Consider the following 56,251-nt stretch of genomic DNA (forward strand, 5'->3'; position numbering starts at 1 on the left):
TGGGCCGCCCGAAGGGCGCGGCGACGGGTCGAACGCCGGCTACACGCGGCGGTGGCCGAAGTCGGGCGGGACCATGTCGTCTTACCGGTGCAGGACGTGCTGCGACGCTACGCCGAGGCCCGTACGGCACTCGCGGACGTCGCCACCCGCTGACCACCTCATCGGTTGGCTGATGTGGGTGGCCCGGATCGTCACATACGACACCACTCTGATCCGACTGGGCGTCAATCGGTAAGCACCCACGGTAACCACGCTCGCGGCACAACGCAGAAGGCTCCCGTTCCTCTCGTGCTGGGCCGCTACGCCAGCCCATCCCGGCGTAGGGTCGAAACATGGCTACACCTCAGACCCCCTACGACGCGGTGCTCCACGCCGCCCGCGAGGTGACCAAGCTGGACTGCGCACTCGACGCGGAGATGCTCGGTACCGCACTTCTCGGCAGCGTCTACGCGATCGCGGAGGAAGACCGCACCGCAGCAGTTCGTGACTTCGTGGGCGGTTTCCTCGCCGCGACCGCCCGCCGTCGCAGCGCGGCGGCGACGACGATCCGCCACGTCTTCGCCACCCTGGTACCCGACGCCACCGGCGCGGCAAAGGTCAAGCGGGGCGCGCACGCGCCGTCGTGGTGCGACCAGCTTGGCAAGGTACGGCTCACCGGCAGCTACGCCTACGGCGACGTGTACGGCGATCAGACCTCCTACCTGGCCACCTTCGCCTACGACGACGGTGAGTCCGGCGGCCCGGAGCATGCCGTGGTGGCCCTGGTCGACCACAACATCGGCATCACGAAGGACGTCTTCGTGGGCGGGCAGGCGGCCCAGGTCCTCGACCAGGTGCGGCAGATGTGCGCGGGCGACGAGCTGACCTGGTTCCGGGAGGAGGACCCCGCCCGCCTACGGGACGCGGTACACCGTCACCTCCAGGTCACCGACAGCCTCGGTGACCTGCCCGGGGAAGGTTCCCTGTCCACCGATCGGACCCTGGTCGGTGCGCGGCTGGCCCTACTGCCCCCACCCCGGCCGACCCGCGTACCCGCCCCCGCACCACTCACCCCGGCCGAGCGCTCCGACCTGGTGCGCATCTTCCTCTCCTCCCGCGAGGCGACCCGATTCGATCTGGACAAGGTGGACGGTCCCGACCTGGCCTCGCTGCACTTCTGTCTGAGCCTGGTCCTCGACCACTCGGCGAGCTACACCGAGGCCGACCCGATGCGGTGGAGTCCGGCGGTTGCCGGGCTGTTCCTGCTCGACTGGGTACACCGGCGGGCGGTACTCGACATGGACGACGCGGCGATGCTGCCCCGGGTGCTCCGAGGCTGGGCCGCGTATGCCGCCCGGCAACGTGGACTGTCCGGGGTGGCGGCCGAGCGGACCGACGACGCCATCGAGGAGATGGTGCCGGAATTCGTCCGGCTCTACACCACCGGTGAGCGGCGCAGTCCGGCCACGGCGGCGGTGGCCCAACTGATGGCGGACGGGGTCGACCCGGACGATCCGGAGGCGCTGGACGCCTGGATCGAGGCCAACCGACAGCGGCTCGGCGAGGACCCGGCCTAGGTGCATCGACCGCGCCGGGATCAGGATGCGGTGCACCGTGGACAGGCCACGGTGCACGGTCGACGGATGCGGTCCACCGTGGTCCGGGTGATGCCAGGGCGCGTGGCGGACTGAACCGGCCCTTCCCACAAGCGTATTCATAGACTGGCCCACCGTTCCCACGGTGGGCCAGTCTGTGTTGGGGCCAGGAAACCCGGGAGGGGGAGACCTGGGCCGGGAAACCTGGGCCGGGAAAGTGGATGGCTGTCACCTCACGGTTACGCCTGCTTCGGCAGGGTAAGGATCTCGGCTCCGTCGTCGGTGATGGCGATGGTGTGCTCGCTGTGCGCCGTCCGGCAGCCTGTCACGCTTCGGAGGGTCCAGCCATCGGCATCGGTGACGAGCTTGGCGGTGTCCGCCATGACCCATGGCTCCAATGCCAGCAACAGCCCTGGGCGCAGCCGGTATCCGCGACCGGGCCGCCCCTTGTTTGGGATGTGCGGGTCCTGGTGCATCGTCGATCCGACGCCATGACCGCCGAACTCGGTGTTGATCTGATATCCCGCCTCGCTGAGGACCGAGCCGATGGCGTGGGAGATGTCACCGATGCGAGCCCCCGGTCCGGCTGCGGCTATCCCTGCGCTCAATGCGCGCTCGGTCGCGCTGATCAGCGCGACGCTCTCCGGGGGATTCGAGTCGCCCACGATGAAACTGATGGCAGAGTCAGCGACAACTCCACCCTGGGAGACGGCGAGGTCGAGCGTCAGCAGGTCGCCGTCGGCAAGAGGGTAGTCGAATGGCCGTCCGTGGAGCACGGCGTCGTTGACCGACGTGCAGATGTAGTGGCCGAACGGCCCGCGGCCGAAGGATGGCTCGTAGTCGACGTAGCAGGACTGCGCTCCGGCCTCGATGATCATGGCCTGGGCCCACCGGTCGATGTCCCGGAGGTTCGTACCGACCACGCTGCGGCTCTTCAGGGTCTGCAATATGCCAGCGACCAGGGCACCTGCCTCCCTGGCGCGGGGCAGTTCGGTGGGGTTCAGGAACTCGATCATGCGGCGCCCTACTCGTGCGACCAATAGTTATCCCGGCCATATTATCCCGGTACTAGAATCGGGACCATGGTCAGGTTGCCGCTCACTCCCGCAGAGGTCGAACGCGGACAGCGCCTCGGTGCCCTCCTGCGTCGAGCCAGGGGAGAGCGTTCGATGCTCGTCACCGCGCTGGACGCGGGCGTCTCACCGGAAACCCTTCGAAAGATCGAGTCCGGACGCGTAGCCACCCCGGCCTTCCCGACCATCGCCGCGATCGCCGACGTCCTCGGCCTTTCCCTCGACGCGGTGTGGTCGGAGATCAACCAGTCGGGCGGCGGGGACGAACGCGCAAGATCAGGCCGCACCGAACTGCTGGCCTCGTAACCAGGTCCAACTACGCCCCTATCCGCCGGCTTACCGCTCCGGGACGCTTCAACGCATCCACATGTACGAAGGCACGACGGGTCCACCGCCCCCGGAGGAACTGGCTCACCTCCCAACCGGCCACCTCGACCATTGCACGGGCACCGATCTGCATCACGATGCCCACGGTGGCCACCTCCATCCGGAGCGTTCCCCTGCCCGGGCTGTAGTACGACTCGGGGATCGTGATCGTGTCTCCCGGGGCGACCCGCTCCCGCACCCAGGCCCCCAGTACGGCCAGCGCGGCCAATTCCTCGTCCTCAGCCCCGGCCGGACCGGAGCACCCGGCCGAGTCGTCGTCGTGCCCATCACCGGGACCCGGTCCGGCCATCAGAACGTCCGCTGCTTCGGCATGCGCCGGGTGGCGGGCCGACCCCGGTCCGGCACCGTCCCCTCAGGTGCTGTGCCCTGCCCATCTGCCGGCCGCTCGTCGGCGACCTCGGGATCGACTGCGGCCGCCGGAGGGCTGTCCGCCTCCGGTTGGCTTGTCCGAGCCGGCCGTCGGTAGTCACGCGGTACGGGTTCGTAGTCGCCACTGAACACGGAGCTCTCCTGTCTCGACGGTGGGGACGGGGCCGCCGTCGGTGGACGGGCGATGACGACGGCGGCCCCGATCGGATGTGTCCTTCATGTGGTTTGCCGAGCCACCACATCCGATGCAGACAGACTGCTACCTGGCCGGTTACTGTCGGAAGTCAAGATGACAGTCCGTGACGATCAATGACCACGTCGTCGATGTGCGGCGATTAGCCGTGGAACCTCTGCGAAACCACCCCTGAGCCGCTGTGAAGAAGGTGTGTAGATGACCGAGGAACAGCCGACGAACGTGGATTTCCTACTCGCCGAGCTACGTCGAGCACGCAAACATGCCGGCCTGAGCCAGGAGGAGCAGGGCCGCCGGATGGGCTATTCGGCGTCCATGGTGGCCATGGTGGAGACCGGTGGCCGGAGACTCCCGCCCGACTACCTGCCCTTGGTCGACAAAGCGTTGGACACCGGCGGGCTGTTCGTACGTCTCGGCGAGCAACTCAGGGTCGACGAGACGCCCCAGTGGCGCCGGCAGCGCGACGCGCTAGAGCGAGAGGCCAGCTCGTTGCGCTGGTTCGAGCACGCCTACGTCCCCGGCCTACTCCAGACCGAGGACTATGCCCGTGCGGTCTTCAGTCGGGGTGGCATCTTCAGCGCAGACGAGGTGGAGCGGCGGGTCGCCGATCGACTGGCCCGACAGGACGTGCTGATCCAGCCCAATCCGCCGCAGTTGGTAGCCGTCATCGACGAGGGCGTGCTGCACCGACCAGTCGGCGGAAGGAAGGTCATCCAGCACCAACTGCTGCACCTCGCCCAACTCGGCACCCAGCGACCGCGCCTGCGAATCCATGTCGTTCCGAGATCCGTCGGCGAGTACGCTGGCCTGGATGGGCCATTTATCCTCGCCACTTTGCCGAGCGGCGACGAGGTGGCCTATCTGGACAATTATCTGGAGGGACAGGTGACCGACCGCCCCGCCGATCTGACCTGCCTGCGCGACGCGTGGGAGTCGACGCTGGGCGAGGCGCTCACCCCCCACCAGTCGGTGCAGCTCATCCGGGAGGTGGCGGAGACATGGACCTGAACGACGCCAAGTGGCACAAGAGCAGCCGGAGCAATGGCAACCAGGGTGCCTGCGTCGAGGTGGCAGACAACCTCACCGGCATCGTCCTCGTACGCGACACCAAGGACCGCGACGGCGGCACCCTCACCTTCACCCCCACCGCCTGGCAAGCCTTCATCAGCCTGGCCAAGCAACACTGACCCTTCCCGACACCGCCGATACGTCAGCTGATCGTGGAAACTCTTTTGTCCTCAGCGCCGGAAGAGTTTCCACACAGACTTTGACCAACGGCCAGCGCAGCCCGTCGACCACATCCGGGAGGTGGCGGAGACATGGACCTGAACGACGCCAAGTGGCACAAGAGCAGCCGGAGCAATGGCAACCAGGGTGCCTGCGTCGAGGTGGCAGACAACCTCACCGGCATCGTCCTCGTACGCGACACCAAGGACCGCGACGGCGGCACCCTCACCTTTACTCCCACCGCCTGGCAAGCCTTCATCGACCTGGCCAAGCAGCACTGACGCCCCCACCATCAAGCCGGGGCGCAAGTGACCGTCGACTCCCACCCCCACCCACCCCGTTAGATGGTCATGGAGTTGTAGCGCAGAATTCGGTCAATTCGCCGCTACAACCCCATGATCAACGGTGAGTAGAGGGGTAGTCGACTCTGACTTCGGATCATCACGGGATCACCACGGAAAGCTTGCGCGACGCCACCGACACGGTGACCCGCTGGCCCCAGCTCATCGTCAGGCGGTCGGTCTCCAGCCCGTCGGCGAAGACCACCAGCCCGTCCCCCTCGGCGGTGATCTCCAACTCGTCACCCGCGCCGAGCCGCCCGGCGGTCAGCGAGACCCCGGTCGCGGGCGACGGCCACGCCTCGCGGACGAACCAGCACAGCGCCGCCTCCTCCGGCCTGGGCAGGGCCGGCGTACCCGACCGGTCGCGCGCGATGGACGCGCACCAGCCGGTCGCCCCCGTACCGGTGCCGACCACCACACCGGAGGAGGAGTGTCGTTCCCGGCAGGCCGAGCCACCACCGTCCACGGCGGACAGCACGTACCGGGCGGACTGGTGGGAGGTGTGGCCGACGTACACCTCGTTGAGGCCCAGCAGCACCTGGCCGTCGTCGAGCGCGGCGCGGACCATGGTGCGCTCCTGCACCCGTACGCGACCGGCGGCCACCGCCGGCAGCAGCCGGGCCACCCGGTCGGCGGTGAACCGCACGAGTACGCCGGCATTGCGCCCCGGCTCCGGGTCGACGCCGAGCACCGGTTGCCGGTCGAGGTACTTGGCCACATTGGCGACCAGCCCGTCCTGCCCCACCGCGACCACGATGTCCTCCGGCGAGAACAGGAAGCGGGGCAGGTCGGCACGGTCCACCTGACCGCGCCGCCAGTCGGCCGGGATGGCGGCGCTGACCGAGGTCAGCGCCGCCAGGAGGGCGTCGTGCCGGTCGACGACCTCGTCCAGGGTGCGGCCCCGTTGCCGCAGGTAGTAGCCGGCCGCTGCCCGGGTGCCGTGCCGGGCGAGCAGTTCGTCCAGTTCGCTGCGCCGGCTCACCACGACCACCCGGGGCGCAAGGGTGGCGCTCATCGTGCCGGTCCCAACCGGAGTACAACGGTGGCGCTCATCGTGCCCGGCCCCACCAGGATGCGAGGGTGGCGCTCATCGGGTGGGTGCCAGCCGGGCCAGCAGGTCGGTCACCACGTCTGGAGTAACGGTGAGCTGCCCGATCGCCGGGAGCTGCCCGGCGAGTTCCCTGAGCGCCAACGCCTGGAGGACACCGGCCGGCAGTTCCGCGTACGCCGCCAGTTTGGCCGCCTCGGTCTCGGCCTCGGCCAGGCCGACGGCGCGTACGCCTTCGGCGCGGGCGGCGGCCAGGGTGCGTTCCTTCTCGGCCTCGGCGATGGCCAGCACCCGGGACCGTTCCGCCGCCGCCTGGTTGGCTACCTTCTCCCGCGCGGCCTTGCCCTGCGCGACCGCGAGTTCGGCGTCGGCGTCCAGCTCGACCTTGCGCCGCGAGTTCGCGCCGTGCTGCTCGACGAGTTGCTGTTCCCGGCGGGCCAGCTCGATCTTGTTCTGCATCTCGTTCTCGGCGATGGCCCGTTCCTGCTCAACGGCCTGGGCGCGGCGGGCGTAGGTGGCGCGGTCGGCGTCGACCTGTACCGCTTCGCGGGTGGGGGTCTGCAACGCCCGTTCCAACTCCGGCTCGGGCCGGATGGCGACCACCCGGGCGCTGACCACGGCGACGCCGACGTCGCTGAGCCGGGTCTCGTCCCGCAACGCGGTCGAGACCGCCTCGCGGACCGGGGCGATGTTGGTCAACGCCTCGGCCAGCGGCACCCGGGCCAGCAGGTCGAGGGCGGGTTGCTGGGCCAGCTCGGCGAGCAGGGTGGCCACCTGGTCCAGCGGACGGGCCTGCGGGGTGCCCCGCTTCGGGTCGACCGAGAAGTCGAGCCGGGTAGCGGCCAGCGCCGGGTTGGCCACCCGGTAGGTCACCGTGGCCTGCACGGTGATGTCGGCGAAGTCGCTGGTCCGGGCGTGGAACAGCAGCGGTAGCTCCCGGTCGTCGACCGGCACCTCGCTGAGCACCGCGCCGAGTGGCCGATACCAGAAGGAGAGGGCGACGCCTTCCCGGCGCACCTTTCCTTTCACCTGGTGGCGTAGCCAGCTCGTCGGCGCTCCGCGCAGGTGTCGCAGGAACAGACGCTTGGTCACGTCGGCCATGTCGTGCCTCCCCTGATTTTCGTCAACGCGACGATAACTCACATGCTAGATTCTCGTCAAGGTGGTGATAAATCAGATGTCGGAAGACTCCACATTCGCGGTCACCGTGGACCTGGTGGTACTGACCGTGCGCGACGAAGAACTCTCCGCCCTGCTGGTCCGCCGAGGGGTGCCGCCGCACGAGGGATGTTGGGCGCTACCCGGCGGCTTCGTACACCTCGACGAGGACCTTGTCGACGCGGCGATCCGGGAACTGACCGAGGAGACCGGCGTCGCAGACCCGGCCGGGCACCTGGAACAACTGGGTAGCTACGGCACGCCCGGTCGCGATCCTCGGGGACGGGTGGTGACCGTGGCCTACCTGGCACTGCTGCCCGACCTGCCGACCCCGGTCGCCGGCTCCGATGCGGCCCAGGCGCAGTGGCGATCGGTGTCCGAGCTGTCCGATTCGGAACTCGCCTTCGACCACGACCAGATCCTCGCCGACGGCGTGGAGCGGGCCCGTGCGAAGCTCGAATACACCCCGCTGGCCGCAGCGTTCTGCCCGCCCGAGTTCACCATCGCGCAACTACGCGCGGTCTACGAGACGGTGTGGAACACCCGGCTCGACCCTCGAAACTTCCATCGCAAGGTCACCGGCACACCCGGATTCCTAGCCCCGGTCGGCCGGGCCACCGAGGGAGACCGGGGGCGGCCTGCACAACTCTTCCACCGTGGACCGGCCAGCCTGCTCTATCCACCGATGCTGCGCCCACCGACCGGGTAATAGGCTTCGATCTTGGGGGCTTGTGGCCCACCCGGGGGCCATGATCCACCAAGATCTCGCCTGGGCTCACCGTAGGGCGGCGACGAACACCACCCCGGCGACGAGACCACCGACCACGCCGCCGGCCACCACCTGCGCGATGGTGTGGGCCCCGAGCCGGATCCGTGACCAGCCCACCAGGCCGAGCACCGGCCAGGCCACGAACAGGACCGGCCCGAAGACGAGTACGACGATCACGGCCGCCGCGGCGGCGACCGCGGTGTGGATCGACAACTTCCATCGATGGCCGACGGTCACGCCGACGACCAGTCCGATGGCACCGGTCACCACCAGGGCCAACACCGGACGCGGTGCCCCCAGCACGACCATCAGGACCAACCCGATGGCCACCGACACCAGACCGAAGAGCAACGGCGTACGACGTTGCTGCCGTACGCCGACGTGGTGGTCGGTGAGCCGGCCTCGGCGTACTCCGCCGACGATGAACGCGAACGGGATGGCACTCGCGAAGACCGCTGCCAGCAGCCCCCAGCCCAGCCCGGCCAGCCGGTCCTCGGTGCTGTGCCAGCCGACCGCGACGAACAGCACCGTGACCAGGACTGCCGGCGCGGTCACCTCGGTGACGATCCGGGCCAGTCGCGTCACGTGTTCGGCGCGGCCGGCGGGACGTCTGGGTCGATCGATCCGGACTGGGTCGGCTCGGGTGTCGGCGGTCCTAGTGTCGTCGGCCCCGGCGTTGTCGGCTCGGTTGTCGTCGGCCCCGGTGTGCCCGGCTCCTGGGTCGGGGGCGGCACCGTGGTGGGGGGCGGCACCGTGGTCGGAGCCGGTGTCGGGGTCGGCGTCGGCAGGGTGGTCGGAGCCGGTGTCGGCGGCACGCTCGGCGTCGGACCGGGCGTCGGTGTCGGTGTCGCGGCCGGCACCGTCGCTGTGGGCGGGCTGGGTACGGGCGGCTCCGGTAGCGGCGGGCGCGGTGGATCCGGGAGCGGCGGCCGGGCTGGATCAGGGCGGGACGGATCAGGTTGGGCGGGGCGGGACGAGCCCTGCCCGAATCGGACGAACGGTGCCGGCCCAGCCGCCACCAATGGTGGATCCGCCCCGGGCACCGGCACCAGGGGGACGACCAGGGTCGGCTCGGCCGAGGGCGGCGTGATGAACGGGGTGGCGTCGGCGGAGAGCATTCCGCTACCGACGGTGGTGGTGCCGGCTCCGATCGCGGTGAGGATGGGCATCGAAGCCGTACTGGCCAGGAGGCCGACAATAAACAGATAGCGCCGGGTCGGTCCGGCGAGTCCCTGGGCCCGGTGCACGCCGACCACCCGGCGGGGCCCATCGGGCCCCGCACCTGGCCAGCGGTGTCGGGCCGGGGGCGATGGTGAAAGGTCATCACCGTAGTCCGGCACGGGCGGAACTCCTCATCGTCGTGGGGCCGCATCGGCCAGCTCGGTGGTACGAAGACACGCCGGCGGACAAGTCAGTCCAAACCGGCCACTCCCCCATACAGCCTGACTAAGTAACGCTGAGTTATCCAGCCCGACACAGCGAGTCGGCGTGCCAAGTTTCCGATAAGTCGAGATGGCTAAGCCAACAAACCCGGCCATACAGCAGAAAGCCGACGCTAGATCGAGATTGGGTGGCCGCCCATGCTGTCTTGTTACACATCTGCTCTGCGAATATGGACTCCACGGCAACGCAGCCGTAGCCTCCGCGTACCCAGCGGCAGGCGCGGCTGTTCGCCAGCGCTCCCGAACCGGCTTCCGCCAGAACTCGGTTCACTGCCGCGCGGCAACCCCCACCGGGGCTAGGCGCGGCCGCCATAAACCCGGTCCGGCAGCAGCCGGACAGGCGCAGGAGCTGCGCGGTCGGGACACCCCCGGTGCCGACGCACGAACGACAGGGAGATACGGATGGCGAAGGGTGACCGCGGTACGACAACCCGCGGCAAGCGGGCTACCCCCCGGGCCGGACGGTCCAGATCGGGACGCGCCGGCGACCCGGAACTCGTACAGTTGCTCACCCCCGAGGGTGAGCGGATCGACTCGGTGACCGGCCCGGACGGTACGGAGTACACCGTCGACTTCACCGACGAGGAATACCGCGGTCTCTACCGGGACCTCGTAGTGATCCGGAAGTTGGACGCCGAGGCGACCGCCCTGCAACGCCAGGGCGAGTTGGGCATCTGGGCCAGTCTGCTCGGGCAGGAGGCCGCACAGGTCGGCTCCGGCCGCGCGCTGCGGCCGCAGGACATGGCCTTCCCGACCTACCGCGAGCACGGCGTGCTCTACTGCCGGGGCATCGACCCGATCATGCCGTTGGGCCTGTTCCGCGGGGTCGATCAGGGCGGCTGGGACCCCAACGAGTTCAAGTTCAACATGTACACGATCGTGATCGGCGCGCAGACGCTGCACGCGACCGGTTACGCCATGGGCATCACGATGGATGGCAAGACCGGTACGGACGACGGCGAGGCCGTCATCGCGTACTTCGGTGACGGCGCCACCTCTCAGGGTGACGTCAACGAGGCCTTCGTCTGGTCGAGCGTCTTCAACGCCCCGATCGTGTTCTTCTGCCAGAACAACCAGTACGCCATCTCGGAGCCGCTGGAGCGGCAGACCCGCATCCCGCTCTACCAGCGTTCCTCCGGCTTCGGCTTCCCCGGCATCCGGGTCGACGGCAACGACGTGCTGGCCACGTACGCGGTCACCCGCGCCGCGCTGGACAACGCCCGGCACGGGCAGGGCCCGACGATGATCGAGGCGTACACCTACCGGATGGGTGCGCACACCACCACGGACGACCCGACCCGGTACCGCATCGCCAGCGAGGTCGAGGCGTGGCAGGCCAAGGACCCGATCGCCCGGGTCCGGGCATTCCTCGAAAAGCAGCAGATCGCCGACGAGGCGTTCTTCGCCGGGGTCGACGAGGAGGCCAAGCAGGAGTCCCTCAGCCTGCGCGAGCGGGTGCTCGCCATGCCCGACCCGCAGCCACTGACCCTCTTCGACCACGTACACGCGGAGGGTTCACCCGAGGTCGACGCGCAGCGTGACCAGCTCGCGGCGTACCTGGACTCGTTCGAGGGGAGCACCCACTGATGGCCACCGAGACCCTCACCCTGGGCAGGGCCCTCACCCTCGGTCTGCGCCGGGCACTGGAGCACGACCCCAAAGTCGTCATCATGGGCGAGGACGTCGGCAAGCTCGGCGGCGTCTTCCGGATCACCGACCAGCTCCAGAAGGACTTCGGCGAGAACCGGGTGATCGACACCCCGCTGGCCGAGTCCGGCATCATCGGCACCGCCGTCGGTCTGGCCATCCGGGGCTACCGCCCGATCTGTGAGATCCAGTTCGACGGCTTCGTCTACCCGGCGTACGACCAGATCGTCTCCCAGGTCGCGAAGATGCACTACCGATCGCAGGGCAAGGTCAAGATGCCCATCGTGATCCGGATTCCGTTCGGCGGTGGCATCGGCGCGGTGGAGCACCACTCCGAGTCGCCCGAGGCGTACTTCGCGCACACCGCCGGCCTGAAGGTGGTCGCCTGCTCGAACCCGCAGGACGCATACGTCATGATCCAACAGGCGGTACGCTCCGACGACCCGGTGGTCTTCCTGGAGCCCAAGCGGCGCTACCACGAGAAGGGGCGGGTCGACACCGACACCGAGGTCGCCACGGCGTACCCGCTCAACGCCTCTCGCGTGGTGCGCTCCGGCAGCGACGTGACGGTGCTGGCGTACGGCCCGATGGTGCGTACCGCCCTCGACGCGGCCACCGCCGCCGAGGAGGACGGCCGCTCGCTGGAGGTCATCGACCTGCGCACGCTCTCCCCGTTCGACCTGGACCCGGTCTACGACTCGGTACGCCGCACCGGCCGCTGTGTGGTGGTGCACGAGGCGCCGAGCAACGTCGGCCTGGGTGCCGAGTTGGCGGCTCGGATCACCGAGAACTGCTTCTACTCGCTGGAGTCCCCGGTGCTGCGGGTGACCGGCTTCGACACCCCCTACCCGGCCGCCCGGCTGGAGGAGGACTACCTGCCCAACCTCGACCGGGTGCTCGACGCTGTCGACCGCACCTTCGGGTGGTGATCGGATGTCGCGGATCAAGGAGTTCCCGCTGCCCGACCTCGCGGAAGGGCTGACCGAGGGCGAGATCATCAGCTGGCTGGTGTCGGTCGGCGACATCGTCGAGCTGAACCAGCCCGTCGTCGAGGTCGAGACCGCCAAGGCGGCGGTGGAGATCCCGGCCAAGTGGGCCGGTCGCGTGCACGCGATCTTCCACAAGGAGGGCACCGTCGTCGAGGTCGGGGTGCCGATCTTCGCGATCGACACCCAGCCTGACGCCGGTGAGCTGCCCACCTCTTCCCAGCCGGACGAGGCGCTGCCCACCCCGTCGGCCGAGGCCCTGGCCGCCGTGGAGTTGGCCCCGGCCGACGCCGCCGTCGAGCCGGGCCTGATCGGTGGGCCCGCGCCCGGTGGCCGGACCGCCATCCTGGTCGGCTACGGCCCGCGTACCACTGCTGCCAAGCGCCGCCCCCGCAAGGCGGCTGCGGCTACCTCGGCGACTCCGGCCGCTGTGGCGGGCAACCGGACCGGTCCGGTAACCAACGGCGCTGGTCCGGCTGCCGTCGCTCCGGCGGCTCCGGTGACGACGGCTCCGACTCCGCTGGCTCCGACTCCGGCGGCGGCCCCCGTCCCGGCCCGGCCGGTCGTACCGGTCCAGGCGCAACGAAGCGGGCCGGTGCTGGCCAAGCCGCCGGTCCGCAAGTTCGCCAAGGACCTGGGCGTCGACCTGACCGCGCTCGTCGGCTCGGGTCCGCTCGGCTCGATCAGCCGGGAGGACGTGGAGCGGGCGGCGGCCAACGCTGCGACAGCAGCCGAACCGACCGTGACCACCACCCCGGCCACGGTGGCGGCCTTCGGTCCGGACCGGGAGCAGCGCATCCCGGTCAAGGGGGTACGCAAGCTGACCGCGGAGAACATGGCGCGTTCGGCGTTCACCGCGCCGCACGTCACCGAGTTCCTGACGGTCGACGTGACCCGATCCATGAAGGCGCTCGACCGGCTACGTGAGCTGCCGGACTGGCGGGATGTGCGCGTCTCCCCGCTGCTGTTGGTCGCCAAGGCGGTACTGCTGGCGGTACGCCGTCACCCGATGGTCAACTCGACCTGGGCCGGCGACGAGATTGTCGTCAAGGACTACGTCAACCTGGGCATCGCGGCGGCCACCGAACGCGGTCTGATCGTGCCGAACATCAAGGATGCCGGCCGGCTGACCATGCGGGAGCTGGCGGACGCGATGACGGGCCTGGTGCAGACGGCGAAGGCGGGTCGGACGGCACCGGCGGAGATGTCCGGCGGCACTCTGACGATCACCAATGTGGGGGTCTTCGGGGTCGACACCGGTACGCCGATCCTGCCGCCCGGCGAGTCGGCGATCCTCGCCTTTGGCGCGGTCCGGGAAATGCCCTGGGTGCACAAGGGCAAGATCAAGATTCGTAAGGTGACGACCCTCGGACTCTCCTTCGACCATCGGATCATCGACGGAGAGCTGGGCTCGAAGTTCCTACGGGACGTCGGTGCGTTCCTGACCGACCCGGAGGCGGCCCTACTGGGCTGGACCTGATCGACACGGCAAACCCGCGCCGGCCGGGGTGCTCCAGGATTCTGGAGTACCCCGGCCGGCACCGTTTCCAGGTCGTTCGTCCCTACCTAGATCAACTAATGAACGTCAGCTGAATGAGCGTTAAACCTTTGATTGTTAGGCACGTGGCCCAGCTCACCTAAGATTCGATGGAAATCATTGGGTCTCCTGCGCTTTAATAGAGGCACGACGGGCTCACAACCGAATAGCCAGGAGAGCGACACCATGAGCATGATCAACCGACTTCGCAGCCGCCGGGACGCCGCACGCCGCGCACGGGCCATCGAGCGCGCGCTTCGTTCCACCAACTCGCCAGCCGTCCGCAACGAGATCCTCGCGATCGCGCAGCGCCAGTACCGCTGACGACCCCCAAAGCCCGCACTTCCTCCCCCGACAGATGACCCGCCCCGCACCTCGGGCGGGTCATCGGCGTTTCAGCCCGACCGACACCGGGATTCCATACCCCTCACAGCGCCCGGTACGGTTGGGCTCAGTCGTTACCAGGACCGGCCGCACGGACCTCCGAGCTGATCGACATCTCTCAAATCCTCCGGCCGGTTGGACTTGACGACAGCGCTGCCCAGCGCCGCCGGCATCCGCCGGTTACGGTGCGGGAAGCTTGCACGGCCGGTTTCGCCGGCGGCGCCGTCGACCCCGCCGACGGCACCCGGGTCGGCAACCGGCGGCCGACATGTGATGGAGGAGGCGCGCGCATGACGTCCGAGGGCCTGCAGCACCCCGGCCAGGAGCCGGAGGGGGCTGCGCCGGGCGCCGCTGGACCAGCGCCACACGGCAGCCACGCACCACAAGACCAACAACGATTCCCCACCCAATACGACTCGGGTACGGCACCCAACACCGCGTGGGCACCACCGCCCCCGACCACACACCCCCAGGGCGGAAGTGCTCCAGTCACCCCGTGGGGCGTACCGGGGGGCCCGCCGCCCGGACCCGCACCACAAGCCAGCATGTGGGGAGCGCCTGCCGGCACCGCCCCCGAGCCTCCTGCGGCAGCAAACCTCTGGGGTCCACCTGAGGGCGCTCCCGGAAGCCCGTCAGCACCGGCGAGCCAGGCGAACACCGACTTCGCCGCCCACTGGGGCAACCCGCCGGCTGCCGCAGCCGCACCAGCACCAGCACCAGCACCAGCACCGGTCGCAGCGACCCCTCCGCCGCCTTGGCCGGGCACCGGTGACCTGGGCAGCAACCATCCCGGGCAACCGGGAGCCCCCGAGCCGACGCCATGGCCAGCGGGTGAGGCGTGGGGAACCGCCGCCGTACCCTCGCCCCGCCGGCCGGAGGAAGACCATCGGTCTGCCGCTGCTGCCACCCCGTTCGCCCCTGCAGGCGGATCCGAGACCGGGGCCGAACGGGACGCCCCGGCCTATCAGCCGGCACCATCCCCGGGTTTCTCCCCCGCCAACGCCGTCCCGCTACCGCCGCAGGAGCCCCGTATCCCCGGTGCGACCCTCGCGGCATCAGCGCCCCCGGGCTACGAACAGTCGGGTGGGTTCCCGGCCACAGGTTACGAAACGCCGAAGGCGCAGACCTCCGCTCCGGCCTGGCCCGACAGTGGCAGCCCGTACGGCGCCGGAGACAGCCCGGCGTTCCCGGGCCGGGAGGGTAGTGCCGAACAGTCCTGGCCGCCCGCCTCCGCACCGGTGGTCCCCCAGCCCCGTCCGGCCGGGGACGCCGAGAACTCCGGCCGGGTCACCATGCCCGATGCGGGCCAGCAGGAGTCATCAGACCTGGACCGGGTGCGGAGCGCCGCGAGTGCGGTCTCTGCCAGTGCCTCCGTACCGGTGGCCAGCCGGATCACGCCACCCGCCGAGGCCGAACTACGGTCGGCGGGGATGCCGGCTCCACAGCCTCGGGTCTACGGCCGACCCGCCGCTGCCGAACCTGCGGCAGAGCCCGAGCCGCAGTCCACCCCGGACGCCTACCGCCAACCCGAGCCGTACGCTCAGCCGGACCCGTACACCCAACCGGAGCCGTACGGTCAGCCGGACCCGTACGGTCAGCCCGAGCCGCAGCCCACCCCGGACGCCTACCGCCAACCGGACCCGTACACCCAGCCCGAGCCGTACGGTCAGCCCGAGCCGCAGTCCACCCCGGACGGCTACCGCCAGCCGGACCCGTACTCCCAGCCCGAGCCGTACGGTCAGCCCGAGCCGCAGTCCACCCCGGACGCCTACCGCCAACCCGAGCCGTACGGTCAGCCCGAGCCGCAGTCCACTCCGGACGGCTACCGCCAACCCGAGCCGTACACCCAGCCCGAGCCGTACGGTCAGCCCGAGCCGCAGCCCACTCCGGACGGCTACCGCCAACCCGAGCCGTACGCTCAGCCCGAGCCGTACGCTCGGCCTGGCGCCTACGCCCCGCCCGAGCCGCAGGCTGACCAGCACTGGCCGCCGGCCGACAATGCGCCGCACCGGGACTCCGGCACGTTCGGCTCGGGGCCGAGCCCGGTGCAATCCCCGGACAGCTATGCCGACCAGTTCCCCCCGTCCATGTCCGGTCCGCCAGCAGCCGGATCGGCTCGCGTCGCACCCCCCACTCCGGATCCCGATGGGTCGGCTGGCGAGCCAGCCCCCCATTTCACCGGCTCGGGTAACCCGCCTTTCGGTGACCTGATCGGGGGCCCGGGAAGCGGCCGGTCCTCGGGTGCGCCGGTCAACGGCTCCCCACTCGGCGGAGCGGCCAACGGGACCCACCTTGGCGGTGCGGTCAACGGCTCCCCACTCGGCGGACCGGTCAACGGTGCCCGGCCGGGTAGCCCAGCTCCCCAGGGCGCAGGCCGGTTCGGTCCATCGTCGGCCCCGCCGGCCAACTTCGGTTCCGCCGAGCCCGGTGGCTTCGGAGCACCGGATCGCACCACCTTCGCTCCGGCGGGACCGGGGTGGGACGACTCGCCGGCACCCGCTGGCGGGCAGTGGGGAGCCGACTCCGACCAGGGCCGGTTCGACGCCTTCAAGCCGGAGGACGAGCCTCCGGCAGCTCCCAAAGCCGAACCACCGACACCCAAGGTCCGCAATGGACGGGTGCTGCTGGCGGTGCTGACAGTGGCAATCCTGCTTCTGGTCGTACCCCTGGGTGCGCTCTGGCTGCTCGGTAAGAGCGGGGACAAGCCGGCATCTTTCGTGCCCGAGATCGGATCGTGCGTGAAGGAATCCGACAAGGAGCCGGTGGCCGTCAACTGTGCCGACGAGGGCGCGTTCCAGGTGGTCTCCAAGGTGCCCAGCCAGGACAAGTGCGAGGGGCAGAACCCGCCGTACATCGAGGTGCCACTGGGTGACGGCAAGGCTCAGGTGTACTGCCTGAAGCCACAGGCGGCCGGATAGCCATCCCACGCTGACGCATTGCGGGCCGGGGCAGCAGACAGCTGTCCCGGCCCGTCCCCGTTCGGGGGCCTGCCGGTGGTACCGGTAGCCACCGGCAGGCCGTCCGGGACCCGAGCCGTCTAGGGGTGCGACGTGGCGAGCAGCCCGGCCACCGCCGGGCTGAATCGACTGACCAAGCTCCAGAGCGCCGGCTCCTCGGCCGCCTGCGCGGCAACCACCGGATCGGTGTGGCGTAGGAAGGCCAGGTGACGGCAGGCGTGCACAGCAACGTCGACCGGATTGATCTCCGGCGGTGTCGGCACGAGCGGGTCGGTGGATCGGGCCAGCACATCGGTGTCGACCGGCATGGCTGGCCCGACCGGGCACGGGTCGGGCAGCACGGCGTACGTCAACACGATGCCGCGATCCTGGAACCGCCACGACGTGGAGTGCAGCAGGCAGCCGGCCAGCCGGTTGCCCAGACCGGCCAGGTGCCGGGCCAGCAGATCGGGATGGGCGCCGTCGGCGAGCGGCGCGACCCGGGTACGGAAGCCCAGCATGCCGTCTTCCACGCTGAGCAGGATCGTCTCCACGGCTGCGGGCACCAATCGGGTCGGGGTGGGGTCGGTGGAGGTGCCGGCCGGGAACGACATGTCGCCTAGCTTAGGCAATTGCCAGATGCTGCTCGCTGCGATCGGTCAACCGTCACCCGCTGGCACCATCGACCAGCTGGTGCCCGCACCGGTGTCGCTGAGCCGTAGCCCGCCGGCCACGAGGGCGTCGCGAATCGTGTCCGCCGCCGCATAGGAACGCTGTCGCCGTAGCTGATCGCGCAGTTCGATCAGCGGCTCCACCAGTGGCCGCAGTCGCTCGTCAGGGTCGCGGAGCCCCTGCCCGGCGGCTTCGCCGAGTCGTACGATCAGGCTTCGCAGTACGGACCGGGCCTTGTCGACGCCGTCGTCCTCGTCGGTGTCAGCGGCCCAAGACCGGATTACCGTCTCCAGATCGAGTACGGCCTGGGTCAGCGCCACGGCGTTCCGCCGCTGCCGGGCGTCCTCGAACCGCCGCTCGCAGTCGATGGTCACCTCGGCCAGGGTGGATGGGGGCGTCGAGTGGGCGTTGCCCTGCCCTGGGGTCCGCAGCGGCGCGGTGGGTATCCCGGCGGTCCGGCCCTGGCGGACCAGGGTCCGTAGTTCAATCAGGGTGGTCGTGGTCCCGGCGGGGAGCACCACACTGTGCCCGGCCCGGCGGACGGTCAGGCTGCCCCGGCCCACCACCTCCACGGTGGCCGCCACCAGGTCGAACACCACCGCGGTGTGCTCGTCCACACCGAGGACGGCGGCGTCGGCCGGCATCTGGTGCTCCAACCGGGCGAGCCGTCGTTCGCCAAGGTAGGAGTAGCGGGTGTCGTGGGTTCCGCCCTCGGCGTTGTCGTAGTGCGGGACGACCGCCACCTTGAGCCCGAGGCAGCCGAGCAGATCCAGTCCGTCGAGCCAGTACGGCGTGGTGCCCACCTTGTAGATCTCGTAGACCGGTACGGCGTACCGCCCCATCGTGGCTGCCGCCGCCGAGGCGAACACCACGACACCCCGAGGACAGGTCAGCCGGTCGCGTAGTGCCTGCTCCACCGGGCCGTTTCGCCAGCAGGCGAGGGCGTACGTCGGACTGCCCGGCCCGGAGAAGATCCAGTCTGCCGATCGGAGCATGGCCAAACCATGATCGATGGTTGCGGCAGCGGCCCGGCCAGGGTGCTCGTCCGGCCGGGCGGGCCGGTCGTACGGTTGCCCACGCATGCCGGGTGCCACCGTGACCGGCAGTCCGACGCGGCGACGGAAGTAGTCCTGTGCCCGGGCGGATATGTCGGCGACGTTCTCCTGGAACCCGTACGGCGTCTCCAGCAGGACCGCGTTCGACGGCCGGCTGGGCAACGCACGGACCAGATTCTGGTGGACGCTGACCATCGTGGGACTCGTCTCACCGGAACCCATGATCGCGACGATGCCCGGCTCCGTCGAGTGCTTCATGGGCTGCCTCCCGGTAGCCGAACGACGACTCGCCAGAGTGCTCACCAGACGGTAACCCGCCGCTCTCGGGAAGTCACGAGCGGCTGGAGAAGTGGTATTCCGGTTCTTATTGCAAGAGATCGGCAACTACGCCATGCTTGCAGTACGACTCTCGGCGGTTCGCCGCGGAGGTCTTGCGATGATCCCGGGCGTCCGGGTGATCCACCAGTACGGGACAGACTGGCACGCCATGCACGGTGGATGTCAGCGGACCTGACCGGTCCGAGCAAATCCCGCACCGGTGGGCACTCGGACGCCCATTCGCGTACCGGATCGGCCTCGCCCAGGTCAGAGCGCTGACCATGTCGGCGGGAGCGACAAGAGAAACCGGTGCTGCAGCCAGCGGATCTCACCCAGACGGTGAGCCGTCGACACTTCGAGGTGTTCGATCAGTGGCAACGGGTCTGCGACCATCTCGACGGAGACCCGTCCGATCAACGGCCATACGGCAGATGAGCCGTTCGACATGCCATTCCCAACCCGGGTGAGCTGACCGGGGATTCCCCGGAGCGCCGGGCAGGGCGCACCACTGGCGCACCTCGTACCGCCACCGTTTGCTTCAGCGCCGGGCCGGGTAGCCAGTGACTGCCGCAGCACGGCCGGCGTCTGCGGACCGTGCCGGCAAATCGGGAGCATCTCATCGAATCCTGAGGAGGAAAAGATGAGCACCCAGGCACCTGTTAGGTCTGAGCAACAAATGCCGAACCGGCTACCGAACAGGCCGGAACCGGACATGGCCCACCGGCCCACCCGGGAAATGGACATGCGAGGCGTAGCCGACCACGTCCACCCGGCACCGACACCCGGCACGGAGACCAAACCGGCGCTGAAGAGCACCGAGCTGTACGTCTATCTGGCAGCGGTGGCCGGTGTGCTGATCGCGTCGCAGATCGTGGGGCGCAACAGCACCGGGGTAGACATCTTCCGAGCTGACAACGCCTGGTTCATGATCACGTTGTTGACGATCGGTTACCTGGTCAGCCGCGGTCTGGCCAAGGCCGGTAGCGCCTGGCGTGGCGGCGGCAAGCGGGAGTGACCCGTACGGGTAGCCAACACGACGGCTGCTGTGGCCCCCGGTCTGTCCGGGGGCCACAGCGACGTCACTCGCCCAGCGACCTCACTCGCCCAGCGACGTCACTCGTCCGGGTGGCCTCATTTGTCCAGCGCGACGTCACTGGTCCAGAGCAGAAGCAACACCGGTTGGTCTCCGACCGGATCGGAGCAGAGCCCATGCGGCAGGAGTGCACATGCGAACACCGTCAAGCCGGGGACCGGTCTCGTCGGCCCTGATCACGGCACTGACCGGAACACCGACGCCGCTGCCAGCCGGCCTTGCCGGCACCTGGGACGGAACCGACCCGCTCTCCGACGACGACCTTCAACTCTCCCTCTTCATCTGCTACGAACTGCACTATCGCGGATGGTCGGACGTGGACGACCGATGGGAGTGGGAGCCGTCCCTGCTCGCCCTACGCGCCGAAGCGGAGACACGTTTCGAGTGCGCCCTACGCCGACTCGTGCCCACCCCGTCCCCGGTGGAACCGGTCGGGATACCACAGGCGCTGGCGCGGCTGGTCGCCGAGGACAGCGGTCCGTCCCTCGCGGCCGAACTGCACCGACACCCCGACCTGGAACGTTTCCGGGAGTTCGTCATTCATCGCTCCGTCTACCACCTCAAAGAGGCCGATCCGCACAGTTGGGGCATCCCCCGCCTGACGGGAGCAGCGAAGGTCGCCCTACTTGAGATCCAGTTCGACGAGTACGGCAGCGGTCGTCCGGAACGGATGCACTCCGAGCTGTTCCGGGACACCATGCGCTGGTTCGGGCTCCGCCACGACTACGGGCACTACGTGGATGCCGTACCGGCGGTGACGCTGGCAACCAACAACCTGATGTCCCTGTTCGGTCTGCACCGCCGTTGGCGGGGCGCGCTGCTGGGGCACCTGGCGGCCTTCGAGATGACGTCGTCGCTACCCAACCGCCGCTACGGGGACGCCCTACGTAGGCTCGGCGCGCCCACCACCGCGACCCGGTTCTACGACGAGCACGTGGTGGCGGACGCCGTACACGAACAGATCGCCGCCACCGACCTCTGCGGCTCGTTCGCCACCGCCGAGCCGGACCGGGCCGGCGATGTCCTCTTCGGTGCGGCGTGCGGACTGGCGCTGGACCGGGCGTTCGCGACCTGGGTCCTGGACAGTTGGCAAGCCGGAGACAGCTCACTTCGGGCGGACCACGTGACGCACCCGGAGACATCCGCGATCACCGACGCGGTGCCGGTCGGATGAGCCGTTCCGGCGGCCCGACCCGGCTCGCCGCCGAGTACGTCCTGCCGCTGCGGTGGACCGACGACGGCGGTCTGCCCGACCTGACCGCGTACCTGCACTGGCTACGACACCGGGTGGACGTGACCGTTGTGGACGGGTCACCGTCCGCGTTGTTCACCCGGCACGCCGCCCAATGGGGGCGACTGGTCCGTCATCTGCGCCCCGATCCGGTGGCGGGCGACGCCAACGGCAAGGTGACCGGAGTGACCACCGGTATCGCGCGGGCCCGGCACGAGCGGGTGATCATCGCGGATGACGACATCCGCTACGACGACCACGCGCTCGACGCCATCTGCCGGTCCCTGGACGCCGCCGACCTCGTACGACCGCAGAACTACTTCCGTCCGCTGCCGTGGCATGCCCGCTGGGACACCGGTCGGATTCTGCTGAACCGGGCCTGCGGCGGCGACTTCCCCGGCACCTTCGGGCTCCGTCGATCGCTGTTCCAACGGATGGGCGGCTACGCCGCCGACGTGCTGTTCGAAAACCTCGAACTCATCCGGACCGTCCGGGCGCACAACGGGGTCGAGGCCCGTCCGGCTGATCTCTTCGTCCGCCGTCTGCCGCCCGCCACCGCGCACTTCCTTCGGCAGCGCGTCCGTCAGGCGTACGACGATCTGGCCATGCCGGCCCGAATGGCGCTCTTCCTCGGCGTGCTGCCGGCTGTGGCCGGCAGCCTGGCCATCCGGCGGACCCGACCGTTGCTGCTTGTCGGCGCGGGCATCATCGGGCTGGCGGAGTACGGCCGACGACGAGGGGGCGGATCCGCCGTCTTTCCCGCCACCGGCGCACTTCTGGCCCCCGGTTGGGTGCTGGAACGGGCCGTGTGCAGTTGGTCGGCCCTGGGGTTACGTCTGTTCCGGGGTGGCGTCTGGTACGCCGGCGGACGGTTCCGGCGGGCAGCCCACAGTCAACGCCATCTCGATCGGGCGGCCCACCGCCAACGCCACCTTGATTGGGCAGGACGTTCAGCCAGATGAGCCGGGCCGCCACAACCGGTCAGGTGGTCGTCGTGTTCTCCGGGGCTGCCGCTGTGTTGTCCGGGGCTGCCGTCGGCTCGGCCCACCCCGTCTCGGCGTGACTGGGTGCCCGGAACCCGATCAGCTTGTGTGTGCCGTCGCAGAAGGGCTTGATGCCGGACTTCCCGCAGCGGCAGAGCGCGACCACCTGTCGATCGACGGTAATCTGCTCGCCCTGCGGCGTACGCAGGACGAAGTGTCCGCGCAGTAGCAGTGGGCCGTCTTCGTAGAACGTCACGGTCGGATCGGCGTCAGCATCGTTGGCCACCACCGGATGGTTCCCTCCGCCCGTACGGCGAAACGCCGATCCCGATCAGGTGTAGGGGCCGAAAGGCGACCGCCGGCAGATCCTGACGTTCATGTCCGGCTGAGTCGGGTAGGCGGATCCGTGCCCGCCGCCCACGAGCATCATGCCGACTCGTCCCCGGCCGACGTGGTCGGGGACCAGATCGATGCGGCGCTGCGTCAGGTGCAGGAGCGCACCAGGGCAACGGCACGGGACCGCCGCAAGTTGGTGAACGTGGTGCTGATCCTCTCCGCGCAGTCTGGACTCGCCGCAGCGCTGGCCTGGGTGGTCGCCCACGAACTGCTCGGGAACCCTTCCCCGGTGTTCGCTCCTGGTGCCGCGGTGGGCACCATCGCCGCCGCCCTCGGGCAGCGGGCCCAACGGACCGTCGGGCTGCTACTCGGCATCGGCCTGGGCATCGTGGTCGGTGACCTGCTGATGCTGCTCCTCGGTACCGGCCCGTGGCAGATCGGCACGATCGTGGCCCTGGCGATCGCGTCGGCGCTGGTGCTCAGCGGCGGCAGCGGGTCACTGGTGGCCCAGGCGGGTGGTACGGCGGTGCTGATCTCCGCCGTCTCCCCAGCCGAACGGGACCTGGAGATCCCCCGAATCGTCGACGCGGCGGTGGGCAGCGGCGTCGGCCTGATCGTGGTGGCGCTGTTGCTGCCGCTCAACCCGCTCCGGCTCGTCGAGAAGGCGGCTCGTCCGGTGTTCTCGGTGCTCACCAGCCAACTCCGGGAGACCGCCGAGGCGTTGTCGGAGCGGAATCCGCAGCGGGCCATTCGCGCGCTGGACCGGGTGCGGGGGATGGGGACGGATGTCAGCCGTCTCCGTGATGCCCTCTCCGGAGCACAGGAGGTCGTCCTCATCTCACCTGCCCGCTGGCGTCGAAGACGGCCCCTCGCCCGATACGCACATGCCGTGGGGCACATGGAGCACTTCGTCCGGGACGTTCGTGGCCTGATCCGCCGCGCGGCAACCACGATCGAGCACGGCGAACCGATACCGGACGAACTCCCGTCGGCGGTGAACCGGCTGGCCGAGGCGGTAGGACTGTTCCGCGCCGAGCACCGCGCCGACCGAGATCTCGACCTCACCCGCAAGACGGCGCTGCGGGCGGTGCACGAGGCAGCTCAGGCGTACACGGTGGATTCCGGGTTCTCGGGCAACGTCGTCGTCGCCCAGATCCGGACCGCCGCCAGCGACCTGCTCCGGGCTACCGGAATCGATACGGCCGACTCGAACTCCCTGGTCCGCCGTACGGCCAAGAACGCCGAGCGGGAGCGCGACCAGGCCCGAAACACCCCACGACGCGACTAATCTGGTGGAATGTCCGGCCAGCTGGGGCTGTCCCACCTCGCGCACGGCGGATCAGGCTCGCCGATGTCGGACCTGATCGACCTGGTCGTGGTCGTGCTGGCCCTGGCCGCGACACTGCTCCACCTCTCCGGTGCCCGCCGGCTCCGCACCAGCGACCGGGGCCGCCGTGAACTCCCGCCGTGGCGGTCCGCCGCCTTCGCGGTCGGCACCCTCGTCGGGCTGGTGAGCGTGTCCGCCCCGATGGAGCATCTGGCCGAGGAGCTGTTCTCGGCACACATGGCCCAACACCTGCTGCTCTCGTTCGTCTGCGCACCGCTGGTCGTACTCGGCCGGCCCGCCGTCGTGTTCGCGGTCGCCCTCGGTCACCGGTACGCCCGGGTCGTCCGCCCGCTGCGTCGGCTGGCCGTACGGACGCGGGGCCGGAGCAGCGCACTGGTCGTACTCGCCGCGCTGCACATCGTCCCGTGGCTGTGTTGGCACGTGCCCGCCAGCTACGACCTCGCGGTCCGGCTCCCCGTCGTACACGTCGTCGAACACGTCACCCTGGTGCTGTCGGGAATGGTCCTGATCTGGCTGGTCCTCGGGCGGGTCCCGACCGCGCCGGCGTTCGCCCTGCTGTTGACGGGGATGGCAACGATGGGGGCGCTGGCGGCCGTGCTGGCCTTCGGCACAGTCCCGCTCTACACCGGACACACCCCACAGGTGTGGGACCTCACCGCACTGGAGGACCAGCAACTCGGCGGAGCGTTGATGTGGTTCCCCGGTTCCCTGGCCTACGTGGTAGCCGTCGTCGCGCTGGTGTACGCCCGGTTGCTACGCCCCCGCGCCGCGCTACCCGACCGGCAGTCGCCGGCACCACCCCGGGAGCCGACCGCACCACCCGACCGGGACGTGGCCGCCTACCCGACCGGCCAGCCGCATCACCGGCCGTACAGGTAGGCAGCCATGTCCCGGGCGTCCTGCTCGGTGACACCGAGATCGGGCATCAACGTCCCCGGCTCGACCGCCTGTGGATGCTGTAACCACCCGACCAGTTCCTCCGGCCGGTTCGGCACCTGGCCGGCGATGTACAACCGCTCGGCGAAGTCGTCGAGATCGGGCCCCACGCCCCGGCTCACACTCGGCACCCCCGGTACGGCATGGCAGGAGGTACAGCCGTAGTGGATGATCCGCTCCCGACCCCGCCCGGGATCACCGTTCACCACCGGGGCCGTCGGCTGGTCCCCGGCGCAACCAGTGAGGGCCGCGAACGCGCCGACACACAGGACCGCCACGGCGACCGGAACGAGACGGTTGCTCACCCGCACACCTCCACGACGAACTGCGGCCAGGCGATGAGGACGATGCCGAAACCGAACACCACCGCCAGGCCGGCACCGACGTAGCCCAGGAAGACCAGCGGCGAACGCCGCCCCCGCCCGATCCGGCGGGCCACGACGAACCCGGCGATCCCGGCCAGGACCGTCACCAGGAACAGGACCGCGTTCAGCACGGTCAGGACAGCGAAGATCGCCCCCTCCGGGGGCGGCTCGGCGACGCTGCCGTACGCCGAACAGGTGAAGTCCTGGATCGCATAGGACAGCGCGAGCGACAGCGCCCACGCGACCGGTGGCACCAGCAGGGCAGCGACGGCCAGTCGGGTGCGCTGGGCATCCCGGTCCAGTGCCCGGGTCGACCCACCCGACACCGGGCCAGTGCCTCGACTCGCCGTCATCTCAACCCACCAGCACCGGCAGCAGATCGGTCGTCGCCCAGGTGACCAGCCAGGTGAACAGGGCGGCCCCCCAGATCAGGGCCGCACCCTGGAGCAGATTGGCCGGTCGGCTGTCCCGGACGTGCCGCCACCGGCCGAGCAGGGCGACGGCGCTACTGGCCACCCCCACCAGCACGATCAACGTCTGGGCACCGAGCAGGGTCACCGCGATCGAGTCGTACGCGTGCCGCACCGGCCGAATGTCACTACCGAACCAGATGGCGAGGGTCACGGCCAGCGCCACCGTACCCGCGGCGAGCGCGACCAGCGCGGCCGTGACGTGGGCGGACCGCTCGTGTGGATCGCCGGGCCCGGGGCCGTCGGTCCGGCGGCGGCGTGCGCCCCACCGGGTCGCGGCGGTCGCCAGCACGAGCGCCACCGTCACCCCGAGTGCCGACAGCGGCCGGTCCAGCCGCCCGTCCCCCGGCCAGGCCACCGCGTTGACCTGGAGATACAGGGCGCTGAAGGCCAGGGTCACGACGGCGACCACCCCGACCATCGCCGCGCCGGCCGCGCCCCACCAGGTGATCGACCGGCTGCCGGGGGCCTCGAACGGAAACTGCCCGGTCAGGGGTACGGCCTGCTGGTCGGTGTGCTCGGCCTCGTTGCGCAACGCCCAGCCCACCAGTCCGGCGAGCACCACCGCGATCCCCAGGGCCGGCACCGGCCACCACTGCACCAGCATCCCGACGGCGATGACCGCCAGGCCCACCGCCGGTACGAGGGGCCAACCGGTGGACGTCGCCAGCCGGGCCGCACCCTCGGGTTCGGCCCAGAGGGCGGTGGTCAGTGGCGAGGCACGGAAGTCCGCCGGGCGCCGGAGGAACGCCTGTCGTACCGGCGCGTGGAGTTCGTCGGGTGGCGGCGAGTCCCAGTTGGGCTGGCGACTGGTCACGACCGGGATGTCGGGAAAGTTCTCCGGCGGGGGTGGGGAAGCCGTCGCCCACTCCAGGGTGTCGCCCCGCCACGGGTCGGCCGGTGCCCGCCGCCCCCGGACCAGGGACCAGGCGAACGCCACGGTGAGGACGACCACCCCGCTGGCCAGGACGAACGCCCCCACGGTGGAGATCAGGTTGACCGTACCGATGCCCAACTCACGCTCGTAGGTGTAGACCCGACGGGGCATCCCCCACAGGCCGGTGAGGTGCATGGGGAAAAACGTCACGTGGAACCCGACGAAGACCAGCCAGAAACTGACGTGGCCGAGACGGTCGTCCAGGAGTCGACCGGTGATCTTCGGCCACCAGTGGTAGAGCCCGGCGAAGACGGGGAACAGCATGCCGCCGAGCACCACGTAGTGGAAGTGGGCCACGACGAAGTAGGTGTCGTGCACCTGCCCGTCGAACGGCACCGAGGCGACCATCACCCCGGTGATGCCCCCGGCGACGAAGGTCACCAGGAAGCCCAGCGAGTAGAGCATCGGCACCGAGAACCGGGGGCGGCCGGCCAGCAGGGTGGCGATCCACGCGAAGACCTGTAGGCCGCTGGCGAGGGTGATGGTCATGCTGGCCGCGGTGAAGAAGGAGAGGGTCAGCGGCGGCAGCCCGACGGTGTACATGTGGTGGACCCACAGCCCGAGGCTCATCACGGCGGTCACCACGATCGCGAGCACCACCAGGGGGTACGCCACCAGCGGCCGACGGCAGTAGACCGGGATGACGTGGCTGACGATGGCGCTGCCGGGCAGGAACATCACGTAGACCTCGGGATGACCGAAGATCCAGAAGAGGTGCTGCCACAGCAGCGGGTCGCCGCCCCGGACCGGATCGAAGAACGCGCTGCCCACCACCCGGTCCAGCTCCAGCAGGACCGACGCCACGATCAGCGGGATGAAGGCCACGATGATGAGGAAGGCCACCGCCAGCATCGCCCAGGCGAAGATCGGCATTCGGTTCAGCGTCATCCCGGGGGCCCGCATCTTCAGGACGGCCACGCTGATCTCGATGGCGGCTCCGACCGCGGCCAGTTCGGCGAGGGTGAGGCCGAAGAGCCAGAAGTCCATCGCCTTGCCCGCGAAGTCGGGGCCGCTGAGCGGGACGTAGGCGTACCAGCCGGCGTCCGGCACCATCGCCACCAGGAAGCTGCTGTAGAGGATCAGGCCGCCGAAGAGGTAGCACCAGTAGTTGAAGACGTTGTAGCGCGGGAACGGCATGTCCCGGGCACCGAGGTGCAGCGGCAGCAGATAGGTCGCCAGCCCCTCCAGGAACGGGATGGCGAACAGGAACATCATCGTGGTGCCGTGCATGGTGAAGAGCTCGTTGTAGCTCTGCGGGTCGAGCACGTCGCTCTCCGGACGGGCCAACTGCACCCGCATCACCAGGGCCTCGACGCCGCCGACCAGGAACAGCACGAACGCGGTCAGCATGTAGCGAATGCCGACGCTCTTGTGGTTGACCTGGGTGAAGAAGCCCTTCAACCCGGGCGGGTTGTCCCAGGTCCGGGTGAACCGGTCGGCGTGCGAAGCCTCGACGGTGTCCACCACGGCGCTACTCCAGGCTCTCCAGATACGCGAGCAGTGCCTGTAGCTCGTCGCCGTCGATGTCGGTACCGGGCATCCGGTTGCCGGGTTTGAGCGATTGCGGGTCGACGATCCAGCCGGCCAGGTTGCCCCGGTCGTTGGCGAGGATGCCGGCGGCGAGCGTGTCCCGGCTGGCCAGGTGGGTGAGGTTCGGTCCGGCCCGGCCGGTGGCGGCGGTGCCGGCGACGGTGTGGCAGTACACGCAGGACGACGAGAGGAAGACCTCCCGGCCCCGGGCGACCAGCGGGTCCTCGTCGCCGTCCGGTTGCCCCGGTACGGCCAACTGCTGCCGGGTCCACTCCGCGAACGCGGCGGGTTCGTGGGCGATCACGACGATCCGCATGTTCGCGTGCTGGATTCCGCAGAACTCGGCGCACTGGCCCCAGTAGGTGCCGGGCCGGTCGGTCTCCAGCCAGATCGTGTTGGACCGGCCGGGAATGAGGTCGATCTTGCCGCTCAGCTCGGGCACCCAGAAGCTGTGGATGACGTCGGCGGAGTTGAGCTGCACCGCGACCCGCTCGCCGACCGGCATGTGGATCTCGTTGGCGGTGACCACCCCGCTGGCCGGGTAACGGATCTCCCACCAGTACTGGTGACCGGTCAACTCGACCACGATGCCGTCACCGGCGTCGCGCGGGTCGATGTCCCGCAGTACCAGGGTGGACTGCACCGTCAGCCCGAGGATGACGACGGCCGGTACGACCGCACCCGCCAGGGTGACGTAGAGCGTGGCCCGCCGGGGCGTACCGGCCTTCTGGCGGTTGCGCCGGACCAGGGCGACCACGATGACCGCCGTCACCACCACCCAGACGATCGACCCGAGCACCAGCATCGTGCGCCACAGTCCGTCGACCGCCTCAGCCCGGCTGCCCTTCGGCGACAGCGCCGACTGCTGCCGTTCCGCCGCCGCACAGCCGGCCAGCGCCAGCGTGCCCGCCGACGCCAGCCACCACCCGTACCGCCGCAGCCGGCGGCGTCGCCCGCTCATGGCGCCGCCACCCGCACCGTGCCGACCATCTGTTCCGCCTGGTGCTCCGGGCACCAGTAGAGGTAGGTCCCCTCGATGTCGAACCGGTGGGCGAAGGTCTCCCCGGGACGCACCGGCCCGGAGTCCCAGCCCACAGCCGTGCCGGGCACCGCCGGCGTACCCGCGATGGTCCTGTCCTGGCTGGTCACGGTGTGCGCGAAGGCGTCGTCGTTGGTCCAGCGGACCTCGGTGCCCGGTGCGACCACCAGGGTCGCCGGGTCGAAGCCGTCGGCGTTGATCCGCACCACGACGACCTCGGCCCGAGCCCGGTCGGCACAGCCGGAGAGCAGCACCAGCGCGGGTACCGTCGCGGCCAGCGCCAGGACCGAGCCGTACGGTCGTCTCATGTGAGCAGCTCGCCGGGGGCGGAGAAGTAGCGGTCGCGCAGCGTCTCGGCGGTACGGATCGCAAGCGCCCCGACCGTGCCACTCGGGTTGGCTCCGGGGTTCTGCGGAAACAACGCGGCCCCGGTGACGAAGACGTTCGGGGTGTCCCAGACCTGGCCATAGCTGTTGGTGACACTGTTGCCCGGATCGGTGCCCATGATCGCCCCACCGGTGGCGTGCGTGCTCTGATACTCGTCGATGCGATACGGCGGTAGCTCCGGCTGGACGGCCATTCGGTCCGGTCGCATCGCCCGCATGATCTCGACGCAACGGGCAGCCAGGAACCGGTACATCCTCCGCTCGTTCTCCATCCAGTCGAAAGTGATCCGCAGCAGGGGTAGGCCCCAGGCGTCGGTGTAGGTGGGGTCCAGGTCGCAGAAGTTGCCGGTGTAGGCCGGGCTCTCGCCCTCGGTGTTGATCCCGCCCACGCTGTCCCACGACCGGCCGAGCATGGCCTTCCACTCCGCCCCCCACTGCCGGTCGGTGAGGTCCTCCAGCAGGGTGCCGACCGAGGTGACCGGGTCCCGCTGGCCCGCCTCCGCAAAGAGCGCCGCCCCACCGACGAAGTCCAGGTCGGAGTGGTCGAAGACGTCGCCGTTGTAGTCGTAGATCTGGGGGACGGTGCAGCCGTTGCCCATGAAGAAGTTGAATCGGGTGTTCTCCCAGAGCCCCTTCACCGGGGTCTGCTCCAACTGGTAGGTGTAGTTGCGGCCGACCAGTCCCCGGTCGTTGCCGATCCCCTGCGGATGCTTGTCGCTCCGGGCAAGCAGCAGGTTGCGGACGTTCTCCAGGGAGTACGCCGAGGCGATCACCACCTCGGCGGGCTGGAAGTGCTCTCCGCCCTGTGCATCCACATAGGTCACACCGGTCGCCCGGCCGTCGGTGGCGGTGTCGATCCGTACCACGTGGCACCGGGTCCGCACCTCGTACCGGTCGGTGGCCAGCGCCACCGGCAGCCAGGTGGTCAGCGGGCTGGCCTTGGCCCCGACCTCACACCCGAACCGGGTGCAGAAACCGCAGTACAGGCAGCCGGCCCGGACGTTGCCGTACGGATCCGTCCAGCCCCGGGACAGCAGCCCGGACGGGGTCGGGAAAGGATGCAGGTCCCGCTCGGAGCAGGCCTGGCCGAAGAGTTTGCCGAACGCGCTGTCCGCCATCGGCGGGTTCGGGTACGGCCGCTGCCGGGGCCCCTCGAACGGGTTCCCGCCGGGCAGAATCCGTCCGCCCAGGTTCCCGGCCAGACCCGATACGCCGATGTCGTACTCGAACGCGTCGTAGTACGGCTCCAACTCGGCGTAGTCGACCGGCCAGTCCCGGACGGTCATCTCCGCCGGAATCCGGTCCGCCCCGTACCGCTCGACATGGTGGCTGCGATATTTGAAGTCGGTGGGCAGGAACCGCCAGGTCAGTCCAGTCCAGTGCACCAGGGATCCGCCCAGGCCCTGCCCGGGGTGGAACGATCCGTACTGCCGCATGGGCAGGGCGGGAGCCGAGGCATTCGGTCGCCAGGTCCACGACAACTTCGACAGGTCCTGCATCATGGCGAACCGCTGGGAGTAGCGCAGACTGTCATGGTTGTGGGCGAAGTCGGGATAGGTCCACTGCGCCGGACCCTGCTCGATCGACACCATCCGATGACCGGTCTCCGGCAGCACCCGCGCCGCGAGGATCGACGCGGTCATCCCGGCACCGATGGTGACGATCTCGACCGGCGAATGTCGGCGTACGGTGGTCATCCGTCTCGGACCCCAGCCCGGGGCTGCTCCACGGCCTCCGGTCCGTGTTGGTGCCGCCGGTCCGGGTTCATGGCCGGCAGCCCATCCAGGGCCTGCGGCTGGCGGCGGGCCCCGACCAACATCTCCTCCGGCGAGTACGCGCGCTGCGGCCCCGGGTAACCGACCAGGTTCCAGCCGACCAGGCCACGGTTCCCGCCGTACGCCGGGTCGGCGAACATGCCCTCGATGGTGTCGGTACGCACCATCGTGAAGAACTCGCCCGGGTCCACCTCGCCGAAGTCGGCCTCGACGGCGTCCAACTCGGCCTCCTCCGGCCGGGCCGGACCAGCCTCTTCGGCCGGGGTGCTGCCGCTCTCCTCGCTCTGCTCGCCCTCACTGCGCTGCTGCACCGCGTCCAACGCGTCCAGTACCGCGTCCTGGTCGGCCTCGGTCAACTCGACGAAGGGCACGCCGAACCGCCGTCGGGCGTACCGGTCGAGGCCGGGCAGACCGTTGCGGTACGCCTCCTGCGGGGTGACGCCGGACTGGTAGCCGTACCGGTAGAGCTGGTCCTCCGGCACGGGTACGGCGTCCACCGACGCTGGGGGCGGTGTGCCCGCGTAGCCCTCGGCAAAGGGCGGGGTCAGGAAGGTCGGTTCGGCGAACGCCTTGAATTCGGCGAGCTTGGCGTCGATGTACGTCACCACAGCGGCTTCCCGCGCACCCGGGTCCCGCGCGTCGCCGGGAATGATCCGGGCGGTCACCGCCTCGACCGTGCGGGCCTCGACCTCGGTGAAGAACGCCAGGACGCCGGTGGGGGTGTGGGCTGGTGGGACCGGGTGGCGTAACGGCGCGTCGACGTTCTGTTCGGCCGGGACGGTCACCTGCGACGAGGAGGTGCACGCCACCAGAGCCGTACCGCCGAGCAGGGATCCGGCGCGCAGGAGGGCCCGCCGGGAGACGAGCCCTGGGCGGTCGTTGGCGTGCACTGTCTGCTTGTCCGCCACTGTCGCCGCCCAACTTCTCCCGATGCGGCCCGCACCGACCCGGTCAACGCCGCGCATGACCATCAGCAGCATAGCCAGACCGCGCCGGATATATGGTGGATTGGTAGCAATTAGGGGGACGAGCGAGAGTGACCGAACGCTGCTTCGGCGAACCAGACGGGCCAACCGGGCGAGCCAACGGGCAAGAGCGGCACTCAAGCTGGTTGGAACTCTTCTTCGACCTCGCATTCGTGTTCGCGACGACCACGGTCAGCGCCCGTCTCGGCCCGGACACCCACATCACCTGGGGCGACGCCCTCGCCACCCTCGGTCTCTTCACCGCTCTCTGGTGGGCCTGGATCGGCCAGGCCTTCTTCGACACCCGGTTCGACTGTGACGACGTGCCCCAGCGACTCAGCGTCCTGGTGGCCATGGTCGGGGCCGGGGCTATGGCGGTCGGGGTCACCGAGGCGCCCCACACCCTGCTCTTCCCGATCGGCTACCTCATCGTCCGGGGCACGTTGCTCGCCCTCTACCTGCGGGTACGGGCCAGCCAGGCCGGATTCCACTGGGTCACCCGCATCTACCTGCCCGGTTTCGGACTCGGCTGGCTGCTCTGGTTCGGCTCGCTCTTCACCCCGGTCGGGGTTCGGCCGGCACTCTGGGCGATCGGCCTCGGCGTCGAACTGCTCACCCCGTGGGTCGGCCGCTACCTGCTCCGACAGGCCCCGGTGCACACCTCGCACCTGCCCGAACGGATCGGCCTGTTCACGATCATCCTGCTGGGGGTCACGCTGACCGACCTGCTCGACGCGGTCTCCGACACTCCGTCCGCCTCGGTCCTCGCCAGCGCTGTCGTCGCGTTCTGCGTACCCGCCTCCATCTGGTGGGTGTACAGCATCTTCGTGTCGAGGGGTGTCCGCCGTGACCGGCTACGGGGCGGGCAGGCGTACGCCTATCTGCATGGTGGGCTCGGCGCTGCGATACTGCTGCTCGGCTGGGGGCTCGGTCAGAGCCTGGCCCAGGTGGGGACGGATGCCGAGGACCTGCCGACCGGGTTGCGCCTGCTGCTCGCCGCGGCGGTCGGCACCTGGATGGTCTGCGGGGCGGGACTGCAACGGATCACCTTCGGTACGGTGAGCGCCGCCCGGCTACTGGTCACGGTGGGTGGGGTCACGCTGGCCGCCGTGGTCAGCATGACGATGCCGACACCGGTGGCGACCATCGTGGCGCTGGCCGTGGTGCTCGCCGGCTACGCCTTCGCGATCAGCCGGCACCTCACCCGGATCGGGCAGCCCACCGCCCCACTGGGCACCTGACCCAATCGACAGCAACCCCGCTCAATCGCTAAACTTCGATAAATAGCTGGACCCTCGACCGTACGGGGACGCACGCGTGGTCGACCACAGACAGCCGGATCCGGGGCGACCTCGGGACGGATCCGCGCACGGCCGGTTCCAGGTCCTGCACCTCGACCATCTCGCCTACCTGCTCGCGGCGGCGGACAACTGCGACTTCCTCCGGGTCGGTGTCACCCAACGGGATCCACATCGGTTGCTCAGCTCCCACCACGGCGCCGCGCATCGCCACCAACCGCAGGCCAACCCGCTCACCTACCCGGAGCGGGTGACGATGATCCGGCGAACCCTGCTCGCCGCCGGCCTGGACCGGGACCGGTTCACCGTCCAGCCCTTCCCGATCGAACAGCCGGCGCTGCTCACCAGCCTCATCCCGACATCCGTGGTCGCGTACACGACGATCTGCGACGAGTGGAACGTACGCAAGGTCGAGCTGCTCCGGGGCCTCGGCTACGACGTCCGGGTCCTCTTCCATCGCACCGCCGACCGGATCACCGGCTCGGCGATCCGACAGATGATCCGGCAGCGGCGTACGGAGTGGCAGGCCCTGGTCCCCCCGGCCTGCCGGGACTACCTGCTCGAACTGGACATCGAGCAGCGACTGCGCCCGCCGGCCGAGGAAGCCCAGCAGTAGCAGCTCGACCGGGTCAGAGCGCCGGCTCCGCCACGATGCTGCGCGGCTCCAGGCTCACCTTGAACCGAATGCCTCCGATCGCGGTGACGTTGTCCGTCTCGGCGTTCTTCTCCGCCCACTCGTACGCCTGCTTGCGCAGCTCCGCGTTGTCGCGCAGCAGTGCGTCGGCCATGGTGGCGAAGAGCGAGGTGCAGGCCTTGGAACCCGGTTTGAACTCGCAGTCCGCCCGGACGTACCGCACATGCGTTTCGTCGTCGAACTCGATGTCGACGGTCAGGTCCCATTTCAGGTCGCCCGGGGCCATGCACTCCAGGCGCTGCGACGCTTCGCTGATGGTCCGGGACGGCTCGTCGGGGGGCGAGCAGTTGTAGGAGTTGGCCTTCTTCATCCAGTCTTCGACGACGGTCGCGACCTTGACTCCGGGCAGGTAGCGACGGTCCCCGGTGGGAAAGTCGGCGTCCACCGAGGGCAGTGCGGTCAGCTCCTCGGGGTTGGTGGTCATCGTACCGGTGACCCAGCCGGCACCCCCACCGACCAGCCCACACAGCCCCAGGGAGACGACCACGGCCAGCACCAGGAGCACCTTGCCCGGCCCCGAGGAACGCTTGGGAACCATCGGCGGCTGGCCGTACCCCGGCGGCGCGCCGGGCGGCGGAGGTAACGGTGCCGGAGCAGTCATCGGCTGCGCTCCCGAGGGCGGACCGACCGGCGGCGGTACCGGCTGGCCCGGAGGCGTCCACTGGCCGCCCCACTGGGGGCCACCGCTCGCGGGGGGTTGATGTGGCGTGCTCACCCTTGCCTCACCCATATCCGGAGCCGGAGATTCCGCTTCTGCTCAGCCGTCAACTCGCAGTTGTAACTACCGATGGTGGCCATCGACTGCTCACCGCTGTCGAACCGTTGGTTGAGCCAGCCGCGAACCTCTTCGGCCGTGGCCGGGTCGTCGCCGAACGGCAGGGAACCCATCCAAAGAAGGAACGACTTGGTCGCCGCCGGAATCGTCTCCTCCTCGTCGGAACGCACCGACGCGGAAAAGTCACTGATCAGATTCTCGTGACCGTCGATGTAGGTCTCGAACTCGGTGCCGGCGATAGTGAGCCGGCACCTCCAGGTTCCGTCCTGTTCCTCACACGTGAAGCCCTTCGCCTTGAGCGCGTCGATCAACGTGCTCGGGCGGAGTGGAATGCACCGGATGCTGCCACATCGGGCGGTGTATTCCCCCAACTCGGCGTTACGCGCCAAGGCGTACGTGCCGGCGCCGGCACCGAGCAGCGAGACCAGGCCGACCAGGGCGGCAATGAGAAACAGGCGCCCCCAGGCACCCCGTCGCTCACCCTTCGGTCCCGCAACAGGCGGACCGGGATGACCGGGCGGCGGGACAGGCGGTCCGGATGGTGGGTTTGGTGGAGTCACCGACACCGGGTCACGCTCCATTCCGTACGAAGCTTGCCCACTGCTGGGTGAAGGCACTGCTCGTCATGCCGAGCACCCGCTTGCAGATGGCGTTGAAGATCGGCGTTTCGGCCACCGGCGTACCCTCGGTGTCGTTGTACTTGATCACGCTGGCATAGAACTCGACCGCGGCACTACGGCCCTTCTTCCGCTCGATGAAGTAGAAGACCGTCGAGGCCAACGCGTAGTTGAAGGTCATGGCATCGCCGTAGAAGTCCTGCGAGGTGGGCAGCCTGCCCTTGAAGGCACCGGAGGCCAACTGACTCGCGATGTAGCCGCGCTCGTTGATCTGCTCCGTCCAGCGGGCATAGCCCTCGACGGCCCAGGTCGGCGCACCCAACACCCAGCCACCCGGACTGAGGGTGGTCAGCCGCGCACCGACACTGTGCGCCAGCTCGTGCCGGATCACCCGGCGGGGGTCGTCGTCGAACCTGGCGATGGTCTTGAGGTTGACCAGGACCCGGGAGCCGACATACTGATCTCTGTAGATGTCTCCGTTCTGGCGCACACCGTACTGCGGGATCTGGAACCCCTCGATGGTGGGCTTGTAGTTGCCGGCCAGCCCGACACTGAACGAATTCTTGAAGTTTTCCTCGTCCCTGGTGAAGAACAGCACGTAACCAGGGAAGCGGAGGCGGTCACCCCAGAGCGACTCGACAGTACGGACCTCGCTCCGGGTGGCATCGGCGAAACGCTGTAGGTCGGAGACGCTGGCATCGCCGACCAGGGTGACGTTGTCCACGTGCTGGACGGTCAACGGGGTGTGCAACCAGGGCGCGTCGGCTTCCAGGGCGTTGAACGCGTTCAGCTCCTTGGCGTTCGCCCGGGTGATCGGAAGGATCTCGGTAATCACCAGACGACCATCCCGGCGCACCACCGAATAGCGGTAGCTGGCCGCCGGGGCCACCCCGCCGGGTCCGTCATCCGCCGTGAGCTGCACCACCTCGTGCACCGGCATGAACCGGTACACCTCACCCTCCGACCGGACATTGGTCTGGCCAGCGATGTAACGAAAGGTGGTCAGCTTGAACTTGCGCAGGTTTTCGAGGAGAAGCTTCTGCTGCTTGACCAGTTTGTCGTCGGACTGGTTCAGATCCGCCAGGAACGCCGCCTCGTCACCCTTCTGCAGCGCCTCGGCCCGACGGTTGAGTAGGGACTGCAGGCCCGCGGCGGTGGGCTCACCGGTGGACTGGCTGCCCTGGTCCTGGAGCTTCGGCCGCTCCGACTTTCCACAGCCGGCAACGGTGGCGGCGAGACCCGTGGTAAGCAGCACCGAGCGCCGCGACCACCCACCACAGACTCCGCCACCCTGCTGCCGCTCCCGCTGCCGCACGTGCCGCCCTCTTCCCTCGGTCCGAACGAACGCCCCATGAGCTGATCCAGGTCATGCCATACGTAGGGCGGTAGAACGCACCAAAGCTAGGCGGATCTTCGCGGAGTGTCGTCCCGCGGCAGGTGTGTCTTCAATGGACAACCAACGCGGTAGCAGCTCGGACGTCTACAACCTACGCGGTAGGCCAGCGTACTCCCGCCACTGCCACAGTCATAGGCTTCCCTGGCATTCGTCAGGGCGCACCGCATCGAACCGGTAGAAGGACAGGACACCCATGCCCAAAACCAGTCGGTCGGTGAAGGTGCTCGTCGTCGACGACCAGATACTGATCCGGGCCGGCCTGGTCGCCCTGCTCCAAGCCGCACCGGGTATCACCGTGGTCGGCGAGGCCGCCGACGGAGACGAAGCGGTGATGAAGGCCGCCGCGACACGGCCGCAGGTGATCCTGATGGACATCCGCATGCCCGGCACCGGAGGCATCGCCGCCACCCGGGAAATCCTCGCCGCCGCCGACGACGAACCACCCCGCATCCTCGTGCTGACCACCTTCGACCTCGACGAGTACGTCTACGACGCGCTCCGGGCCGGTGCCAGCGGCTTCCTCCTCAAGGACACCCCTCCCGACCGCCTGCTCGCCGCGATCGCGGCCGTGGCCGGCGGCGACATGCTCTTCACCCCCAGCGTCGTCCAGCGACTGGTGGAGGCATTCGCTGGTCGTACCGCGCCGGAGCCGAGGGAGCTGCCCACACTCGACGTACTCACCGCCCGGGAGCGGGAGGTGCTGAAGCTGGTCGGCAAAGGCCTGGCCAACGCGGAGATCGCTGAGCAGTTGGTGATCGCCGAGGCGACCGTGAAGACCCATCTGAACCGGACCATGGCCAAGCTCGACCTGAACAGCCGGGCGCAGGCGGTCGTCCTGGCGTACGAGTCCGGCCTGGTCCAGCCCGGCGCAGGTGCGCCGGGTCCGCTCAATCGGCCCGGCCAGGGCCAGTAGGAGTCGACCGGGCGACATCCGTGTTCGCCGGGACGTCCATGTTCGCCACGACGTCCACGTCCTCCACGACGCCTGTGTCCGCCGGGATGGCCGGAATGGCCGGGACCGGCAGGGTAAGCGTGACGAGGAAACCACCTGCCGGTCCGGGACCGGCCTGCAGGCTCCCGCCATAGAGCGCGGCTCGCTCCCCCATGCCGACGAGACCGTGACCGGTCACCGGCCCAGGGGTGGCACCCGGACCATCGTCGGAGACCTGCATGGTCAGCTGTCCCGGCTCGCCGTAGTCGAGTCGCACCACCGCCTGGGCACCACCGGCGTGCTTGAGGACGTTGGTCAGGGACTCCTGGACGATGCGGTAGGCGCACAGATCGGCCCCCGACGGCAGCGGGGCGGCCGTACCGACGACCACCACCCGTACCGGAACACCGGCACTCCGCACCCGCTCGACGAGTTCGTCGAGCCGGGCCAGCCCCGGTGCCGGGGCATGGCTCCGGCCCTCGCCATGCCGATCGGTCTCCGGGACTCGGAGCAGAGCGAGCATCCGGCGCATCTCCTCCAACGCCTCGTGGCTCGTGTCGACGATGGTGTCCAGCGCCCGGCCGGTGGTCGCCAAGTCACTGGAGAGTACGTACCGGGCCAGGTTGGCCTGCACCGAGACGACAGACACATGGTGGGCGACCACGTCGTGCAACTCCCGGGCGATCCGCACCCGTTCCGCCACGACCGCACGGTGCGCCCGGTCCTCCCGTTCCCGGCGGAGTTGCTCGGTCAGGTCGAGAAGGCGTTGGTTGCGATCGGCCAGTCGCCTGGCCCCGGTACCGAACAACCACGCCACCGCGGTCGACACCAGCGCCTGGGCGAGCGACGACCACACCGTGTACGACCCGATCGCCATGCCGCTGGAGAAGAGCACCCCGGCCGTCACCGCCACCCCGACCAGGGTCATCCGGGTCGAGCGCATCGCGGCCACCGTATACAGCGCCAGCAGCGGTCCGTAGACGTTGTAGCTGGGTACGTAACCGAGGCTGAAGAACCAGGTCACCGCAGCGCAGGAGGTCAGCAGTACGAGCATCGGGGCTCGGCGACGCAGCGCGAGCGGAAGGTTGGCCAGACAGGTCAGTGCCAGAGCCACCGTGTCGAACTCGCGGAACCCCGGCGTGTGGTAGTCCCGGCCCAACCAGGATGTCACCACGATTATCCCCGTGGCGATCGCCCCGTCGACGAGTATCGAGGGCACATCGGACAGCCGCTGCCGCAGTTGGTCCCAGGTCAGCACCCACCGATCCTAGTCAGCACGACCCTCGTGGTAGCGGGCTACAACATCGGCGGTATTGACCGGTATCGCCGGACTCTGGTTACCTCCCTTGCATCGGGCGCAGCCGGTGCCCGTGACCATCGAACGGGGGCGCGATGAGACGTACGGTGAGGTTCGGCCTGGCCGGCCTGCTCGCGGCGGCGGTGGTGACCGGGCTGCTCGCGGGAGCGCCGGTCGCCGCCCAGGCGGCAACGCCGGTAACCGGGGCGGTGTTCAACAATCCGAAGGGGACGACGGCGCAGAAGTACGCCATCGTCAACCGGATCCGGGAGCTGATCCAGGGCTCGCCCAGCGGCTCGACCATCCGGGTCGCGATCTACAACACCACCGATCAGAACATCACCGCCGACCTGGTCGCGGCCCTGGACCGGGGAGTCAACGTACGGGTGGTCGTCGATGCGGACCGGGCCGACGAGACGGCCGCTGCCACCCTGATCTCGGAGTTGGGCACCAACCGGGCCAACCCGTCCTGGGTGGTGGTCTGTACTGCGGGCCGGGCGTGCATCGGCAACCTCAATACGCCGATCATGCACAACAAGTTCTTTCTCTTCTCCAGCACGCTGGGCGCCTCGAACGTGCTGGTGCAGTCGTCGGCCAACCTGAACTGGTCCAACAGCGAGCGCTACTGGAACAACGCGGTGCAGCTCGTCGGCCACAACGAGATCTACAACAGCTACGTCAGCTACCACACCGATCTCGCGGCCAAGGTGAAGAACAACGACTACTACCGGACGAAGTCGGTCGGGTCGGTGAAGTCGTACTTCTTCCCCCGCGCCGGGTCGGGTGCCAGCAGCGACACCATCGCCAACGCGCTCAGCGAGAACGTCACCTGTACCGGCAACACCAACACCGGTACGGGCACCGGCCGGACCATGATCCGGATCGCCATGTGGTCGATCACCCGGGTTGAGGTCGCCAACGTGCTTCGCGCCCTGGCCAACCAGAAGTGCTGGGTGGACATCGTCTACGCCGAGTCGACGCCGGAGGTGCTGGCGGCGCTACGCCATGACCGGATCATGGTCTACAAGCTCAACAACGCCGACGGTTACCTGGTGCACTCCAAGTACATGGCGATCGAGGGCACCTACGCCGGGGTCAGGGACACCAAGCTCGTCTTCACCGGCAGCCACAACTGGAGCTACTCGGCGCTGCGGGAGAACGACGAGGCGCTGCTGCGGATCACCTCGAACTCGATCCACGACGCGTACCGGTCGAACTTCTGGTCGCTGCGTACCGCCGCTGGGGGCTGATCACCGCCGGTTGGCTACCGACCAGGGCGGGTGCGCGGGCCTCGGGGGGCCGCGCACCCGCCCTTCCGCTTCGCCCGCTGCCGGCACCCCGCCAGCGGGAGGGGGCAAGTTACCGGACGCGGTTTCCTGTCCCTACGGTCGGACGTCGGTCACGGTGGTCGAGTTCCTGTCCCTACGGTCGGACGTCGGTCACGGTGGTCGAGTGGACCGTGACACCGAGCGTGCCCGTCTCCACGCGGCCCTGCTCGTCCACGGTGAACCGCCACTGGTCGTGCGGGCTCTCCCCGAGGGCCACCACCGCCCAGGGGTTCTGCGGTCGCGAGACCAGGGCGGCCACCTGGGCGGCCTCCTGCTCGGTCGGGGTGTCGGCGAGGATCAGCACGCCCGGCCCGAACCAGTCGGCCAGGTGCCCCTGACCGTCGATCTCGATAAGCGCCTCGCTGGTGCTGCCGACCGAGACGAGCCGAGCATCCATGTCCGCGTCCACCACCACCTCGCCGAGCCCACTGACCACCACTTGGACCTCCTCCGACCAGGGACTGACGACGAGTTGGTTCGCCCAGGCCAGGGCCAGTTCCTGAGCGGTCGTCTGGTGCCCGCCGACGCTGATCAGCCCGCTGGCCGCCCCAAGCTCGACCAGCTCCTCGTGGCCATCCCAGGTGCCGAGGGTGACCAGGCGCGGACAGGGTACGTCGATGTCCCACCTGGTGGGTCGGTCCCGAATCACCCCGAGCGGCGCGTGCCAGGTCCGGCCGGACCTATCGGCCGTCCACGGCGCGACAGCCTGCTCATCGGGGCTGGACAGCCGAAGGGTGACCAGTTCGTCGTCGAGGCTGATCCCCTGGATGCGGGGAACTCCCTGACCGGCGGCCGCGCACTCGGTCCCCAACACCCGCAGTGTCTGGTCGATCATGGCGGCAACCGTGGTACCGAGGAGCCGGGGACCGCCTGGGGCCGCGTTCCTACGGGGCCGTCGCGGCCGACCCTGGCCACCGTTGCTCCCGGATCTGCGCCACCACCACCAGACGCCGGCAGCCACCACAAGCAGCAAGGCCAGCACGATGGCCAGCGCGATCCACACGATGGAAAGCTTGCCGTCTCCCTGGGCTGCGGATACGGTTCGCGCCACAGCCGGATCGACCGAGGGCAGGGGCGTGGTCGGCGGCGGAGTCCCCTTTCCTTCCGGCAACCGACCGTACTGCACGCCATCGCCTACCGCGTCCCATGGCAGGATCAGGTGCCAACCGACTCGTAGCCGGGTGGGCTCGGTGAGCGCGCCGCCGTCCGGCTGCACCCGGCCCGCGTTGAGGTGGTAGAGCTCGTCAGCACGCGACTCGTCGCCGAGGATCCGACCGGCAATGCTGGCCAGCGTCTCGCCGCCCCCCGAACCGGACACGGTGTAGTACTTGACGGAGCGCGTATCGGATGGTGTCTGCCCGGCCGAGATTCCCGGTAGCGGGATCTGGAGTCCGAGGATGGCCAACATCAGGGCCATGGCCAACAGGGGCAGTCTTCGCCGCGTCGTAGGCACGACATCCTCCTCAGCCGAGCACCCGACGCTCGGGGTATGACCGACAGCAGCCGATGGCCTGATCCCCGAACCGCTCACACTGGTCGGAATTGTCAAGGACCCGATTCCGCGCCGCGCAACTCTAGCGGAGCATCGCCCGAGCCGGACTACTCGGGTTTACCCCGCCGACAGTGCCTCCGGATCACCGTAGCCTGGGCAATCAGGAGTGGGTCGCCCGTTATCCTCCCACTGGCACAGGATCCGATGCGGTCGCATGTCGTGTCCGATCTGGCGACACCATCCCCATATGGTCCGGGCCGCTGTGCGGACAGCAAGGACGACCGAAGGGGTGCCACCGATGAGCCGGCCCAAGAAACCCGCGCTGCGCGCACGCTGGCGTACGGTGTTGGCCGCCATCATCCTCGTCGTCGTGGCAGGTGCCGGTACGGCGGTCGTCATGGCCACACTGGGCAACAAAGAGCAGACTCCCCTACCCGGCGTGGCGGTGCCGCCCGGATACCTTCGACCGATCACCGAAGCCGCCGGATCCTGCCCGACCCTGACTCCGGCGAAGCTGGCCGGACAGCTCATGGCGGAGTCGCGATTCGTCGCCGACGCGACCACCGCCCGGGCGGGACGTGGGCTGGCTGGACTGACCGACGACGAATGGCGTACCTGGCAGCCCTGGTCGGGCGTTGACCAGGGCGACGCCGAGGCGAGCGTCTTCGCGCTGGCGCACTACCTCTGCCACCTGATCGGACAGGTCCGTGAGGTGAAACTTGAGGGAGAGGTATGGCCACTGGCAGTGGCCGCCTACCACTCGGGAATGCCGGCAGTGATCTCGGCCAACGGTGTCCCGGACGGAGCGCGAGACTACGTGGTCCGGACAGGACGGTACGCGGCCTGGTACGCGCTCAATACGGGCTTCAACGAATCGGCGCTGCTGGCCGCCGGTCCCGAGACGACCGCGACCGCTTCGCCCCGAAGCACCCCTTCACCCAAGGCGTCATCCTCACCCAGCAACGTCGTGTCTGCCTCGCCTAGCTCGTCACGCCAGGCCACACCACGCGGATCATCGACCGGCGGCTCACTGGTCAATGACGAGTACCACAGCTGCCTCACCGCCAATCCACCGCGAGACGGCACGCGCCTGATGCTCGCCAAGTGCGACGGCTCACCGGCCCAGTCCTGGGAGCCCCGACCGGACGGAACGATCCGGGCCTCGGGTCTGTGCATGGACGCCGCCAACGCCGGACAGGTGGACTTCACCCCGGTGCAGGTCGCAGTATGCCAGGGCAATCCGGCGCAGCAGTTCCTACTCATCGACAAGCGGATCTACAGCATGCACGCCGACAAGTGCGTCAACATCCACTACAACCCGGGGGAAGGTACGACGATCGTCCTCTTCTCCTGTCTGAGCCAGTCCAACCAGTTCTTCCGGCTCCAGAAGCGCTGATGCTCCCGAAGCCGAGGATCGCTGCGTTTCGGTCCGGACCGCAGTGGGCTCAGCGAGTCGACTCCACTCGCTGGTAGTGCGCATCCGCTTCGTCGGGTCGGCCGAGCGCGATGGCGAGGTCGCCGAGGTAGCCGGCCACCGGACCGAAGCTGAGCACCCCGCTGCCCGCCCCGGCCAGTTCGTCGGCGGCCGGGAGGAGTTCGGCGTAGACGTCCGCCAGCGTGGCACGGTCGTCGAGCGCGAGCGCGGCCCGGGCGGTGAGGCAGAGTCGGGCCTCGCGGAGCAGGTCGTACGGGGATTCCGGGCGGGTACGCAGCGCGGTCAGCGCCTCGACGCGACGGTCGGCGGCCAGCAGGACCAGCGGGCGCACCCAGGGTTCGTACGGCCCCCAGTCGGTCCCGGCCCACTCGTCCGGGTTTACCGCCGCGGACCGGTCACCGGACAGCCGCAGCGAGAGCAGGGCGAGGGGAAGCAGTCCCTGCTCCAGGCCGGGCATTCCACCCCGGGGTAGGCAGGCGTCCGCTGCCCGATACGCGGCTTCCGCCTCGCCGAGGTGTCCTCTGATGGACAGGCGCAGGGCGGCGTACCACCGGGTGAAGACGCCGACCAGTGGTAGGTCGTACTGCTCGGCGAGCCGGTCAACGATGCTCGCGTGGGCGTCGGCGGCAGCGAGGTCGGCGAACGCGCAGTGTGCCTGGAGCAGGATGAGGTGCCCGAGCACCTCGAAGGTGACCAACTCGTGCCGGGCAGCCAGGTCCACCAGTTCGGCACCGATCCGGGCTCGGGCATTGGCCAGCCCGGTGCGCTCGAAGGTGTGCATGAATCGGGCGTTGAGCGCGAAGGCCAGCAGGGCGGGGTGGCCGGTCTGACGAGCCAGCGTCTCCGCTTCCTGCGCCGCCCGGCGCCCGTGCTCGGTCGTGGTGCCCCGCAGTTCCAGGGCGAGGGTGCTCAACAGCCGGCTACGTTGCTCCGCCTCGCCCTCGGGCAGACCAGCCAACACGCGTCCGGCCGCCTGGACGATCCGCCGGGAGAGCTGTTCGTCATCGTTGCGGGTCCAGACGGCCGGCACCTCGAAGGCGGCGAGCACGCTCGCGGTCAGATCGGCCTCGTCGATCCGCTCGGCCACCGTGATCGCCTCGGCCCGGTGGCGACGCGCCTCCGCCAGGCGACCGGTCACGGCCAGCGCCCGGCCCAGGCCCATCACCGCCGTCAACCGTCCGGGTACGTCGTCGCCGCCGGCCCGGTCATACGCCTCGACCGCCTGCTGCCACCGACGGGCCGCCTCGTGCGGGTTGGACCGGCGCTCGGCCTGTTCGGCGGCGACCCGCGCGTAGCGGGCGGCGCGGGGTGCGGTGGCCCGGCTGGCGGCCTGGGTGAAATGGTGGGCGAGGGCGGCGACATCGTCCGGGTGTAGCCGTGCCAGGACCTCGCCGACAGCGGCATGCCAACGGCTCCGGCGTACTGCCGACAGGTCGCCGTACAACGTGTCACGCACCAGGATGTGGGTGAACCGAAGCTGCTCGCCGACGCCCTGCCCGGCCAGGAAACCGCCGGGGTCGGCTTCGGTCAGGAAACCAGCCTGTACGGCGCAGTCCAGCGCGTCGAGCACCGCCGGATCGTCGCCGGCCAGGGCGGTCAGCACGTCCGGGTACACGTCCCGGCCGATCACCGCAGCCTGCCGCAACAGTGTCTGTGCCGCGTCCGGCAACTGGGCCAGGCGATGCCGGATAACGTCCCGCACCCCCGCCGGGACCTGCTCCAACGCCGCGCTGCCCTCGGCTTCGAGCAGCCGCGCCAACTCCCGTACGAAGAAGGGGTTGCCACCACTGCGCCGGTGGATCCGTCGTACCGTCGAGGCGTCCGGGTCCGGCCCGGCGATGCTGCGGACGAGTTCCCCGGTCGCCGACTCGGAGAGTCCACCGAGATAGCTGCGGACCGGCTCGGTCCGGGCGAACCGCGCCAGGGTGGCCGTCAGACCCGGGGTGATCTCGGTGGCTCGGAACGTGCCGACGACCAGGACGGGACCGGTGACCGGTGCCGGCTCGCCGAGCAGGGCGACCAACAGGTCCATGGTGTCCTCATCCGCACGGTGCAGGTCGTCGAGGACCAGTAGCACCGGTCCCCGCTCGGCCACCGTCGTGACCAGTGACACGACGGCACGATGCAGCCGGAACCGGGCCACGGCGGGATCCTCGATCCTGCCAGGGTCCCCGCCGCCGGGGTCCCCGCCGCCAGCCGGAACCGTCCCGACCGGTTCCGCCGGTGCGGTCAGGATGTCGGTGATCTGCGTCCACGGCCAGGCGACGGGTGCCCCCTCGTACTCGGGGCTGCGGCCCCACGCCGTCGTCCAGCCGTCGGCCGCCAGTCGTTGGGTGAGCGCCTCGGCCAGCGCGGTCTTGCCCGCCCCCGCGTCCCCGGAGATCAGGACAAGGCCGGGGCGACCGACGCGGGCGACCTCGTCGGCCGCCTGTCGCAGGCGGCCCAACTCCTCGTCCCGACCGACGAACGGACGTGGTCCCACCGGTGCTGGCGGCGGCTGTCCGGGACCTCCGGTGGGCCCCGGACCGGCCTCGGTCGGTGCCGCCGGTGCCGTCGGTGCCGTCGGTGCCGTCGGTGCCGTCGGTGCCGTCGGTGCGGTCAGGGTGAGGTGCGGGGCCTGGGCGAGGATGTCTCTCTCCAACTCGCGCAGCCGGGGGCCGGGGTCGACGCCGAGTTCCGCCACCAGGGTCTCGCGGGCCTGGCGTAACGCGGCCAGCGCCTCGCCCTGGCGACCCGCGCGGTACCGGGCGGTGGCCAACAGCCGCCAGGCGTCCTCGCGCAACGGATAGGCGCTGACGTGGGCGGACAGGTCGGAGGCCGCCTCGGCGGCCCGCCCCAGCGCCAACAACGCCTCGGCCCGTCGCTCGACGGCCAGTATCCGCAGTTCGTCCAGCCGGTCGATCTCGGCGCGGGCCCACCCTTCGGTGGCCCACTCGCCATACGCGGGTCCCCGCCACAGCGCCAACGCGTCGTCGAGGCAGCGCAGGGCGGGCCCGGCCGCGCCCGCTGCCAACAGTCGGGCCGACTCGGCGACCGCCGCCTCGAACCGCCACGCGTCCACGGCCTCCGGTGCCGCGCGTAACGCATAGCCGGGTGGGGCGGTGACCAGCAGTCGGGCCGGCTGCCGGGGCTGCCGGTCGGGCTCCACCGCCCGTCGCAGATCGGCCACGAAGGTACGGATCGCCGCCACCGCGCCCTCCGGTGGCGTCGTCCACAGGTCGTCGACCAGCCGGTCGACCGGCACGACCCGGCCACGCGCGATCAGCAGGCGGGCCAGCACCGTACGGTGGCGTGGGCCCTTCAGCGGGACCAGCCCGCGTGCGTCCACCGCCTCCAGCGGACCGAGTACGCCGAAGGCCACCGCCGGGGTCGCCGCCTGCCTGGTCATGGCATCCAATCTAGGCAGGCCGCCGGTGTCGGCTCACGGGCATCCGCTGGACGACGCGCTGCCTCCGGGCACTCATCCGCTGGACGACGCGCTGCCTCCGGGCACTCATCCGCTGGACGACGCGCTGCCTCCGGGTACTGATCCGTTGCTGATCCGCTGCTCATCCCCGCCGGCCAGGCTGGGTGTCGTAAGTGCAGACCCGATCCGACCGAGAGGTTCCCATGACCACCAAGATCAGCGGATTCGACTACCGGCGTGTCCCCGTCGCCGACGGCGTCACGCTCAACGTGGCGGTGGCCGGTTCCGGCAGCCCGATCGTGCTGCTGCACGGTTTCCCGCAGACCCACCTCATGTGGCGACATGTCGCCGCCGACCTCGCCACCGACCACACCGTGATCTGCCCCGACCTGCGCGGCTACGGCGACAGCGACAAGCCCACCGACCCCGACGGTACGGCGTACGCCAAGCGGACCATGGCCGCCGACATCGTCGCGTTGGCCCGGCACCTGGGACACGAGCGGTTCGCCCTGGCCGGGCACGACCGGGGCGCCCTGGTCGCGATCCGCGCCGGCCTGGACCACCCGCAGACGATCACCCACCTGGCCGCGCTCGACGTGCTGCCGACCCTCGACACCTGGGACGTCATGCAGGGCGTCAGCGCCGCCGTCGGCTTCCACCTCTACCTGATGGCCCAACCACCCGGCCTGCCGGAGCAGTTGATCAGCGCCAGCGCCGACGCCTTCTTCGGCCATTTCCTCGACATCTGGACCCAGAATCCGGACGCCATCCCAGCCGACGTACGGGAGGCGTACCTGACGGCCTCCCGTAACGCCGTACCCTCGATCGTCGCCGACTACCGGGCCACGGCCGGGATCGACGTCACGCACGATCAGGTCGACCGGATCGCCGGCAACCAGCTGCGGATGCCGGTGGCCGTACTGCAGCAGGACTGGGGTGCGGCCCTCGGCTACGACGCGGCCCAGCTGTGGCGGGCGTGGGCCCCGGACCTGGACCACCGTACGGTCAGCTGCGGTCACTTCATGGCCGAGGAGGCTCCCGCCGAGGTCGTAAAGGCGCTGCGCACCCTCCTGACCAGGTAGCTCCGGGTGTACCCGACTATCGAGGGCTTTCCGCGGCGAAGGTCCGGCGCAGCCAGGCAAGCTGCTCGACCTGGTGGTCGGCTTCGCCGCCCTCGTGGTCGTTGAACTCGTAGATCCGCAACTCCTTCTCGCCGCCGTAGCGGTGGTAGGCGGCGAAGCAGGTCGAGGGCGGGCAGATCTGGTCCATCATGGCGATGGAGAAGAGCGCGGGCGCGGTGGCCCGGGGGGCGAGCACCGCGGCGTCGAAGTAGGACAGGGTGTGGAACACCTGGCTGCCCCGGTTCCGGTGCAGCTTGAGGTATTCGACGATCTCCGTGTAGGGGGCGCGACCGGCCACCTGCACGCCCCGCCGGAAGTCGCTCAGGAAGGGCACGTCGGGCATGACGGCCGCGACGTCCGGGCAGAGCGCGGCCACCGCCAGGGCCAACCCCCCGCCCTGGCTGATGCCGGTGACCGCGACCCGGTCACCGTCGACGGCCGGATGCTCCCGCGCCGCCTGGGCGAACCGTACGGCGTCCGTGATCACGCGACGGTAGTAGAAGTCGTCGGGGTCGGTGATGCCCCGGGTGAGGAAGCCGGGAACGGTGCCAGCCGGGTACGGGTGCGGGTCCGGGGTGCTGCCGGAGGCGGCACTCCAGCCCTGACCACGGGTGTCCATGATCAGGTGGGCGAAGCCGGCCGCTGCCCAGAACAGCTTCTCGTGCGGCCGTCCCCGGCCCCGGCCGTATCCCAGGTATTCGACGACGCAGGGCAGTGGCTGGTCGGCCTGCGCGGGCAGGTGCAGCCAGCCGTGTACGGGTTCGCCGGCAAACCCGGCGATGGTGACCGCGAAGGTACGGATCTGGGTGAGACCGGTGTCGACCGGCTCGTACGTCGCCTGACCGGGCTGGTCGGCGGTGAGCGTACGGGCCCAGAAGCCGTCCAGGTCGACGGGAACGGTCAGTTCGGGCCGGTACGCCCAGCACTCGTCCAGGGTGAGATCGGTCAGAGCCACGACAGAGCCTCCTACTGCGTACTGGTTACGCTTTTGCTGTGCCGTCGGCAATGGCGGCGTCGGTGACAGCGGCGTCGGCCACGGCCTGCGCGAACCAGCCGGTGATGGTGGTGGGGTGGGTGATGGCGGTGCCGACGACCACGGCCCACGCACCGGCGCGCAGCGCCTGCGCGGCGTGCGCCGGGGTGTGTACCCGCCCCTCGGCGACCACCGGAACGTCGACCGCTGCCGCCAGTCGGGCGACCAGTTCCAGGTCCGGCCCCTCGCCCTTGGTGGTGTAGGCCGTGTAGCCGGCCAGTGTGGTCCCGACCAGGTCCGCGCCCGCCTGAGCCGCTGCCACCCCTTCGTCGAATGTGGAACAGTCGGCCATGACCAGGGCACCGGTCTGCTCGTGCACGGCGGCGATCGTCTCGGCGACGGTCCGACCGTCGGGCCGGGGCCGGGAGGTGGCGTCGAGCGCCACGATGTGGGCACCGGCCCGAGCGACGGCTACGGCATGGTCGAGCGTGGGCGTGATGAAGACGTCGTCGTCGCCGTCCTTCCACAGCCCGATCAGTGGCAGGTCGACCGCGTTCCGGATCGCGGCGATGTCGTCGAGTCCCTGGGCGCGGATACCGGCGGCACCGCCCCGGGCGGCGGCCAGCGCCACCCGACGCATCGTCTCCGGGTCACGCATCGGCTCACCCGGGTACGCCTGACACGACACCACCAACCGGTGGCGAAGCTGCTCGATCAGCGGGTTCATGACACGACCTCCCAGGCGAGCGCGGCGGCCCCGAGGACGGGGGCATCCGACCCCAGTGCCGAGGCCAGGACGGGTACGGCAGCCAGGCCGGGCAGGGCCTCAAGCCGTACCGCGTCCCGTAGTGCCTGCCACCAGGGCTCGCCGAGGCCGGTGACCCCGCCCCCGATGACGACGGCGTCGGGGTCGAGCATGTTGACCAGTCCCCCCACGGCGGAACCGACGGCGGTCCCGCCCAGCCGGATCACCTCGCTGGCCGGCTCGTCTCCTGCTGCCGCGAGCGCGGCCACGGACCGTAGGTCCTCGACCGGCTGTCCGGTCCGTCGCGCGTACTCGTCGGCGAGACCGGGCCCGGCCGCGATCGCTTCGAGGTGTCCCCGGCCGCCGCAGGTGCAGGGCAGCGACCCGGCGTACGGGGAGGGTTGGTGACCGGCGTGGCCGGCGGCGGAGTGGGCCCCGGCGAGCACGGTGCCGCCGATGACGAACGAGGCACCGATGCCGGTGCCGACCGCGACGAAGAGCACCGTCTCGCATCCGGCGGCGACGCCGTGGCGGGCCTCACCGAGGGCGTGCGCGTGCACGTCGTTGATCACCGTGACCGGCAACCCCAGCGCCTGGTGCAGGCTCCCGCGCAGGTCGGTGCCGGCCCACCCGGCCAGTACGTCGGTGGCGGAGAGCACCCGACCGGTCGTACGGTCGATCACCCCGGCACTGCCGACGCCCAACGCCCGGACGGTGGTCCCTGCTGCCGACCTTGCCCGCAACTGGTCGACCAGGCCGGCGGCGGTGTCGAGTACAGCGGACGCGCCGACCCGGCCGGGGGTCGCGGCGGTGAGCCGGTCGACCACCTTCCCCTGCCTCGTCACCAGGGCAGCCGTGGTCTTGGTGCCGCCGATGTCGAGCGCCGCAACTACCTCCGTGGAAGCGGCGGACGCTACGGAACCGGTTCGCGGCGAGCTTGCCTCGGGCATGGTCAGAGCAGCCCCGCCAGTTCCAGGTGGGTACGCACGCGGGCCGTCTCGTCGGCGTCGAGCGGTCGCAGCGGAAGGGACACCGCGTTGCTGTCGATGACGCCGAGCAGGGCGAGGGCGGTCTTGAACGCGCCGACGCCTCGGGTCGCCCCGGCCGTCGTGGCGGGGTCGGCGGCGTCGACGATCCGGAACAGCCGGGTAAGGCGCTCCTGCTCGCGGCGGGCGGTGTCCCAGTCGCCGTCGACGCAGGCCCGGTGCAGCCGTACGTAGCCGGCCGGGTCCACATTGCCCAGTCCGGGAACCGAGCCGGAGGCACCGGCCAGCATCATCGCGTCGACCACCACCTCGTGTCCGGTCAGCAGGGCGAAGCCGGTGTCCGGGGCGCGTTCCGTGATGGACAGCACCAGTTGCCGGAAGGCGACGTCGTCTCCACTGGAGTCCTTGACCCCGGCGAGGAGCCCTTCCGCCGCCAGTCGGGTGAGCAGGTCGACGGAGAGCTTGGTGTGTACGCAGACCGGGATGTCGTACGCGAGCAGGGGAAGCTCGACCGACGCGGCGATCGACCGGAAGTGCCGCTCGACCTCGTGCGGGCCGACGATGGCGTAGAAGGGGGCGGTCACCACCAGCCCGTCGGCTCCCAGCCGCGTCGACGCCTCGGCCCGGTCCAGCACCCGCCGGGTGGTCGGCTCGATGCAGCCCGCGATGACCGGTACGGCTCCCCCGACGGTCTTCACGATGGTTTCGAGAGCCAGGTCCCGCTGCCGGTCGGTGAGGAAGACGGTCTCCCCCGAACTGCCGAGCGCGAAGATCCCGTCGACACCGGCGTCGAGCATCCGCTCGACGAGCCGTTCGAGGGAGTTGACGTCGACCTCGCCCTCCTCGGTCAGGGGGGTGACGGTCGGCGGCACGACTCCGGCGAACCGTGGGGCAGGGGTGGTCACGCTGGCTCCTCGACATGTAGTGGGGTGGTACGGCCCGTCGCCGTGCTGGCGAGTTCGACCAGCTCCGCATTGCTGGTACCGGCGGGAACGGGATGGTGGCAGCGGAACTCGTGATGGTCTTCGCCGTCGGCGTTCGCGTGCTGGACCGGTGGCAACTCTTGGGCGCACAGGTCGGTGACGTTCCAGCAGCGGGTCCGGAACGGGCATCCGCTGGGCGGATTGGTGGCGGACGGAACCGGGCCGACGAGCGGAATGGGGTCGATGGGGGAAAGCAGCCCCGGGGTGGCCGAGAAGAGCGCCCGGGTGTACGGATGCCGCGCCCCCTCGGGGAGCAGGGCGGCCGGTGCCTGCTCCACGATCCGGCCCAAGTACATCGTGACCACGCGGTCGCTGATCCGCTTGACGGTCTGGATGTCGTGGGAGACGAAGACCATGGCCAGCCCGAGTCGATCCTTGAGGTCCAGGAGCAGATTGAGGATCTGGGCCCGGACCGAGACGTCGAGCGCGCTGGTGGGTTCGTCGGCGATGACCAGCCCCGGCTCCAGGGCCAGGGCACGGGCGATGGAGACCCGCTGGCGCTGGCCGCCGGAGAGTTGGCTCGGCAGGACGTCGGCGACCGAGCGGGGCAACCCCACCAGGGCCATCAGCTCCGCCACCCGGTCTTCCCGCTGCCGGCGGGTGCCCCGGCCGTGTACGTCGAGTGGGTCGCGCAGGATCTCGCGGACCGGCATACGGCGGTTCAGTGAGGTGGCGGGGTCCTGGAAGATCATGCCGACGCCCGCGCCGATGTGCCGGCGTCGTTCGGCCGTGCTCATCGACCACACGTCCTTGCCGGCGAAGGCGACCGTGCCGCTGGTCGGCCGCTGGAGCCCGACCAGCACCTTGGCCAGGGTGGACTTGCCGCACCCGGACTCGCCGACGATGCCCACCGTCTCGCCGGGACGGATGGCCAGGTCCGCGCCGGTCAGGGCGTGTACGCGGGCCCGGTTGAACATGCCGCTGCCCCGGGTCCGGTGCAACACGTACACGTCGTGCAGTTCGACGATCGGCTCACGCGGCTCGGCGGTCGGTTCGGCCGGCTCGACTACCGGCGTGGGCAGGGATGTCGCGCTCATCGGGCCAGCTCCTTGTCGTCGACGGTGACGGCCGGGTGGTGGCAGGCGAAGCCGTGTTCGACGGTGCCGGTCAGCCGGGGAACGGTGTCCCGGCATACCTCGGTCGCCATCGGACACCGGTCGGCGAACCGGCAGCCGGACGGGAAGTCGGCCGGTGCCGGCACCACGCCACGGATCTGGGTGAGCCGCTCGGCACCGGCCTCCAGGGAGAGGACGGATCCGAGCAGCCCTCGGGCGTAGTGGTGCGCCGGGGCCTCGATCACGTCGGCGGTCACCCCGGTCTCCACGATCTGCCCGCCGTACATCACGACGACCCGGTCGGAGACGTCGCTGACCAGCGCGAGGTCGTGGCTGACCAGGATCAGGGCGAAGCCCAGCTCGTCGCGCAGCCGCAGCAGCAGCTCCATCACCTGCGCCTGGACCGTGACGTCGAGCGCGGTGGTCGGCTCGTCGGCGATGATCAGGCGAGGGTCCCGGGAGAGCGCCATGGCGATGACCACTCGTTGCCGCTGCCCGCCGGAGAGCTCGTGCGGGTACGCCGCCAGGGTGCGCCGGGGGTCGAGCCCCACCAGCCGCATCAGTTCCTCGGCGGACCGGGTGCCGCCGCGCCGGATCATCTGCGCCAGCTGGCTGCCGACGCGCAGTGCCGGGTTCAACGCCGAGAGCGCGTCCTGGTAGACCATCGCGATCTCCCGCCCCATCAGGGCGCGCCGGCGCTTCGTACCCATCGCCAGTAGGTCTTCGCCCTGGAAGCGGATCTCCCCGCGTACCCGCGCCCCCTGCGGCAGCAGGCCCATGACGGCCAGGGCGGTCAGTGACTTGCCCGAGCCGGACTCGCCGACAAGACCGACCACCTCGCCGGGACGGACGTCGAAGCTGAGGCCGTCGACGATGTCGACCCCCTGGTGGCGTCCCTCGAAACCGATCGACAGCTCCTTGACCTCCAAGACGGGCTGGCCCTGCGGGAGGGGTCGTGCCCGCTCCCGGAGTCGCTGCGCCGCGAGGTCGAGACCGGGCAGCGGTACGACCTCGCCGGAGCCCGGCAGCGCCGGCTCGGCCGAGTCCCGGGCCGACGCGGTGGTGGCCCGCCGGGCCGCCGGGGCGGCCCAGGCGTCGGACATCCCCTCGGAGAGTACGTTCAGCGCGAGCACGGTCAGCAGGATCAGCAGGCCGGGGAAGAAGGTGGCCCACCAGCCACCGATCTGCACCATCTCCTTGCCGAACGCGATCACCGAGCCCCACGAGGAGTCGGCCTCCTGTGGCGCCAACCCGCCACCGATGAAGGAGAGGGAGGCCTCGAAGACGATCGCGTCGGCGACCATGACGGTGACGAAGACCATGATGGGAGCGGCGCAGTTGCGCAGCACATGCCGCCAGAGGATGTGCGGCCGTCGGGCTCCGATGATCCGCTCGGCGGCCACGTAGTCCTCGCGGTACTGCGAGAGCACGTTGGCGCGGACGATGCGCGCGATGGAGGGGGTGAAGACGAAGCCGATCGCGAGCACCAGGATCAACAGGCTGTTCTTCCCGAACGAGATGATCAGCAGGGCGGAGAGCACGATGGCGGGGAAGGCCATGACGACGTCGAGGCAGCGCATCACCACCTCGTCGACCGCGGTCCGGCTGGTGCCCGCCAGCGCACCGAGAATCCCGCCGACGATCAGGGCGATGCCGGCCGCGCCGAACCCGACGATCAGGGAGCGCCGGGTGCCGGCCACCAGTCGGGAGAAGACGTCCCGGCCGAGCTTGTCCAGGCCGAACCAGAAGTCGCCGTTCGGGCTGGTCAGCGCCGACCCCAGTCCGGCCTGCGCGGGGTCGTACCGGAGCAGGAGCGGGGCGAAGAGGCCCACCAGGACGATGAGCAGGACGAAGCCGAGCGCGATCCGGGCGGTGAGGCCGAGCCGTCGAAAGGCGACGCCGGGGCGCGAGAGCTGGGCGGTGAGCGTCCGGCGCATCAGTGGCTCCCGCGCAGTCGAGGGTTGGCGAAGAGGTAGAGGATGTCGACGATCAGGTTCACCATGACGAACCCGAGGGCGATCGTCAGGACGGTCCCCTGCGCGAGGGCGGTGTCGTTCTGCTGCACCGCGCTCATGATTTGGGTGCCCATGCCGGGCAGCGAGAAGATGGCCTCGATGACGACCGTGCCACCGATGAGGTAGCCGATGCGCAGGCCCAGCGCGGTGAGCGGGTTGACCAGGGCGTTGCGCAGCACGTTGCGTCCGATCACCACCCGGGGCGGCAGGCCGGCACCGATCGCGGTACGGACGTAGTCCTTGTCGAGCTCCTCGACCATGGACGTCCGTACGATCCGGGCGAGTGAACACCCCACCGGTACGGCGAGCGCGAGTGCGGGCATGGCGAGGGACTGGATCCAGAGGGTGACCGAGTCGGCCGGGTTGACGTAGCCACCGGTCGGGAGGATCGGTCGACGGACCGCGAACTCCTGGATCAGCAGGAGGGCCAGCCAGAAGGACGGCATGGCGATGCCGGCCATGGAGACGAATCGGATGACCTGGTCGGGCCAGCGGTCCCGGTACAGCGCGGCCGGAATGCCGAGGGCCAGCGCGATGACCAGCGCGCCGAGCACACCCAGCGCCGTCAGCTGGATGGTCAGGGGCAGCGCCGTGGCGATCTTCTCGGCGACCGGCACCGAGGGCGGGAAGGTCATGCCCAGGTCACCGCGGACCAGGTCGCCCAGGAAGTGCAGGTAGCGCAGTGGCAGCGGGTCGTTGAGGCCGTTGGCGGTCTTGAACGCCTCGACCTGCGCGGGGGTCGCCTGGTCTCCGAGTACGGAGAGCGCGGGGTCGATCGGGGAGAACTGCATGATCACGAAGACGAAGAGCGTGATACCCAGCACCAGGGGGATCAGGGTCAGGAGTCGTCGCGCGACCAGGTTCAGGACGGTCAGCATCGTGTCTCTCTCTCGTCGGGAGGCACCGGGTGTCCCGCCCTACCCAGGGGTGACCGGGGCAGGGCGGGACGTTGGGGGGAGCGGGGTCCGGGCCCCCGATCTCGGGCTCAGCTGCTGCGGCTGCTGCCCAGGAAGTACAGGCCGGTGGTCGCGGCACCGGAGAAACCGGTGACCTTGGCCGGGTCGTAGGCCGTGACGACCTTGGTGTGCAGGATCGGGTAGAGCGGAACCTGGTCGGCCACCAGGTCGAGGGCCTGCTTCCACAGGACCTTCCGGGCCGCCTCGTCGGAGGTCTGGGCCGCCTTGTCGAGCAGCT

54 protein-coding genes (2 of these 54 cut by a window edge) are annotated in these 56,251 nt (G+C 69.8%); 23 read left to right on the forward strand and 31 right to left on the reverse strand.

Going from position 1 to position 56,251, the window contains the following annotated elements; translation table 11 throughout:
* Window positions 1-153, forward strand: the final stretch of a protein-coding gene (locus tag FHR38_RS12530; protein ID WP_184539587.1) for a GTPase. It extends 1,587 nt beyond the left edge of the window; 153 of the gene's 1,740 nt are visible here — the last part of the coding sequence; its start codon lies beyond the left edge, outside the window; the stop codon is at window positions 151-153.
* 179 nt (window positions 154-332) lie between these two features.
* Entirely contained in the window at window positions 333-1,556 is a 1,224-nt protein-coding gene (locus FHR38_RS12535; RefSeq protein WP_184534834.1) for a hypothetical protein, read from the forward strand.
* 257 nt (window positions 1,557-1,813) lie between these two features.
* Here the strand turns inward: FHR38_RS12535 and map are convergent, their stop codons facing one another.
* A complete protein-coding gene (gene map, locus FHR38_RS12540) occupies window positions 1,814-2,590 on the reverse strand; it encodes a type I methionyl aminopeptidase (RefSeq protein ID WP_184534835.1) in 777 nt (258 codons plus the stop codon).
* Window positions 2,591-2,656: 66 nt separating this feature from the next.
* Between map and FHR38_RS12545 the strand changes: the two genes are divergently transcribed.
* Window positions 2,657-2,953 carry a helix-turn-helix transcriptional regulator gene (locus tag FHR38_RS12545; protein ID WP_184534836.1) on the forward strand — a complete coding sequence of 99 codons (297 nt, stop codon included), beginning with the start codon at window positions 2,657-2,659 and terminating at the stop codon, window positions 2,951-2,953.
* A 10-nt stretch (window positions 2,954-2,963) separates the two neighbouring features.
* Here the strand turns inward: FHR38_RS12545 and FHR38_RS12550 are convergent, their stop codons facing one another.
* Complete coding sequence (locus FHR38_RS12550) at window positions 2,964-3,323, reverse strand: hypothetical protein (protein WP_184534837.1); 360 nt, start codon at window positions 3,321-3,323, stop codon at window positions 2,964-2,966.
* Window positions 3,323-3,535, reverse strand: a complete 213-nt coding sequence (locus FHR38_RS12555) for a hypothetical protein (RefSeq protein ID WP_184534838.1) — start codon at window positions 3,533-3,535, stop codon at window positions 3,323-3,325. Before FHR38_RS12555 ends, FHR38_RS12550 begins: the two co-directional genes overlap by 1 nt.
* Before the next feature lie 259 nt (window positions 3,536-3,794).
* On the opposite strand from FHR38_RS12555, the gene FHR38_RS12560 reads away from it, so the two are divergent.
* The 3 genes from FHR38_RS12560 to FHR38_RS12570 all read left to right on the forward strand — a co-directional run bounded on the left by FHR38_RS12560 (window position 3,795) and on the right by FHR38_RS12570 (window position 5,104).
* Window positions 3,795-4,604: a helix-turn-helix domain-containing protein gene (locus FHR38_RS12560; RefSeq protein WP_184534839.1), complete on the forward strand. Its 810-nt coding sequence runs from the start codon at window positions 3,795-3,797 to the stop codon at window positions 4,602-4,604.
* Complete coding sequence (locus FHR38_RS12565; protein ID WP_184539589.1) at window positions 4,601-4,783, forward strand: DUF397 domain-containing protein; 183 nt, start codon at window positions 4,601-4,603, stop codon at window positions 4,781-4,783. The genes FHR38_RS12560 and FHR38_RS12565 overlap by 4 nt, the downstream gene beginning before the upstream one ends.
* Before the next feature lie 138 nt (window positions 4,784-4,921).
* Window positions 4,922-5,104: a DUF397 domain-containing protein gene (locus tag FHR38_RS12570; protein WP_184539591.1), complete on the forward strand. Its 183-nt coding sequence runs from the start codon at window positions 4,922-4,924 to the stop codon at window positions 5,102-5,104.
* Between the two features lie 160 nt (window positions 5,105-5,264).
* Here FHR38_RS12570 and FHR38_RS12575 read toward each other — a convergent pair whose 3' ends face one another.
* Window positions 5,265-6,179, reverse strand: coding sequence for a diacylglycerol kinase catalytic domain-containing protein (locus FHR38_RS12575; RefSeq protein WP_184534840.1), 915 nt, complete (start codon window positions 6,177-6,179; stop codon window positions 5,265-5,267).
* Between the two features lie 72 nt (window positions 6,180-6,251).
* Window positions 6,252-7,313, reverse strand: a complete 1,062-nt coding sequence (locus tag FHR38_RS12580; protein ID WP_184534841.1) for an SPFH domain-containing protein — start codon at window positions 7,311-7,313, stop codon at window positions 6,252-6,254.
* Between the two features lie 76 nt (window positions 7,314-7,389).
* Between FHR38_RS12580 and FHR38_RS12585 the strand changes: the two genes are divergently transcribed.
* Window positions 7,390-8,079: an NUDIX hydrolase gene (locus FHR38_RS12585; RefSeq protein ID WP_184534842.1), complete on the forward strand. Its 690-nt coding sequence runs from the start codon at window positions 7,390-7,392 to the stop codon at window positions 8,077-8,079.
* Between the two features lie 66 nt (window positions 8,080-8,145).
* On the opposite strand, the gene FHR38_RS12590 is transcribed toward FHR38_RS12585, so the two are convergent.
* Together FHR38_RS12590 and FHR38_RS12595 are read right to left on the reverse strand one after the other, a co-directional pair.
* Window positions 8,146-8,724: a phosphatase PAP2 family protein gene (locus FHR38_RS12590; RefSeq protein ID WP_312882076.1), complete on the reverse strand. Its 579-nt coding sequence runs from the start codon at window positions 8,722-8,724 to the stop codon at window positions 8,146-8,148.
* Window positions 8,721-9,479 carry a hypothetical protein gene (locus FHR38_RS12595; protein ID WP_184534843.1) on the reverse strand — a complete coding sequence of 253 codons (759 nt, stop codon included), beginning with the start codon at window positions 9,477-9,479 and terminating at the stop codon, window positions 8,721-8,723. Before FHR38_RS12595 ends, FHR38_RS12590 begins: the two co-directional genes overlap by 4 nt.
* A gap of 504 nt (window positions 9,480-9,983) precedes the next feature.
* Here FHR38_RS12595 and pdhA point away from each other — a divergent pair.
* The 5 genes from pdhA (at window position 9,984) to FHR38_RS12620 (ending at window position 17,053) form a co-directional block, all read left to right on the forward strand.
* Entirely contained in the window at window positions 9,984-11,168 is a 1,185-nt protein-coding gene (pdhA, locus tag FHR38_RS12600) for a pyruvate dehydrogenase (acetyl-transferring) E1 component subunit alpha (RefSeq protein ID WP_184534844.1), read from the forward strand.
* Window positions 11,168-12,157, forward strand: a complete 990-nt coding sequence (locus FHR38_RS12605; RefSeq protein WP_184534845.1) for an alpha-ketoacid dehydrogenase subunit beta — start codon at window positions 11,168-11,170, stop codon at window positions 12,155-12,157. The genes pdhA and FHR38_RS12605 overlap by 1 nt, the downstream gene beginning before the upstream one ends.
* A 4-nt stretch (window positions 12,158-12,161) precedes the next feature.
* Window positions 12,162-13,694 carry a dihydrolipoamide acetyltransferase family protein gene (locus tag FHR38_RS12610; protein ID WP_184534846.1) on the forward strand — a complete coding sequence of 511 codons (1,533 nt, stop codon included), beginning with the start codon at window positions 12,162-12,164 and terminating at the stop codon, window positions 13,692-13,694.
* Between the two features lie 243 nt (window positions 13,695-13,937).
* Window positions 13,938-14,075: a hypothetical protein gene (locus FHR38_RS12615; RefSeq protein ID WP_184534847.1), complete on the forward strand. Its 138-nt coding sequence runs from the start codon at window positions 13,938-13,940 to the stop codon at window positions 14,073-14,075.
* Between the two features lie 605 nt (window positions 14,076-14,680).
* The gene (locus FHR38_RS12620; RefSeq protein WP_184534848.1) at window positions 14,681-17,053 is read left to right on the forward strand and encodes a hypothetical protein; all 2,373 of its coding nucleotides are present in this window, start codon (window positions 14,681-14,683) and stop codon (window positions 17,051-17,053) included.
* Between the two features lie 119 nt (window positions 17,054-17,172).
* Here the strand turns inward: FHR38_RS12620 and FHR38_RS12625 are convergent, their stop codons facing one another.
* Window positions 17,173-17,685: a hypothetical protein gene (locus tag FHR38_RS12625; protein ID WP_184534849.1), complete on the reverse strand. Its 513-nt coding sequence runs from the start codon at window positions 17,683-17,685 to the stop codon at window positions 17,173-17,175.
* 45 nt (window positions 17,686-17,730) lie between these two features.
* A complete protein-coding gene (locus FHR38_RS12630) occupies window positions 17,731-19,056 on the reverse strand; it encodes a cysteine--tRNA ligase (protein WP_184534850.1) in 1,326 nt (441 codons plus the stop codon).
* 802 nt (window positions 19,057-19,858) lie between these two features.
* Here FHR38_RS12630 and FHR38_RS12635 point away from each other — a divergent pair.
* From FHR38_RS12635 to FHR38_RS12645, 3 genes are all read left to right on the forward strand, one after another.
* The gene (locus FHR38_RS12635) at window positions 19,859-20,131 is read left to right on the forward strand and encodes a hypothetical protein (protein ID WP_246446474.1); all 273 of its coding nucleotides are present in this window, start codon (window positions 19,859-19,861) and stop codon (window positions 20,129-20,131) included.
* 211 nt (window positions 20,132-20,342) lie between these two features.
* Entirely contained in the window at window positions 20,343-21,383 is a 1,041-nt protein-coding gene (locus tag FHR38_RS12640) for an iron-containing redox enzyme family protein (protein WP_184534851.1), read from the forward strand.
* Complete coding sequence (locus FHR38_RS12645; RefSeq protein WP_184534852.1) at window positions 21,380-22,402, forward strand: glycosyltransferase family 2 protein; 1,023 nt, start codon at window positions 21,380-21,382, stop codon at window positions 22,400-22,402. The genes FHR38_RS12640 and FHR38_RS12645 overlap by 4 nt, the downstream gene beginning before the upstream one ends.
* Window positions 22,403-22,421: 19 nt before the next feature.
* Here FHR38_RS12645 and FHR38_RS12650 read toward each other — a convergent pair whose 3' ends face one another.
* Window positions 22,422-22,709, reverse strand: coding sequence for a CDGSH iron-sulfur domain-containing protein (locus FHR38_RS12650; protein ID WP_312882078.1), 288 nt, complete (start codon window positions 22,707-22,709; stop codon window positions 22,422-22,424).
* Window positions 22,710-22,829: 120 nt separating this feature from the next.
* Here FHR38_RS12650 and FHR38_RS12655 point away from each other — a divergent pair, with 120 nt between their 5' ends.
* Entirely contained in the window at window positions 22,830-24,047 is a 1,218-nt protein-coding gene (locus FHR38_RS12655; RefSeq protein ID WP_312882079.1) for an FUSC family protein, read from the forward strand.
* A gap of 9 nt (window positions 24,048-24,056) precedes the next feature.
* Window positions 24,057-24,986, forward strand: coding sequence for a cytochrome c oxidase assembly protein (locus FHR38_RS12660; protein WP_184534855.1), 930 nt, complete (start codon window positions 24,057-24,059; stop codon window positions 24,984-24,986).
* Here the strand turns inward: FHR38_RS12660 and FHR38_RS12665 are convergent.
* From FHR38_RS12665 to FHR38_RS12695, 7 genes are read right to left on the reverse strand one after another with little or no spacing between them, the layout of a single operon-like run.
* Entirely contained in the window at window positions 24,968-25,348 is a 381-nt protein-coding gene (locus FHR38_RS12665) for a c-type cytochrome (RefSeq protein ID WP_221449002.1), read from the reverse strand. The two genes, FHR38_RS12660 and FHR38_RS12665, sit on opposite strands and share 19 nt — an antisense overlap.
* Window positions 25,345-25,761 carry a hypothetical protein gene (locus FHR38_RS12670; RefSeq protein WP_184534856.1) on the reverse strand — a complete coding sequence of 139 codons (417 nt, stop codon included), beginning with the start codon at window positions 25,759-25,761 and terminating at the stop codon, window positions 25,345-25,347. The genes FHR38_RS12665 and FHR38_RS12670 overlap by 4 nt, the downstream gene beginning before the upstream one ends.
* 1 nt (window position 25,762) lies before the next feature.
* Window positions 25,763-28,282 carry a cytochrome c oxidase subunit I gene (ctaD, locus tag FHR38_RS12675; RefSeq protein WP_184534857.1) on the reverse strand — a complete coding sequence of 840 codons (2,520 nt, stop codon included), beginning with the start codon at window positions 28,280-28,282 and terminating at the stop codon, window positions 25,763-25,765.
* Between the two features lie 4 nt (window positions 28,283-28,286).
* Window positions 28,287-29,306, reverse strand: coding sequence for a cytochrome c oxidase subunit II (gene coxB / locus FHR38_RS12680; RefSeq protein WP_184534858.1), 1,020 nt, complete (start codon window positions 29,304-29,306; stop codon window positions 28,287-28,289).
* On the reverse strand, window positions 29,303-29,692 hold the full coding sequence (locus tag FHR38_RS12685) for a plastocyanin/azurin family copper-binding protein (RefSeq protein WP_184534859.1): 390 nt from the start codon (window positions 29,690-29,692) through the stop codon (window positions 29,303-29,305). Before FHR38_RS12685 ends, coxB begins: the two co-directional genes overlap by 4 nt.
* Entirely contained in the window at window positions 29,689-31,467 is a 1,779-nt protein-coding gene (locus tag FHR38_RS12690; RefSeq protein ID WP_184534860.1) for a GMC family oxidoreductase, read from the reverse strand. Before FHR38_RS12690 ends, FHR38_RS12685 begins: the two co-directional genes overlap by 4 nt.
* Complete coding sequence (locus tag FHR38_RS12695) at window positions 31,464-32,510, reverse strand: gluconate 2-dehydrogenase subunit 3 family protein (RefSeq protein ID WP_184534861.1); 1,047 nt, start codon at window positions 32,508-32,510, stop codon at window positions 31,464-31,466. The genes FHR38_RS12690 and FHR38_RS12695 overlap by 4 nt, the downstream gene beginning before the upstream one ends.
* A 71-nt stretch (window positions 32,511-32,581) precedes the next feature.
* Between FHR38_RS12695 and FHR38_RS12700 the strand changes: the two genes are divergently transcribed.
* Together FHR38_RS12700 and FHR38_RS12705 are read left to right on the forward strand one after the other, a co-directional pair.
* Complete coding sequence (locus tag FHR38_RS12700; RefSeq protein WP_184534862.1) at window positions 32,582-33,751, forward strand: low temperature requirement protein A; 1,170 nt, start codon at window positions 32,582-32,584, stop codon at window positions 33,749-33,751.
* A 76-nt stretch (window positions 33,752-33,827) separates the two neighbouring features.
* Complete coding sequence (locus tag FHR38_RS12705) at window positions 33,828-34,424, forward strand: nucleotidyl transferase family protein (RefSeq protein ID WP_184534863.1); 597 nt, start codon at window positions 33,828-33,830, stop codon at window positions 34,422-34,424.
* Between the two features lie 13 nt (window positions 34,425-34,437).
* On the opposite strand, the gene FHR38_RS12710 is transcribed toward FHR38_RS12705, so the two are convergent.
* The 3 genes from FHR38_RS12710 to FHR38_RS12720 all read right to left on the reverse strand — a co-directional run bounded on the left by FHR38_RS12710 (window position 34,438) and on the right by FHR38_RS12720 (window position 37,209).
* The gene (locus FHR38_RS12710; protein ID WP_184534864.1) at window positions 34,438-35,103 is read right to left on the reverse strand and encodes a hypothetical protein; all 666 of its coding nucleotides are present in this window, start codon (window positions 35,101-35,103) and stop codon (window positions 34,438-34,440) included.
* A gap of 110 nt (window positions 35,104-35,213) precedes the next feature.
* Window positions 35,214-35,858: a hypothetical protein gene (locus tag FHR38_RS12715; RefSeq protein WP_184534865.1), complete on the reverse strand. Its 645-nt coding sequence runs from the start codon at window positions 35,856-35,858 to the stop codon at window positions 35,214-35,216.
* Complete coding sequence (locus tag FHR38_RS12720; RefSeq protein WP_184534866.1) at window positions 35,848-37,209, reverse strand: hypothetical protein; 1,362 nt, start codon at window positions 37,207-37,209, stop codon at window positions 35,848-35,850. Before FHR38_RS12720 ends, FHR38_RS12715 begins: the two co-directional genes overlap by 11 nt.
* Window positions 37,210-37,483: 274 nt before the next feature.
* Between FHR38_RS12720 and FHR38_RS12725 the strand changes: the two genes are divergently transcribed.
* Window positions 37,484-38,203: a response regulator gene (locus FHR38_RS12725; RefSeq protein WP_184534867.1), complete on the forward strand. Its 720-nt coding sequence runs from the start codon at window positions 37,484-37,486 to the stop codon at window positions 38,201-38,203.
* Here FHR38_RS12725 and FHR38_RS12730 read toward each other — a convergent pair.
* Window positions 38,178-39,479, reverse strand: coding sequence for a sensor histidine kinase (locus tag FHR38_RS12730; RefSeq protein ID WP_184534868.1), 1,302 nt, complete (start codon window positions 39,477-39,479; stop codon window positions 38,178-38,180). The two genes, FHR38_RS12725 and FHR38_RS12730, sit on opposite strands and share 26 nt — an antisense overlap.
* A gap of 134 nt (window positions 39,480-39,613) precedes the next feature.
* Here FHR38_RS12730 and FHR38_RS12735 point away from each other — a divergent pair, with 134 nt between their 5' ends.
* Complete coding sequence (locus tag FHR38_RS12735) at window positions 39,614-40,768, forward strand: phospholipase D-like domain-containing protein (protein WP_184534869.1); 1,155 nt, start codon at window positions 39,614-39,616, stop codon at window positions 40,766-40,768.
* A 172-nt stretch (window positions 40,769-40,940) separates the two neighbouring features.
* On the opposite strand, the gene FHR38_RS12740 is transcribed toward FHR38_RS12735, so the two are convergent.
* Complete coding sequence (locus FHR38_RS12740; protein WP_184534870.1) at window positions 40,941-42,299, reverse strand: LysM peptidoglycan-binding domain-containing protein; 1,359 nt, start codon at window positions 42,297-42,299, stop codon at window positions 40,941-40,943.
* Window positions 42,300-42,636: 337 nt separating this feature from the next.
* Here FHR38_RS12740 and FHR38_RS12745 point away from each other — a divergent pair, with 337 nt between their 5' ends.
* The gene (locus FHR38_RS12745; protein ID WP_184534871.1) at window positions 42,637-43,734 is read left to right on the forward strand and encodes a ricin-type beta-trefoil lectin domain protein; all 1,098 of its coding nucleotides are present in this window, start codon (window positions 42,637-42,639) and stop codon (window positions 43,732-43,734) included.
* Between the two features lie 49 nt (window positions 43,735-43,783).
* On the opposite strand, the gene FHR38_RS12750 is transcribed toward FHR38_RS12745, so the two are convergent.
* Entirely contained in the window at window positions 43,784-47,161 is a 3,378-nt protein-coding gene (locus tag FHR38_RS12750; RefSeq protein ID WP_184534872.1) for an ATP-binding protein, read from the reverse strand.
* A 221-nt stretch (window positions 47,162-47,382) separates the two neighbouring features.
* Here FHR38_RS12750 and FHR38_RS12755 point away from each other — a divergent pair, with 221 nt between their 5' ends.
* On the forward strand, window positions 47,383-48,261 hold the full coding sequence (locus tag FHR38_RS12755; protein WP_184534873.1) for an alpha/beta fold hydrolase: 879 nt from the start codon (window positions 47,383-47,385) through the stop codon (window positions 48,259-48,261).
* A 16-nt stretch (window positions 48,262-48,277) separates the two neighbouring features.
* Here the strand turns inward: FHR38_RS12755 and FHR38_RS12760 are convergent, their stop codons facing one another.
* From FHR38_RS12760 to FHR38_RS12795, 8 genes are all read right to left on the reverse strand, one after another.
* Entirely contained in the window at window positions 48,278-49,255 is a 978-nt protein-coding gene (locus FHR38_RS12760) for an acetylxylan esterase (protein ID WP_184534874.1), read from the reverse strand.
* Between the two features lie 25 nt (window positions 49,256-49,280).
* Window positions 49,281-50,000, reverse strand: coding sequence for an N-acetylmannosamine-6-phosphate 2-epimerase (locus FHR38_RS12765; RefSeq protein WP_184534875.1), 720 nt, complete (start codon window positions 49,998-50,000; stop codon window positions 49,281-49,283).
* Complete coding sequence (locus tag FHR38_RS12770) at window positions 49,997-50,968, reverse strand: ROK family protein (RefSeq protein WP_184534876.1); 972 nt, start codon at window positions 50,966-50,968, stop codon at window positions 49,997-49,999. Before FHR38_RS12770 ends, FHR38_RS12765 begins: the two co-directional genes overlap by 4 nt.
* 2 nt (window positions 50,969-50,970) lie before the next feature.
* Window positions 50,971-51,909: a dihydrodipicolinate synthase family protein gene (locus tag FHR38_RS12775; protein ID WP_184534877.1), complete on the reverse strand. Its 939-nt coding sequence runs from the start codon at window positions 51,907-51,909 to the stop codon at window positions 50,971-50,973.
* Complete coding sequence (locus tag FHR38_RS12780) at window positions 51,906-53,024, reverse strand: oligopeptide/dipeptide ABC transporter ATP-binding protein (RefSeq protein ID WP_184534878.1); 1,119 nt, start codon at window positions 53,022-53,024, stop codon at window positions 51,906-51,908. Before FHR38_RS12780 ends, FHR38_RS12775 begins: the two co-directional genes overlap by 4 nt.
* The gene (locus FHR38_RS12785; protein ID WP_184534879.1) at window positions 53,021-54,979 is read right to left on the reverse strand and encodes a dipeptide/oligopeptide/nickel ABC transporter permease/ATP-binding protein; all 1,959 of its coding nucleotides are present in this window, start codon (window positions 54,977-54,979) and stop codon (window positions 53,021-53,023) included. The genes FHR38_RS12780 and FHR38_RS12785 overlap by 4 nt, the downstream gene beginning before the upstream one ends.
* Window positions 54,979-55,935 (reverse strand): ABC transporter permease, encoded by a 957-nt coding sequence (locus FHR38_RS12790; RefSeq protein WP_184534880.1) that lies wholly within the window; start codon window positions 55,933-55,935, stop codon window positions 54,979-54,981. The genes FHR38_RS12785 and FHR38_RS12790 overlap by 1 nt, the downstream gene beginning before the upstream one ends.
* A 107-nt stretch (window positions 55,936-56,042) precedes the next feature.
* Window positions 56,043-56,251: the 3' portion of an ABC transporter substrate-binding protein gene (locus FHR38_RS12795; RefSeq protein WP_312882080.1), read on the reverse strand. It continues 1,417 nt past the right edge of the window; only the last 209 of its 1,626 coding nucleotides appear in the window; its start codon lies off the right edge, out of view; it ends in the stop codon at window positions 56,043-56,045.

It is taken from the genome of Micromonospora polyrhachis (assembly GCF_014203835.1).
Classification (GTDB): domain Bacteria; phylum Actinomycetota; class Actinomycetes; order Mycobacteriales; family Micromonosporaceae; genus Micromonospora_H; species Micromonospora_H polyrhachis.

Excerpts from the sequence above, each read along its gene's own strand:
- FHR38_RS12695 (WP_184534861.1), bottom strand. The coding sequence starts at position 32,510 with ATGCGCGGCGTTGACCGGGTCGGTGCGGGCCGCATCGGGAGAAGTTGG.
- FHR38_RS12605 (WP_184534845.1), top strand. The coding sequence starts at position 11,168 with ATGGCCACCGAGACCCTCACCCTGGGCAGGGCCCTCACCCTCGGTCTG.
- FHR38_RS12560 (WP_184534839.1), top strand. The coding sequence starts at position 3,795 with ATGACCGAGGAACAGCCGACGAACGTGGATTTCCTACTCGCCGAGCTA.
- FHR38_RS12535 (WP_184534834.1), top strand. The coding sequence starts at position 333 with ATGGCTACACCTCAGACCCCCTACGACGCGGTGCTCCACGCCGCCCGC.
- FHR38_RS12670 (WP_184534856.1), bottom strand. The coding sequence starts at position 25,761 with ATGACGGCGAGTCGAGGCACTGGCCCGGTGTCGGGTGGGTCGACCCGG.
- FHR38_RS12790 (WP_184534880.1), bottom strand. The coding sequence starts at position 55,935 with ATGCTGACCGTCCTGAACCTGGTCGCGCGACGACTCCTGACCCTGATC.
- FHR38_RS12645 (WP_184534852.1), top strand. The coding sequence starts at position 21,380 with ATGAGCCGTTCCGGCGGCCCGACCCGGCTCGCCGCCGAGTACGTCCTG.
- coxB (WP_184534858.1), bottom strand. The coding sequence starts at position 29,306 with ATGAGCGGGCGACGCCGCCGGCTGCGGCGGTACGGGTGGTGGCTGGCG.
- FHR38_RS12780 (WP_184534878.1), bottom strand. The coding sequence starts at position 53,024 with ATGAGCGCGACATCCCTGCCCACGCCGGTAGTCGAGCCGGCCGAACCG.
- FHR38_RS12755 (WP_184534873.1), top strand. The coding sequence starts at position 47,383 with ATGACCACCAAGATCAGCGGATTCGACTACCGGCGTGTCCCCGTCGCC.
- FHR38_RS12635 (WP_246446474.1), top strand. The coding sequence starts at position 19,859 with ATGCGAGGCGTAGCCGACCACGTCCACCCGGCACCGACACCCGGCACG.
- FHR38_RS12660 (WP_184534855.1), top strand. The coding sequence starts at position 24,057 with ATGTCCGGCCAGCTGGGGCTGTCCCACCTCGCGCACGGCGGATCAGGC.
- FHR38_RS12615 (WP_184534847.1), top strand. The coding sequence starts at position 13,938 with ATGAGCATGATCAACCGACTTCGCAGCCGCCGGGACGCCGCACGCCGC.
- FHR38_RS12745 (WP_184534871.1), top strand. The coding sequence starts at position 42,637 with ATGAGCCGGCCCAAGAAACCCGCGCTGCGCGCACGCTGGCGTACGGTG.
- FHR38_RS12750 (WP_184534872.1), bottom strand. The coding sequence starts at position 47,161 with ATGACCAGGCAGGCGGCGACCCCGGCGGTGGCCTTCGGCGTACTCGGT.
- FHR38_RS12585 (WP_184534842.1), top strand. The coding sequence starts at position 7,390 with ATGTCGGAAGACTCCACATTCGCGGTCACCGTGGACCTGGTGGTACTG.
- FHR38_RS12685 (WP_184534859.1), bottom strand. The coding sequence starts at position 29,692 with ATGAGACGACCGTACGGCTCGGTCCTGGCGCTGGCCGCGACGGTACCC.
- FHR38_RS12550 (WP_184534837.1), bottom strand. The coding sequence starts at position 3,323 with ATGGCCGGACCGGGTCCCGGTGATGGGCACGACGACGACTCGGCCGGG.
- FHR38_RS12710 (WP_184534864.1), bottom strand. The coding sequence starts at position 35,103 with ATGACTGCTCCGGCACCGTTACCTCCGCCGCCCGGCGCGCCGCCGGGG.
- FHR38_RS12580 (WP_184534841.1), bottom strand. The coding sequence starts at position 7,313 with ATGGCCGACGTGACCAAGCGTCTGTTCCTGCGACACCTGCGCGGAGCG.
- FHR38_RS12545 (WP_184534836.1), top strand. The coding sequence starts at position 2,657 with ATGGTCAGGTTGCCGCTCACTCCCGCAGAGGTCGAACGCGGACAGCGC.
- FHR38_RS12620 (WP_184534848.1), top strand. The coding sequence starts at position 14,681 with ATGTGGGGAGCGCCTGCCGGCACCGCCCCCGAGCCTCCTGCGGCAGCA.
- FHR38_RS12765 (WP_184534875.1), bottom strand. The coding sequence starts at position 50,000 with ATGAACCCGCTGATCGAGCAGCTTCGCCACCGGTTGGTGGTGTCGTGT.
- FHR38_RS12610 (WP_184534846.1), top strand. The coding sequence starts at position 12,162 with ATGTCGCGGATCAAGGAGTTCCCGCTGCCCGACCTCGCGGAAGGGCTG.
- FHR38_RS12640 (WP_184534851.1), top strand. The coding sequence starts at position 20,343 with ATGCGAACACCGTCAAGCCGGGGACCGGTCTCGTCGGCCCTGATCACG.
- FHR38_RS12735 (WP_184534869.1), top strand. The coding sequence starts at position 39,614 with ATGAGACGTACGGTGAGGTTCGGCCTGGCCGGCCTGCTCGCGGCGGCG.
- FHR38_RS12630 (WP_184534850.1), bottom strand. The coding sequence starts at position 19,056 with ATGAAGCACTCGACGGAGCCGGGCATCGTCGCGATCATGGGTTCCGGT.
- FHR38_RS12625 (WP_184534849.1), bottom strand. The coding sequence starts at position 17,685 with ATGTCGTTCCCGGCCGGCACCTCCACCGACCCCACCCCGACCCGATTG.
- FHR38_RS12785 (WP_184534879.1), bottom strand. The coding sequence starts at position 54,979 with ATGCGCCGGACGCTCACCGCCCAGCTCTCGCGCCCCGGCGTCGCCTTT.
- map (WP_184534835.1), bottom strand. The coding sequence starts at position 2,590 with ATGATCGAGTTCCTGAACCCCACCGAACTGCCCCGCGCCAGGGAGGCA.
- FHR38_RS12690 (WP_184534860.1), bottom strand. The coding sequence starts at position 31,467 with ATGACCACCGTACGCCGACATTCGCCGGTCGAGATCGTCACCATCGGT.
- FHR38_RS12575 (WP_184534840.1), bottom strand. The coding sequence starts at position 6,179 with ATGAGCGCCACCCTTGCGCCCCGGGTGGTCGTGGTGAGCCGGCGCAGC.
- pdhA (WP_184534844.1), top strand. The coding sequence starts at position 9,984 with ATGGCGAAGGGTGACCGCGGTACGACAACCCGCGGCAAGCGGGCTACC.
- FHR38_RS12715 (WP_184534865.1), bottom strand. The coding sequence starts at position 35,858 with ATGGAGCGTGACCCGGTGTCGGTGACTCCACCAAACCCACCATCCGGA.
- FHR38_RS12725 (WP_184534867.1), top strand. The coding sequence starts at position 37,484 with ATGCCCAAAACCAGTCGGTCGGTGAAGGTGCTCGTCGTCGACGACCAG.
- FHR38_RS12770 (WP_184534876.1), bottom strand. The coding sequence starts at position 50,968 with ATGCCCGAGGCAAGCTCGCCGCGAACCGGTTCCGTAGCGTCCGCCGCT.